General features: G+C 62.1%; 49 protein-coding genes. 24 read left to right on the top strand and 25 right to left on the bottom strand.

Going from position 1 to position 57,671, the window contains the following annotated elements:
* Positions 1 to 238: 238 nt before the first annotated feature.
* On the bottom strand, positions 239 to 1,174 hold the full coding sequence (locus PG897_RS18715) for a TIGR01212 family radical SAM protein (RefSeq protein ID WP_043171943.1): 936 nt from the start codon (positions 1,172 to 1,174) through the stop codon (positions 239 to 241).
* A gap of 612 nt (positions 1,175 to 1,786) precedes the next feature.
* Here PG897_RS18715 and gltB point away from each other — a divergent pair.
* Both gltB and PG897_RS18705 read left to right on the top strand, forming a co-directional pair.
* Entirely contained in the window at positions 1,787 to 6,244 is a 4,458-nt protein-coding gene (gene gltB, locus PG897_RS18710) for a glutamate synthase large subunit (RefSeq protein WP_201883950.1), read from the top strand.
* 12 nt (positions 6,245 to 6,256) lie between these two features.
* Entirely contained in the window at positions 6,257 to 7,672 is a 1,416-nt protein-coding gene (locus PG897_RS18705) for an FAD-dependent oxidoreductase (RefSeq protein ID WP_201883948.1), read from the top strand.
* 221 nt (positions 7,673 to 7,893) lie between these two features.
* Here PG897_RS18705 and PG897_RS18700 read toward each other — a convergent pair whose 3' ends face one another.
* The 3 genes from PG897_RS18700 to soxR all read right to left on the bottom strand — a co-directional run bounded on the left by PG897_RS18700 (position 7,894) and on the right by soxR (position 9,432).
* On the bottom strand, positions 7,894 to 8,304 hold the full coding sequence (locus PG897_RS18700; protein ID WP_005302558.1) for a nuclear transport factor 2 family protein: 411 nt from the start codon (positions 8,302 to 8,304) through the stop codon (positions 7,894 to 7,896).
* A 10-nt stretch (positions 8,305 to 8,314) separates the two neighbouring features.
* A complete protein-coding gene (locus PG897_RS18695) occupies positions 8,315 to 8,893 on the bottom strand; it encodes an O-methyltransferase (protein ID WP_201883946.1) in 579 nt (192 codons plus the stop codon).
* Between the two features lie 68 nt (positions 8,894 to 8,961).
* Positions 8,962 to 9,432: a redox-sensitive transcriptional activator SoxR gene (gene soxR, locus PG897_RS18690; protein WP_201883944.1), complete on the bottom strand. Its 471-nt coding sequence runs from the start codon at positions 9,430 to 9,432 to the stop codon at positions 8,962 to 8,964.
* A 66-nt stretch (positions 9,433 to 9,498) separates the two neighbouring features.
* Between soxR and PG897_RS18685 the strand changes: the two genes are divergently transcribed.
* Positions 9,499 to 10,497, top strand: a complete 999-nt coding sequence (locus tag PG897_RS18685; protein ID WP_201883942.1) for a questin oxidase family protein — start codon at positions 9,499 to 9,501, stop codon at positions 10,495 to 10,497.
* Positions 10,498 to 10,526: 29 nt separating this feature from the next.
* Here the strand turns inward: PG897_RS18685 and PG897_RS18680 are convergent, their stop codons facing one another.
* The 7 genes from PG897_RS18680 to PG897_RS18650 all read right to left on the bottom strand — a co-directional run bounded on the left by PG897_RS18680 (position 10,527) and on the right by PG897_RS18650 (position 17,687).
* Positions 10,527 to 10,961 carry a protease gene (locus tag PG897_RS18680; protein WP_201883940.1) on the bottom strand — a complete coding sequence of 145 codons (435 nt, stop codon included), beginning with the start codon at positions 10,959 to 10,961 and terminating at the stop codon, positions 10,527 to 10,529.
* 64 nt (positions 10,962 to 11,025) lie between these two features.
* On the bottom strand, positions 11,026 to 12,069 hold the full coding sequence (locus PG897_RS18675; RefSeq protein ID WP_024943437.1) for a M35 family metallo-endopeptidase: 1,044 nt from the start codon (positions 12,067 to 12,069) through the stop codon (positions 11,026 to 11,028).
* A gap of 267 nt (positions 12,070 to 12,336) precedes the next feature.
* Positions 12,337 to 12,984, bottom strand: coding sequence for a DUF2913 family protein (locus tag PG897_RS18670; protein WP_201883936.1), 648 nt, complete (start codon positions 12,982 to 12,984; stop codon positions 12,337 to 12,339).
* Between the two features lie 95 nt (positions 12,985 to 13,079).
* Positions 13,080 to 14,375 (bottom strand): DEAD/DEAH box helicase, encoded by a 1,296-nt coding sequence (locus tag PG897_RS18665; RefSeq protein ID WP_005302574.1) that lies wholly within the window; start codon positions 14,373 to 14,375, stop codon positions 13,080 to 13,082.
* A 227-nt stretch (positions 14,376 to 14,602) separates the two neighbouring features.
* Positions 14,603 to 15,136, bottom strand: a complete 534-nt coding sequence (speG, locus tag PG897_RS18660) for a spermidine N1-acetyltransferase (RefSeq protein ID WP_017783097.1) — start codon at positions 15,134 to 15,136, stop codon at positions 14,603 to 14,605.
* A 98-nt stretch (positions 15,137 to 15,234) separates the two neighbouring features.
* Positions 15,235 to 15,885, bottom strand: coding sequence for a DedA family protein (locus PG897_RS18655; RefSeq protein ID WP_010633561.1), 651 nt, complete (start codon positions 15,883 to 15,885; stop codon positions 15,235 to 15,237).
* A gap of 218 nt (positions 15,886 to 16,103) precedes the next feature.
* Positions 16,104 to 17,687, bottom strand: coding sequence for a CHASE4 domain-containing protein (locus PG897_RS18650; protein WP_024943435.1), 1,584 nt, complete (start codon positions 17,685 to 17,687; stop codon positions 16,104 to 16,106).
* 222 nt (positions 17,688 to 17,909) lie between these two features.
* On the opposite strand from PG897_RS18650, the gene PG897_RS18645 reads away from it, so the two are divergent.
* Complete coding sequence (locus PG897_RS18645; RefSeq protein WP_010633558.1) at positions 17,910 to 18,872, top strand: autotransporter domain-containing protein; 963 nt, start codon at positions 17,910 to 17,912, stop codon at positions 18,870 to 18,872.
* A gap of 126 nt (positions 18,873 to 18,998) precedes the next feature.
* Here PG897_RS18645 and PG897_RS18640 read toward each other — a convergent pair whose 3' ends face one another.
* Entirely contained in the window at positions 18,999 to 19,370 is a 372-nt protein-coding gene (locus PG897_RS18640) for a hypothetical protein (RefSeq protein ID WP_017766686.1), read from the bottom strand.
* Between the two features lie 316 nt (positions 19,371 to 19,686).
* Here PG897_RS18640 and PG897_RS18635 point away from each other — a divergent pair, with 316 nt between their 5' ends.
* The 3 genes from PG897_RS18635 to PG897_RS18625 are packed head-to-tail and all read left to right on the top strand — an operon-like array spanning position 19,687 to position 22,890.
* Positions 19,687 to 20,319 carry a phospholipase D family protein gene (locus tag PG897_RS18635; RefSeq protein ID WP_201883934.1) on the top strand — a complete coding sequence of 211 codons (633 nt, stop codon included), beginning with the start codon at positions 19,687 to 19,689 and terminating at the stop codon, positions 20,317 to 20,319.
* Between the two features lie 25 nt (positions 20,320 to 20,344).
* Positions 20,345 to 21,217 carry a nuclease-related domain-containing protein gene (locus PG897_RS18630; RefSeq protein WP_201885388.1) on the top strand — a complete coding sequence of 291 codons (873 nt, stop codon included), beginning with the start codon at positions 20,345 to 20,347 and terminating at the stop codon, positions 21,215 to 21,217.
* 23 nt (positions 21,218 to 21,240) lie between these two features.
* Positions 21,241 to 22,890, top strand: coding sequence for a hypothetical protein (locus PG897_RS18625; RefSeq protein ID WP_201883918.1), 1,650 nt, complete (start codon positions 21,241 to 21,243; stop codon positions 22,888 to 22,890).
* Between the two features lie 53 nt (positions 22,891 to 22,943).
* On the opposite strand, the gene PG897_RS18620 is transcribed toward PG897_RS18625, so the two are convergent.
* Positions 22,944 to 24,116 carry a DUF1615 domain-containing protein gene (locus PG897_RS18620; RefSeq protein WP_270829245.1) on the bottom strand — a complete coding sequence of 391 codons (1,173 nt, stop codon included), beginning with the start codon at positions 24,114 to 24,116 and terminating at the stop codon, positions 22,944 to 22,946.
* Between the two features lie 234 nt (positions 24,117 to 24,350).
* On the opposite strand from PG897_RS18620, the gene PG897_RS18615 reads away from it, so the two are divergent.
* A complete protein-coding gene (locus PG897_RS18615) occupies positions 24,351 to 25,379 on the top strand; it encodes a sterol desaturase family protein (protein WP_201883919.1) in 1,029 nt (342 codons plus the stop codon).
* Between the two features lie 65 nt (positions 25,380 to 25,444).
* On the opposite strand, the gene leuA is transcribed toward PG897_RS18615, so the two are convergent.
* The 4 genes from leuA to dapB form a co-directional block, all read right to left on the bottom strand.
* The gene (gene leuA / locus PG897_RS18610) at positions 25,445 to 27,103 is read right to left on the bottom strand and encodes a 2-isopropylmalate synthase (RefSeq protein WP_201883920.1); all 1,659 of its coding nucleotides are present in this window, start codon (positions 27,101 to 27,103) and stop codon (positions 25,445 to 25,447) included.
* 481 nt (positions 27,104 to 27,584) lie between these two features.
* Positions 27,585 to 30,821, bottom strand: a complete 3,237-nt coding sequence (gene carB / locus PG897_RS18605; RefSeq protein ID WP_201882342.1) for a carbamoyl-phosphate synthase large subunit — start codon at positions 30,819 to 30,821, stop codon at positions 27,585 to 27,587.
* Positions 30,822 to 30,837: 16 nt separating this feature from the next.
* Positions 30,838 to 31,974, bottom strand: a complete 1,137-nt coding sequence (carA, locus tag PG897_RS18600; RefSeq protein ID WP_270829243.1) for a glutamine-hydrolyzing carbamoyl-phosphate synthase small subunit — start codon at positions 31,972 to 31,974, stop codon at positions 30,838 to 30,840.
* 687 nt (positions 31,975 to 32,661) lie between these two features.
* Positions 32,662 to 33,474, bottom strand: coding sequence for a 4-hydroxy-tetrahydrodipicolinate reductase (gene dapB / locus PG897_RS18595; RefSeq protein WP_065017829.1), 813 nt, complete (start codon positions 33,472 to 33,474; stop codon positions 32,662 to 32,664).
* Positions 33,475 to 33,784: 310 nt separating this feature from the next.
* Here dapB and PG897_RS18590 point away from each other — a divergent pair, with 310 nt between their 5' ends.
* The 4 genes from PG897_RS18590 (at position 33,785) to serA (ending at position 38,278) form a co-directional block, all read left to right on the top strand.
* Positions 33,785 to 35,119: a Na+/H+ antiporter NhaC family protein gene (locus PG897_RS18590; protein ID WP_270829242.1), complete on the top strand. Its 1,335-nt coding sequence runs from the start codon at positions 33,785 to 33,787 to the stop codon at positions 35,117 to 35,119.
* A 128-nt stretch (positions 35,120 to 35,247) separates the two neighbouring features.
* Positions 35,248 to 35,847 (top strand): 5-formyltetrahydrofolate cyclo-ligase, encoded by a 600-nt coding sequence (locus PG897_RS18585; protein ID WP_005302612.1) that lies wholly within the window; start codon positions 35,248 to 35,250, stop codon positions 35,845 to 35,847.
* A 184-nt stretch (positions 35,848 to 36,031) separates the two neighbouring features.
* Entirely contained in the window at positions 36,032 to 36,685 is a 654-nt protein-coding gene (rpiA, locus tag PG897_RS18580; RefSeq protein WP_017766696.1) for a ribose-5-phosphate isomerase RpiA, read from the top strand.
* A gap of 360 nt (positions 36,686 to 37,045) precedes the next feature.
* Positions 37,046 to 38,278, top strand: coding sequence for a phosphoglycerate dehydrogenase (serA, locus tag PG897_RS18575; protein ID WP_005302616.1), 1,233 nt, complete (start codon positions 37,046 to 37,048; stop codon positions 38,276 to 38,278).
* A 206-nt stretch (positions 38,279 to 38,484) separates the two neighbouring features.
* Here the strand turns inward: serA and PG897_RS18570 are convergent, their stop codons facing one another.
* On the bottom strand, positions 38,485 to 38,865 hold the full coding sequence (locus PG897_RS18570; RefSeq protein ID WP_010633544.1) for a diacylglycerol kinase: 381 nt from the start codon (positions 38,863 to 38,865) through the stop codon (positions 38,485 to 38,487).
* Positions 38,866 to 39,021: 156 nt separating this feature from the next.
* On the opposite strand from PG897_RS18570, the gene PG897_RS18565 reads away from it, so the two are divergent.
* Positions 39,022 to 40,083, top strand: a complete 1,062-nt coding sequence (locus PG897_RS18565; protein ID WP_005302620.1) for a 3-deoxy-7-phosphoheptulonate synthase — start codon at positions 39,022 to 39,024, stop codon at positions 40,081 to 40,083.
* Positions 40,084 to 40,162: 79 nt separating this feature from the next.
* Here PG897_RS18565 and PG897_RS18560 read toward each other — a convergent pair whose 3' ends face one another.
* The 3 genes from PG897_RS18560 to PG897_RS18550 form a co-directional block, all read right to left on the bottom strand.
* Positions 40,163 to 40,948: an ATP-binding cassette domain-containing protein gene (locus tag PG897_RS18560; RefSeq protein ID WP_192897132.1), complete on the bottom strand. Its 786-nt coding sequence runs from the start codon at positions 40,946 to 40,948 to the stop codon at positions 40,163 to 40,165.
* A complete protein-coding gene (gene btuC / locus PG897_RS18555) occupies positions 40,935 to 41,942 on the bottom strand; it encodes a vitamin B12 ABC transporter permease BtuC (RefSeq protein WP_042052043.1) in 1,008 nt (335 codons plus the stop codon). The genes PG897_RS18560 and btuC overlap by 14 nt, the downstream gene beginning before the upstream one ends.
* A gap of 99 nt (positions 41,943 to 42,041) precedes the next feature.
* Complete coding sequence (locus PG897_RS18550; protein WP_024942579.1) at positions 42,042 to 42,773, bottom strand: substrate-binding periplasmic protein; 732 nt, start codon at positions 42,771 to 42,773, stop codon at positions 42,042 to 42,044.
* Between the two features lie 113 nt (positions 42,774 to 42,886).
* Here PG897_RS18550 and PG897_RS18545 point away from each other — a divergent pair, with 113 nt between their 5' ends.
* The 4 genes from PG897_RS18545 to PG897_RS18530 all read left to right on the top strand — a co-directional run bounded on the left by PG897_RS18545 (position 42,887) and on the right by PG897_RS18530 (position 46,586).
* The gene (locus PG897_RS18545) at positions 42,887 to 43,243 is read left to right on the top strand and encodes a DMT family protein (protein WP_005302630.1); all 357 of its coding nucleotides are present in this window, start codon (positions 42,887 to 42,889) and stop codon (positions 43,241 to 43,243) included.
* A 59-nt stretch (positions 43,244 to 43,302) separates the two neighbouring features.
* Positions 43,303 to 44,442, top strand: coding sequence for a type IVa pilus ATPase TapW (gene tapW / locus PG897_RS18540; RefSeq protein WP_017766703.1), 1,140 nt, complete (start codon positions 43,303 to 43,305; stop codon positions 44,440 to 44,442).
* Positions 44,443 to 44,699: 257 nt separating this feature from the next.
* Positions 44,700 to 45,971: a glucose-1-phosphate adenylyltransferase gene (gene glgC, locus PG897_RS18535; RefSeq protein WP_201882352.1), complete on the top strand. Its 1,272-nt coding sequence runs from the start codon at positions 44,700 to 44,702 to the stop codon at positions 45,969 to 45,971.
* A gap of 135 nt (positions 45,972 to 46,106) precedes the next feature.
* Entirely contained in the window at positions 46,107 to 46,586 is a 480-nt protein-coding gene (locus PG897_RS18530) for a WbuC family cupin fold metalloprotein (RefSeq protein ID WP_065017832.1), read from the top strand.
* 111 nt (positions 46,587 to 46,697) lie between these two features.
* On the opposite strand, the gene PG897_RS18525 is transcribed toward PG897_RS18530, so the two are convergent.
* Genes PG897_RS18525 through PG897_RS18515 form a run of 3 tightly spaced genes read right to left on the bottom strand, consistent with a single transcriptional unit; the run spans position 46,698 to position 49,434 of the window.
* Positions 46,698 to 46,940, bottom strand: coding sequence for a FeoC-like transcriptional regulator (locus PG897_RS18525; protein WP_005302637.1), 243 nt, complete (start codon positions 46,938 to 46,940; stop codon positions 46,698 to 46,700).
* Positions 46,937 to 49,210, bottom strand: coding sequence for a Fe(2+) transporter permease subunit FeoB (feoB, locus tag PG897_RS18520; RefSeq protein WP_201882360.1), 2,274 nt, complete (start codon positions 49,208 to 49,210; stop codon positions 46,937 to 46,939). Before feoB ends, PG897_RS18525 begins: the two co-directional genes overlap by 4 nt.
* Positions 49,207 to 49,434 (bottom strand): FeoA family protein, encoded by a 228-nt coding sequence (locus PG897_RS18515; protein WP_019840265.1) that lies wholly within the window; start codon positions 49,432 to 49,434, stop codon positions 49,207 to 49,209. The genes feoB and PG897_RS18515 overlap by 4 nt, the downstream gene beginning before the upstream one ends.
* Positions 49,435 to 49,553: 119 nt before the next feature.
* Here PG897_RS18515 and PG897_RS18510 point away from each other — a divergent pair, with 119 nt between their 5' ends.
* From PG897_RS18510 to PG897_RS18480, 7 genes are all read left to right on the top strand, one after another.
* Positions 49,554 to 49,883, top strand: coding sequence for a translation initiation factor (locus PG897_RS18510; RefSeq protein ID WP_010633535.1), 330 nt, complete (start codon positions 49,554 to 49,556; stop codon positions 49,881 to 49,883).
* Positions 49,884 to 50,138: 255 nt separating this feature from the next.
* Entirely contained in the window at positions 50,139 to 50,696 is a 558-nt protein-coding gene (locus tag PG897_RS18505) for a TMEM165/GDT1 family protein (RefSeq protein WP_010633534.1), read from the top strand.
* A 203-nt stretch (positions 50,697 to 50,899) separates the two neighbouring features.
* A complete protein-coding gene (locus PG897_RS18500; RefSeq protein WP_270829240.1) occupies positions 50,900 to 51,838 on the top strand; it encodes a DUF2157 domain-containing protein in 939 nt (312 codons plus the stop codon).
* On the top strand, positions 51,831 to 52,838 hold the full coding sequence (locus PG897_RS18495; protein WP_201882364.1) for a DUF4401 domain-containing protein: 1,008 nt from the start codon (positions 51,831 to 51,833) through the stop codon (positions 52,836 to 52,838). The genes PG897_RS18500 and PG897_RS18495 overlap by 8 nt, the downstream gene beginning before the upstream one ends.
* Positions 52,835 to 53,332: a GDYXXLXY domain-containing protein gene (locus PG897_RS18490; protein ID WP_201882366.1), complete on the top strand. Its 498-nt coding sequence runs from the start codon at positions 52,835 to 52,837 to the stop codon at positions 53,330 to 53,332. The genes PG897_RS18495 and PG897_RS18490 overlap by 4 nt, the downstream gene beginning before the upstream one ends.
* Positions 53,333 to 53,404: 72 nt before the next feature.
* A complete protein-coding gene (locus PG897_RS18485; protein WP_201882368.1) occupies positions 53,405 to 54,145 on the top strand; it encodes a substrate-binding periplasmic protein in 741 nt (246 codons plus the stop codon).
* Between the two features lie 76 nt (positions 54,146 to 54,221).
* Positions 54,222 to 54,968 (top strand): substrate-binding periplasmic protein, encoded by a 747-nt coding sequence (locus PG897_RS18480; RefSeq protein ID WP_005302657.1) that lies wholly within the window; start codon positions 54,222 to 54,224, stop codon positions 54,966 to 54,968.
* Between the two features lie 60 nt (positions 54,969 to 55,028).
* On the opposite strand, the gene PG897_RS18475 is transcribed toward PG897_RS18480, so the two are convergent.
* Complete coding sequence (locus PG897_RS18475) at positions 55,029 to 56,042, bottom strand: GGDEF domain-containing protein (protein WP_201885386.1); 1,014 nt, start codon at positions 56,040 to 56,042, stop codon at positions 55,029 to 55,031.
* Between the last annotated feature and the right edge of the window lie 1,629 nt (positions 56,043 to 57,671).

Raw genomic sequence — 57,671 nt, 5'->3', positions numbered from 1 at the left:
CATCGACAGACCTGAACGGCATTATGCCCAAAGCGGGGACGGCAGGTCAGGCTGTTGATCGCGACACAGGGTGGCGCCATGCCCGATATATCCCGTCCAAATTGGAAATAATACAAGCTTATTGATAATGATATCTTTTTCAAGCCAAGTACTATATCAAGACAATTTTACCGAAACTATACCGCAAAGACTGAATTTCATCTAATAACCCACTGTTTTTTTAATGAAATCTGACGACCTAATCAATATTGCCCACAAGGGAAAACGGGCGTTCCAACGCCTGCCCCTGAGGACCGGTGCGGGCCAGCGCACTAGCAATATCAGCCATCGCTGTCCAGCGGTTCTCGCACCAGGCAGGGGCCAACAGGGTTGGCCGGCGCGCTGAAGCCGAGATGCGGTGATAGACCACTTCGGGTGGGGTGTGCTGGATCATGGCGACTGCCGCCTCGACATACTGCTCCAGACTCAAGACATCGAGCCTCCCCGCCTGCCAGGCCTTACCGAGGGTGCTGCCCTCCACCACATGCAGAGGGTGAAGCTTGATCCCCTCCACGCCGGTATCCACGATACGGTGCAGGGTATCCAGGCTGTCCATCGGCACCTCGCCGGGCAAACCCACGATGAGGTGGGCACACACCTTGATACCCCGCTGATGGGCCCGGGTCACCGCATCCACATAGGCGGCATAGCCGTGGCCCCGGTTGATGCGCTGCAGCGTCTTGTCGTTGGCGCTCTGCAGCCCCAGTTCCAGCCACACCTCGTAACCCCGGGCCTGGTAACCGGCCAGCAGGTCCAGCACCGCATCCGGCACGCAATCTGGGCGCGTCCCCACACACAAGCCCACCATGTCGCTCACCGACAACGCCTCTTCATACATGCGCTGCAGGTACTCCACTTCGGCATAGGTGCTGGTATAGGCCTGAAAATAGGCGAGATAGCGCTTGGCGCGGGTCACTTCGTCCCGACGGGCCAGCAGTTGCTGCACCACGGAGAGCTGCTGGGCCGATTCGTCGGCAAAGGAGGAAACATTGCAGAAGGTGCAGCCACCACGCCCCAGAGTGCCATCACGATTGGGGCAGGTGAAGGCGCCGTGAATGGAGAGCTTGTGGATCTTCTGGCCATGGCGCTGCTTGAGATCCTGACCGAATGTATTGACGAGTTCGTGTAACTGCATGACACCTCCAGTAAAGGAGCGTCATTGTACGAGCTTGCCCGTACGGGGCGCTGCGCTGGATCAAGGGATACGAGAGTCAGAAAACATATAAATATTCACCAATAACAGGATAAATATCAGTTAACCGGACATTCTCGACGCTTTCGAAACCCATCCCCCTTCTGACCAACCTTCAGCATGGCTGCATAATTGTTAGCTAACATTCTGTTGAATAATGAAAATTTTTCTTTAGACGGGGATTTGGCAAATGCAAGTCATTCACATCAGTAATGTGATCTCAACCAGCCACTCCGACAGTGAATTGGTAAATTTACTACAAACATCCATACCCACCGAGTCAACCAACAAAACCCGACACATCAGGATTTAATCTCGCAAAAATAAAAAATGCCAGAGTAATAGCCAATTACAACCCCATTTATCCTCGCGCATCGAGATTTTGTTATGACATTGTAATAATGAAAACAGCCGGGATGTCCAATTGACCTTGCCGAAAAATCCCATTAGTTTGGAGATTCGCCACCTCAGGCGGACGGAACCACAAGAGCCAATCGCAATTTATGCAGTCTGTTGACGACAGCGCGATGCAAGGCCGAGCAAGGGAGAAATGCAATGTCACTATATGATCCAAAGCTGGAGAGGGATAACTGTGGCTTCGGCCTGTTGGCCCACATGGAAGGTGAAGCCAGCCACAAGCTTGTCCGTCTCGCGATGTCAGCATTGGCTCGCATGCAGCACCGCGGCGGTATCTCCGCCGATGGCAAGACCGGCGACGGCTGCGGTCTGTTGCTGCAAAAACCCGACAGCTTCTTTAGAGCGGTCGCCGAAGAGAAGGGATGGCACCTGGGCCGCAACTACGCGGTCGGCATGCTGTTCCTCAACCCCGATCCCATCCTGGCCCAGGCCACGCGCGACATCATCGACGAGGAGCTGGAAAAGGAGACCCTGAGTCTGGTCGGCTGGCGCAAGGTGCCCATCGATACCAATGTACTCGGCTCCATCGCCAAGGCGTCCCTGCCCAGCATTGAACAGGTCTTTGTCAACGCCCCGCCTGGCTGGGTCGACAAGGATCTCGAGCGCCGCCTCTACATCGTGCGCCGCCGCATCGAGAAACGCATCAGCGACGACTACTTCTATGTGGTCAGCCTCTCCAACCTGGTCACCGTCTACAAAGGGCTGTGCATGCCGGTGGACCTGCCGCGCTTCTATCTGGATCTCGCCGACATCCGCATGCAGGCGGCCATCTGCGTGTTCCACCAGCGCTTCTCCACCAACACCAGCCCGCGCTGGCCGCTGGCACAGCCGTTCCGCTATCTGGCCCACAACGGCGAGATCAACACCATCGCCGGCAACCGCCAGTGGGCCAAAGCGCGCAGCTACAAGTTCGCCACCCCGCTCATTCCGGATCTGCAAGAGGCAGCCCCCTTCGTCAACACCACGGGGTCGGACTCCTCCAGCCTCGACAACATGCTGGATCTGTTCCTGGCCGGCGGCATGGACCTGTTCCGCGCCATGCGCCTGCTGATCCCGCCGGCGTGGCAGAAGCACCCGAACATGGATGACGACCTGCGCGCCTTCTACGACTTCAACTCCATGCACATGGAGCCCTGGGACGGCCCGGCCGGCATCGTCATGACCGACGGTCGCTACGCCACCTGCGCGCTCGACAGAAACGGCCTGCGCCCGGCCCGCTACGTCATCACCAAGGACAAGTTCATCACGCTGGCCTCCGAAGTTGGCACCTGGGACTACACCCCGGACGAAGTGCTGGAGAAGGGTCGAGTCGGCCCGGGCGAGCTGTTCGTGGTCGACACCAACAACGGCAAAATCTGGACCAGCTTCGAGATCGATGACGATCTCAAGAGCCGTCACACCTACAAGCAGTGGATGGACAAGCACTGCAAGCGGCTGGTGCCGTTCGAGCAGATGGATGACGCCAGCACCGGCGCCCGCGAGTTCTCCGACGAGCAGCTGAAAACCTATCAGAAGCTGTTCGGCTACTCCTATGAGGAGCTGGATCAGATCATCCGGGTACTGGGTGAAAACGGCCAGGAAGCAGTGGGCTCCATGGGGGATGACACACCCATGGCGGTACTATCCTCCAGCCAGCGCACCCTGTACGACTACTTCCGCCAGATGTTCGCCCAGGTCACCAACCCGCCCATCGATCCGCTGCGGGAGAACCACGTCATGTCGCTGGCCACCTGTATCGGCCGCGAGCAGAACGTGTTCAACGAGACCTTCGGCCACGCCCACCGGGTGCTGTTCCAGTCGCCGATCCTGCTCTACTCCGACTTCCACCAGTTGCTGGCCCTGGAAGGGGAGCACTATCGTCATCAGGTGATCAGCCTCAACTTCAGACCCGAAGAGGGGCTGGAAGCGGCCATCCTACGCGTCTGTGAAGAGGCAAAGGCTGCCGCCAAGGCCGGCACCGTGCTGCTGGTGCTCTCGGATCGGGACGTCAGTGCCGACACCCTGCCCATCCCGGCCGCCATGGCGGTAGGGGCGGTGCAGCGCACCCTGGTGGACAACAACCTGCGCTGCGACGCCAACATCCTGGTGGAGACCGCCAGCGTGCGCGACCCGCACCACTTCTCGGTGCTGCTGGGCTTTGGCGCCACCGCCATCTACCCCTACCTCGCCTACGAGACCCTCGCCAAGCAGGTAGAAGAGGGCGTGCTCAAGATGAGCCTGCGCCAAGCCATGCTCAACTACCGCAACGGCATCAACAAGGGGCTCTACAAGGTGATGTCCAAGATGGGCATCAGCACGGTGGCCAGCTACCGTTGCTCCCAGCTGTTTGAAGCGGTGGGCCTCTCCAAAGCCGTGGTCGAGATGTGTTTTCGCGGCGTATCGAGCCGCATCCAGGGTGCCGATTTTGTCGACATCCAGCAGGATCAGTTCAATCTGGCCCGCCAGGCCTGGCTGGCCCGCAAGGCCCTCACCCAGGGTGGCCTGCTCAAATTCGTCCACGGCGGTGAATATCACACCTACAACCCGGACGTGGTGCAGACCCTGCAAGTGGCGGTGCGCTCCGGCAACTATGCCGATTACAAGGAGTACGCGCGTCTGGTAAACGAGCGGCCGGTCGCCACCCTGCGCGATCTGCTCACTCTGAAGAAGGTCGACAATCCGGTAGCGCTGGATCAAGTGGAGCCTGCGGCCAAGCTGTTCCCCCGCTTCGACTCCGCCGCCATGTCCATCGGCGCCCTGGGCCCGGAAGCCCACGAGGCCCTGGCCATCGCCATGAACCGCCTCGGCGGCCAGAGCAACTCCGGCGAAGGCGGTGAAGATCCCAAGCGCTTTGGCACCGAGAAGAATTCGCGCATCAAGCAGGTGGCCTCGGGGCGCTTTGGCGTCACTCCCCACTACCTGATGAACGCCGACGTGGTGCAGATCAAGGTGGCTCAGGGCGCCAAGCCCGGCGAAGGGGGTCAGCTGCCCGGTGACAAGGTGACGGCCCAGATCGCCAAGCTGCGTTACTCCGTGCCCGGCGTGACCCTGATCTCGCCGCCGCCCCACCACGACATCTACTCCATCGAGGATCTGGCCCAGCTCATCTTCGACATCAAGCAGATCAACCCGAACTGCCTGGTGTCGGTCAAGCTGGTCTCCGAGCCCGGCGTCGGCACCATCGCCTGCGGCGTGGCCAAGGCCTATGCGGACTTCATCACCGTCTCCGGCTACGACGGCGGCACCGGTGCAAGCCCCCTCACCTCGGTCAAGTACGCCGGCTCCCCCTGGGAGTTGGGGCTGGCCGAAACCCAGCAGGCCCTGGTCGCCAACGGCCTGCGCCACAAGGTGCGCCTGCAGGTAGACGGCGGTCTCAAGACGGGTCTGGACATCATCAAGGCGGCCATCCTCGGCGCCGAGAGCTTTGGCTTCGGCACCGGCCCCATGGTGGCGCTCGGCTGCAAATACCTGCGCATCTGCCACCTGAACAACTGCGCCACCGGCGTCGCCACCCAGGATGAGAAGCTGCGCCGCGAGCACTTCACCGGTCTGCCGGAGATGGTGATGAACTACTTCAAGTTCATCGCCGAGGAGACTCGCGAGCTGATGGCCCAGCTTGGTGTCACCCAGCTCACCGACCTGATTGGCCGTACCGATCTGCTGGAAGCCCTGCACGGCCTCACCGCCCGTCAGGCCAAGCTGGACTTGTCCGGCATCCTGGCCCGTCCGGTAGCACCAGAAGGCTCCAGCCTGTTCAGCCAGCAGCACAACCCCACCTTCGACAAGGGGCCGCTCAACCTCAAGATGGTGGAAGACCTGCTGGAGGCCGTCGAGAACATGAGCGGCGGCGAGTTCCGCTACGACATCCGCAACACTGACCGCTCGGTGGGGGCGCGCCTCTCCGGCGAGATCGTCAAGCGCCACGGCAACCAGGGGATGGCGGCCGATCCGGTCAAGGTACACTTCAACGGTACCGCCGGCCAAAGCTTCGGCGTCTGGAACGCGGGTGGCCTTGAGATGATCCTCACCGGGGATGCCAACGACTACGTGGGCAAGGGGATGACCGGCGGCAAGCTGGTGATCAAACCCCACGTCGGCGTGGCGTTCAAATCCCACGAGGCGGCCATCATCGGCAACACCTGCCTCTACGGCGCCACCGGCGGCAAGCTCTATGCCGCAGGCACCGCCGGCGAGCGCTTCGCGGTGCGCAACTCCGGTGCGCTGGCGGTCGTCGAGGGCATTGGCGACAACGGCTGTGAATACATGACAGGCGGCATCGTCACCGTGCTCGGCGAGACCGGCGTCAACTTCGCGGCGGGCATGACCGGCGGCTTTGCCTATGTGCTCGACGAGTGCGGCAGCTTCGCCAAGCGCACCAACCCCGAGCTGGTTGAACTGCTGGATGTGGCGGATCTTGCCATCCACCAGGAGCACCTACGCGGCATCATCACGGCGCACCTCAACGAAACCGGCAGCTCGCGCGCCGAGGAGATCCTGGCCAATTTCGACTCCTATGTGCCCAAGTTCAGGCTGATCAAACCCAAGTCCAGCGACGTCAAGTCCCTGTTGGGTCACACCAGTCGTTCCAGTGCAGAACTCAGAATCCAGGCGCAATAAGGAGGGAACCCTATGAGCCAGAACGTATTCCAGTTTATCGACGTCCAGCGGGTCGACCCGCCGAAGAAGCCGCTCAAGATCCGCAAGATCCAGTTTGTGGAGATCTACGAGTCCTTCAACCAGGCCCAGGTCGGCATGCAGGCGGATCGCTGCCTCGACTGCGGCAACCCCTATTGCGAGTGGAAGTGCCCGGTGCACAACTACATCCCCAACTGGCTGAAACTGGCCAACGAGGGACGCATCCTGGAGGCGGTGGAGCTCTCCCACCAGACCAACAGCCTGCCGGAAGTGTGCGGCCGCGTCTGCCCGCAAGACAGATTGTGCGAGGGTGCCTGCACCCTCAACGATCGCTTCGGCGCCGTGACCATCGGCAACATCGAAAAATACATCACCGACAAGGCGTTCGAGATGGGCTGGCGCCCGGATCTCTCCAAGGTGGTGAAGACCGGCAAACGGGTCGCCGTCATCGGCGCCGGTCCCGCGGGCCTCGCCTGTGCCGACGTGCTGGCACGCAATGGCGTGACCCCGGTGGTGTTCGACAAGTATCCGGAGATAGGCGGCCTGCTCACCTTCGGCATCCCCTCTTTCAAGCTGGAAAAGGAAGTGATGCAGCGCCGGCGCGAGATCTTCGAGGGGATGGGCGTGGAGTTCCGCCTCGAGACCGAAGTGGGCCGTGACGTCACCTTCGCCGACCTGCTTGGCGAGTTCGATGCGGTCTTCCTCGGGGTCGGCACCTACAAATATATGAAGGGCGGCTTTGCCAACGAAGAGGCGCCGGGGGTTTACGACGCCCTGCCCTACCTCATCTCCAACGCGAACCGCTTGCTGGGCTTCGAGAAGGCGCAAGCCGATTACATCGACTTCGCCGGCAAGCAGGTGGTGGTGCTGGGCGGTGGTGACACCGCCATGGACTGCGTGCGCACCGCCATCCGTCAAGGGGCCGATCGGGTGATCTGCGCCTACCGCCGCGACGCCGAGAACATGCCAGGCTCCAAGCGGGAGGTGAAGAACGCCCAGGAGGAGGGGGTGGAATTTATGTTCAACCTCCAGCCCATCGGCGTGGAGCTGGACGCCCATGGCCATACCTGCGGCATCAAGGTGGTGAGCACAGAGCTTGGCGCCCCCGATGCCAACGGCCGCCGCAATCCTGTCGTGATCGAAGGTTCCGAGCAGGTGTTGGCTGCCGATGCGGTGGTGATGGCGTTCGGCTTCCAGCCCAACCCCCAGCCCTGGATGGCGGAGTACGGCATCGAGCTCGACGGCCGGGATCGCATCAAGGCGTCGGAGCAGGCCGAGTACGCCTTCCAGACCAGCAACCCCAAGGTGTTCGCCGGTGGTGACGCGGTGCGCGGCTCGGATCTGGTGGTGACCGCCATCTACGAGGGTCGCAAGGCCGCCGAAGGGATCATGGACTATCTGGCCGTATAACCCGCCATCCCTGACCTGTACCAACTAACAAACAGCCCCGCTTATGCGGGGCTGTTGTTTTATGTTTGTCGCAAACCGCGATGCAATACCGGGAACACCCTAGCCAGGTCATGTCGGGGAGGCGCCTGGAGATCATGAAAAAGGGGACATGAGGCAGGCGGCGGGATGGTCACGGCACATCATGAACGACTCCGCTGGCGGTAGCGCGCCAGCGGAGGGGATCAGGCGGGTTGCGGCTCCCGCGGTATGGTGGTGACCCAGTGACGACGCCAGTGCGGCGCCTCGTAGAGATCGGGCCAGAACTCGGTCTGGTGCCAGATGGCATTGCCGCGCACCGTGTGAAAGGTGATGGCACGGGCCTCCACCTCGCCATCGGTGATCAGCACCTCGGTCACCACTTCCCGCCCCTGCTCCAGCAGGCGGACGACGTCGAAGTTCCAGGGACCGGCCGCCGGATAGCGCCGGTTGATCTCGACGAAGTTGCAGCGCCCTTCTATTCGCTCCCCCGACTGGGGCCAGTCGCAGATGAAATCTTCGCACAGCCAGCGGGCTGCCTTGGCAAAATCATTGCTCTGCATGGCCTGCCAGTAGGCCTCCACCACCGCTCTTGGTTCCATGGTCTTGTTTTCCATGCCAGCCCTCCTACAGACGCACCACCAGCCACTCCCCCTTGCCCACCGGCACCAGCGAGGTCGCGAAGGCCGGATCCTGCTCCACCTCTGCCATCAACTCGGCCAGCTCCTCCCGATGGGAGACGGCATTGTCCACAACCAGCAGGCCACGGGGGGCCAGCAGGCGCTGGATCTCGGGCCACCAGGCCTGGTAGTGGCGGCGATCGGAGTCGAGGAAGATGAGCTGATAAGCGGCCTTCGGCAGGGTGGGCAGCAGGGAGCCTACATCCCCTGCCAGCTGCTCAATCCAGGCGTCGAGCCCGGCGCGCTCAAAATTGGCGGCCGCCATGGCCCGTTTGCCCTCGTCCAGCTCTATGGTGGTGACCCGGCCCCCCAGCCGTTTCGCCGCTTCAGCCAGCCAGAGGGTGGAGTAGCCGTTGGAGGTGCCTATCTCCAGCACAGCCTGCGCCCCTCTCGTCTGGACCAGCACCGCCAGCAGTTCGCCGGTGTCGCGGGTAATGTTGAGCATCTTGCTGCCACGGGAGTGTTGTGCGCCGTCGTGCCGCTCGCCAAACAGCTCCAGCTCCCGTTTCAGTTGTTCCAGTGCCATGTCTCCTCCTTGACGGTGTAAACGAGTCGGCCCGGTGCATGGCATGGCTGGGCCGACCCCGATGTTCATCATGTGGCTACCTGTTCGTCATCCGGGGGCGTATCCCCCAGCAGGTAGCGAGGGCCGCTGCCAAGGGCGGCGGCCTGATCATCCGGATTGTAAAGTGCACAGTGCTCGAGGGAGAGGCAACCACAGCCGACACAGGCGCCGAGCTTCTCCTTGAGCTGCTGCAGGGCCGCAATGCGCCGATCGAGCAGCCCCTGCCACTGACCGGCAATCCCGACCCAGTCGCTGCGATCCGGGGTGCGCCCCTCGGGCAGGCCGGCCAGGGCCTCGCCTATCTCGCCAAGGCTCAGCCCCATGCCCTGCGCCACCCGGATGAAGGCGATGCGACGCAGCACATCCTGCGGATAGACCCGCTGTCCCCCGTCGCTGCGCACGCTGCGGATCAGCCCCTTCTGCTCGTAAAAGCGCAGGGCGCTGGCCTTGACGCCAGAGCGTTTGGCTATCTGGCCGATGGCCAGCCATTTGCGTTCCATCGCCACGCTTGACCTCAAGTTAGCTTTAACTTGCACAATCCTGTCTCCCCTCACGAAAGGAGTCAAATGATTATGCATCATCTTCATCAACTGCTCGATGCCAACCAGGCATTTGCCCTCAATGGTCGCGGCACCACCAATCACTGCCCGATGGCGCTGCACGCCCTGCATGAGATGGGAGCCAGCCCAGCACGGCTGCAGCGTTTCTTTGCCCACTGGCAGGCCAATCATGCCCTGCCGGGGGGTGAACAACAGCAGGGGGATGAAAAGGAGATGCAGTTTGTCCGGCTGCGTCAGCAGTTGGCAGCACGGCTGGCCGACGAGGGATGGCAGCTCGCCTTTGGCGACCTGCTGGAGCAGGGGCTCTCCCCGGCGGGCGGCGCCTTTCATCCGCTGATCCGCCTGGCCTGCGCGCTGGAAAATGGCCACCTGGGAGAGCAGGCCGCCGCCCTGGCTGCCTGGCAATGCGACCCTTTGCGGGTGCCGGCCGGGCAGGGAGCACCGGTGCAGGATATCGACGGCCTGCTGAGCGTACTTGCGCAACAGTGGGAAGGGTCGCGCTGGCAGGGCGACTGGATCACCGAGCGACTGCGGCAGGTGACGGATGCGCCGACCTGGACGGCGAGATTGTCGGGCGGGCTCCCGTCATCCTCGGATCTGCTGGTGCAGCTGGCCGACGCAGCCCTCGCCCTCTACTGGCAGACCGGCAACTTTACCGTGCTGCACATGGTGACCGGCAGTCGCGCCGCCGCCATCGTCGCCCGCCATTTGCCCGCGCCATGGCAAGGGCGCTGGCAGACCCTGATGTGGCAAGCGGTGGCGGCCGCCTATGTCACGGTCGGCGCACCGTCACTGCAAAGGCCGGTCTGGCCCGATACCGGCAAGCTGGCGTGGCAACACGTGCTGGCCAGCGCGGTGGAGAGCCTCGACGATCATGTGATCAAGCTGGTGCACTGCTGCTGGCGGGAGGGGCTCGCCAGGCCTTTGCTGGCGGAGCGTTATCTGGCGGTGGCTGCCCGCGCAGCGGGTCTGCTGGCGCCCCTTAGCAGGCCGGATGCCATCTAAGGGCTGGGCTCCACAGGATGGGGCCGCCCCTAGGAGGCGGGCAGCCGGGTGAAATGAATGACGGGGCAGCGGGGGGCCACGCCCCGGGTCAGGGTCAGCGGCTGGGCACGGTAGCTGAGCCGGTAGCTGCCGGGCCGGGAGAGATCGTAGACCAGGGTCAGGTCCGCGTCGGCCTGACTCTGCTGACCAGCCCCCAGCAGAAAGAAATCCTCGGCGCCCGGGTTGCCCCGCTTGGCGAGCGGGCCCTTGTAGGGCAGCAGCTGTTCATCGAGGGTGAGATCGATGGCATCGGCAAACCAGCCTTCGAACGGCGTGAACCAGCTCAGCACCTCGAGCGGTCCCTCCCCCCGGTTGGTCAGGGTCATCACCAGCGGCAGCGGCTCGTTGACCCGGCTTTGTGCCTTGACCGACAGCTCGCACTGCAGGGGGGCCAGCGCCAGGGTGGTGAGCAAGAGTGTCATCATGGTCGCTCCTTCCTGTGACAAACGACATGGACAAAAAGGGGCCTTGCGGCCCCCGGTCGGCAAATCAGTTTTCGCTCGGCGTGTTTTCGGCGAAGTACTCGTGGTTGTCGGCGTTGTTGAGCGCCTTGACCGGATCCGTCTTCGCCAGGTTGCGGGCATTGGCCTGACCGTAACCCAGATCGTCGGTGCCCGCCACCACATTGAAGTGGCTCAGCTCGTGGACAATGGTGCCGGCACGGGAGTCAGTCCCGCTGACCGGTGCGGTCCAGAAGCTCTTGCACAGGTAGACCTTGTAAGGCTGATCCGGATAGACATAGGCAAAGTAGCTCTGCTTGCAACCACAGTCGAAGGTGAGCGGCTTGTTATCGATGGCATCCTTGATCTTGCTGAAGTGGGTCTCGGCCTGATCCCAGCGCGACGCATCATAGGCGCCAAACCAGCTGCGGTAACGCTGGCCATCCGGCTTGTCCACCGCCAGGTAGCTGCTGGAGTTGTTGGTGATGCCGCTGGCGGCATCGAGCGCCGCCAGGATGTCGCTCTTCTGGGTGTTGGTGCAGCGGCCGCTGAAGCTGACCGAGGCGGTCACCGCCTGCGGCTCGACCAGGGGAGCCGCCTTGGCCAGCACCCGTTCGTCGCTCACCCCTTCCACCCACAGGGTCACGGCATTGGACTCGCTCGCCTGGGCCTGCTTGGCCTTGGCGGCTTTCGTCTCTTGTGGCAGCGTCGGCAGCAGGTAGCGGATGCTGTACTGGCCCTGGGCGCTCATGTCGTAGAGACCGGAGACTTCAGCCTGCACCGTCAGGCTCTGGCCGGCCTTGAGCAGCTGGAAGTCCTTGTCGGTCGGGGCAGCCCGCTTGATCAGGGCCCCCTCATAGCTGACCTGCTGGCCGTCCCGCTCCACCAGGAACAGGGGGGCATCCTCGCTGCCCGGCAGTTGCCATTTGAGCAGGCGAACCGGCTTGTCCCCGGTGTTGGTCAGGGTCAGGTTGACGCGCACGTCGTCGCTGCTGCCATCCACCAGGGTGAGCTTGGCATCGAGCCCGGCGGCGCAGAGCGGAGAGGCCAGCACGCCGGCCAGCAACAGGGCAATGGGAGTCGCTTTCATCATGTTTCCTCATTCATTGAGTGTCGCCTTGTCAGGCGGTTTGCTTCCTTCAAGGCCCTCTTTGGGGCTCAACCACCCTAGAGCAGTTTTTTTCTGCGACCATCCCACCATATGGGTGACGCCCCCCAGGATAGGGGGAGCGTCGGGCATCCCTCGCTGCTGCGACAACAATCGCGGCCCCTCCCCCTTGCCCCTGTCTGCATTGCCCGTCCGGCGGATTGCATCCATAAAAAACCCCGGCACCGGGCCGGGGTCTTAGACAAATGGCAATCACTCTTTGCAGGGGCCCGCCAGCAGGGCCAGCGCCGGCAGCGCATTGCCCGGCATCAGCCGGTAGGCCTTGTGGTGCTTGACCAGGGTGGTCTTCTTGTTGCCCTGGCTCAGCAGCAGGCCGTGGGTGAAGGCGCCTTGCGCCAATCGGGCCTCGTCGCCGCGCACATAGAGGGTGAGCGGCTTGACCAGCTCGCCCGCCTCGATGTGGCCCTGATATTCGCTGGCACTGATGATGAGGCTCGGCTGACCGCCCGATTGCAGGCGCAGCTTGGCGCTCACCTCGCTGTCGGTAATCACTAACCAACCCTCGGCCGCGAGCTCGGCCAGCAGGGCCGCCAGCTTGCTCCCCAGCTGCAGTGGTTCGCATGTGGCCCGCTCATACTGGCGAATGATCCGCTCAAGCAGCCCCTTGAGATCGGCGCCGGCCCCCAGGGTGCGGCCCAGCTGCACCCACTCTTTCAAATCCTCCATCACCAGGCGGGAGAAGCGCTTCTCCTTGAGGGATTCCGCCATCCAGCTGCAGAGAAAGTGGCTCTCTTGCGCCGGGGTGCGCTTGCCAGCCTTCTGCTCGGCGGTACGGGCCAGTTCGGCCAGGCTCTGGCCGGCCATCTCGAGCAGGGCCTGATTGTAGGTGGGAGAGGTCATAAGCAATCCTTGAGTTGACCACCACGGGTCAACACCGATGACAGAGAAGGCAAAGGCGCCAGTGGCGCCTTTGCGGTTCAATAGAGCGTGCGCCCTTATTTAGGCTGACGCGGCTTCTTGGCGGCCGCCAGGCGCTTGAGGCGCTGGCCCTGCAACTTGGACTCCGCCATGGCCTGGGCGGCGGCGTTGTCTTCACGCTGGGGGCGCTTGCCGAAGCGGCGGCGCTCCTGCAGCTGCTTGATCAGCTCGTCGCGGCTGCTCACCTCGTAGCCCGGCACCATGATGCGGCGGATCTTCTGGCCGATCAGCGCCTCGATCTCCAGCAGGGTGCGCTCTTCTTCACGGCTGACGAAGGAGATGGCCATGCCGCTCTTGCCGGCGCGACCGGTACGGCCGATGCGGTGCACATAGTCTTCGGCGAGGAACGGCAGATCATAGTTGACCACGTATTCGAGGTTCGGGATGTCCAGCCCGCGCGCGGCCACTTCGGTGGCCACCAGTACCCGCAGCTTGCCTTCGCTGAATTCGCGCAGGGCGCGGCGGCGGCTGCCCTGGGCCTTGTCGCCGTGCACCACGGCGGATTTGATGCCATCGAGGTTCAGCTCCTCCACCAGCTCGTCGCAGCTCTCGCGGGTGCTGGCGAACACCAGCACCTGCTGCCAGTTCTGCTTGCCGATGAGCTCGGAGAGCAGCTCGCGCTTGCGCTTCTGCTCCACCGGGTAGACGGTGTGGCTGACGGTGTCGGCAGTGGAGTTCTGCTTGTTGACGGCCACCACCTGCGGCTTGTCCAACATCAGGTTGGCCAGCTTTTTCACCGCCTCGGAGAAGGTGGCGGAGAACAGCAGGTTCTGGCGGGTCTTGTTGACCGCCTGCAGGATCTTCTGCACATCGGCACTAAAGCCCATGTCGAGGATGCGGTCCGCTTCGTCCAGCACCAGGGTCTCGACCCCGGAGAGGCTCAGGTTGCAGGCGGTGAGATGTTCGAGCAGACGGCCCGGGGTCGCCACGATAATGTGAGCGCCCGCTTTCAACCGCTTGGCCTGCACGTCCTGCTTGCCGCCACCAACGATGGTGAGGGTGGTGATATCCAGATACTTGGCGAAGTCATTGATGTTGCTCGCCACCTGGGCCGCCAGCTCGCGGGTCGGGGTCAGGATCAGCACCCGGGCGTTGGAAGGCTGCACCGGCGCCGGATTGTCCACCAGTCGCTGCAGGATCGGCAGGGCGAAGGCGGCGGTCTTGCCGGTGCCGGTCTGGGCGCTGGCCAGCAGGTCACGGCCACGGCGCACGGCCGGGATGGCCTGGCTCTGCACAGGGGTCATCTCCTGATAACCGCACTCTGAGATGGCGCGCAAAATCTCGGGGGCAAAATCGAACGATTCAAATCTCATAATGGGTTCCTGTGTTCCAGCGGGACTGTGGCTGGCCTGGTTGGCTCGGCATGAGCAAGAAGTCGGCTATGACCACCGACGGCTGTGCCTGACATCAAGTCAGAGAGTGGCCGGAAAATGGCGGGCGCGAAGTGTAACAGATAGGCGGCGCAAATTCTGCCTCAAAAACGTTCCTTTTCACGGCGTCCCGGATCGCCCCCCATGGGCCGGTCCGGGCTGGCTCCAGCTTAGCCTCCCCGCCCGTTTCTGACCTGGAAATCGCGCTGGAACAGGCACATGCGGATGGCGGTGCGGTAGTGGCCATCGATGAAAAACTCCTCTTTGAGCTCCCCTTCCGGCTCGAATCCCAGCGCCTGATAGATGTGGATGGCCCGGGCGTTGTCCCGATCGACGATGAGATAGAGCTTGTGCAGGTTGAGCACATTGAAGGCGTACGTCATCGCCTTGAGGGTTGCGCTCCTGGCATACCCCTTCCCCTGATGGGCGGGGGCGATGATGATCTGGAATTCGGCGCGGCGATGGATGCTGCGAATGTCCACCAGCTCCACCAGCCCCACCTGACTGCCCGCCACCTCGAGGATGAAGCGGCGCTCATGCTGGTCGTGGATGTGCTTGTCATAGAGCTGGGCCAGCTCCATGTAAGCCTCGTAAGGCTCCTCGAACCAGTAGCGCATGATGCTGGCGTTGTTGTTGAGCTGATGAACGAACTTGAGATCCTCGCGCTCGAGGGGACGAAGGGTAAGGGTGTCGGGGGATGACATAAGGTACCTGCTTGCAGATTGGAAGGGCGCCGGCCCGCCAAAGGGGGCGGCGCCATGACATGAAGAGGGGAAGAAACGGGGGCAAGGCCCCTGCCCCCTTAGCGGATGCGGTTGGTCGGTCGCTTGAGCAGACGGATGGCGATAGCCGCCATGGCGATAACGAAGAGACCGAGGGAGGTCACCAGCAGACACTTGGTCAGCAGCTCGTGGTGCTGGGCGAACACCGGGGTCGCCATCACGAACTTGCCCACCAGGCTCAATACCAGGGCCCAGAGGAAGGCGCTGGCGAAGCTGGCGATCATCACCCGTGGCAGATGCAGACGCGAGACCCCCATCAGCATGGGCGTCAACACCCGCACGAACGGCACGAAGCGGGAGGAGAACATGGCCCAGAAGCCGTAGTTGTGCAGCAGGCGAGAGGCCCGCGGCAGGCTGCCATCCGGGATCATCCGCTCCACGTGGCCCATGAAGGAGGTGCCGTGCAGCGCCTGGCCCTGCACGTAGGCGATGAGGCTGCCAAGCCCGGCGGCAAGCGGCATGTAGAGCAGCGTCACCTCGGGGCCGAGCACCCCCATGCCCACCAGGCCGCCGGCCAGCAGCACCAGGCTGTCGCCGGGCAGGGGCAGGAACACGAAACTCGATTCGAGAAACAGGATCACCACCAGGCAGGTGACGAGCAGGCCCACGGCCTGCATCTGGATCAATTGGTCAAAGTCCTGTTGCCATATGGCAAGCAGCATCTCCTGCATCTGGTGACTCCCATCAACTTCATGAGGTGGCCCGACGGCCTCCGGTGCGGCAGACCCTCCCCTGTCGCCAACCCCTCTCTTCCCTGAGGGAGGCCCGTTATACACCCGGCCAAGTGAACAAGAAATTAATACAGGTCACGGATAGACGAGATAATCGGCTGCGGGCTCTAAAAAAATGAGGCCCGCATCTGTCGTGCGGGCCCCGGCCATCCAGGTACTCAGCTGTATTTGAGCCGCTGCAGCTTGGTGAGGGTGAGCAGGGTCTGGGCCGAGAGATCGCACACCGACAGCACGAAGGCGAGCTCGTCCGGGTGCCAGACCTCCTCCAGCCTGGCCCGCTCGGCGATGATGAAACCGAGCAGCTCATCCCCGTGCTTGAGGGGCGCCATCAGGATGGTGCCGGAGAGCCCCTCCAGCCCGAGCTGGGCCAGCATGGCGCCAAAGCGGGTCAGATCGTAGGGCTCGCGCAGGATGAGGCAGGGCTCGTGCTCGGGCTTGGAGGATTCGTAGCGCCCCTGGATCAGCGCATAGGGCAGGTGAAACCCCTGCTGATGGTGGAGCTTGGGCAGGAAGAAGAGATCCTGGCAGTACATGGATTGCCTGTCTTCGGCGCTGAACCAGACGCTGGCCCGCACCGCCCCGGTGCCGGCGCAGATCGCCTCGTTGATGTGACGGGCGGCCTGGCCCGGATCCTCACCGGTCAGCAGATCGCTCTTGGCCAGGTGAATGAGGGCGCCGTGCTGCAGCTTCTGGCGGGCTTCGCTGTCGGCCTGCTGCTGGCGCAGGCTGTCGAGGTGATCGAGCATCCGATTGCAGTCGACGGCCACCTGGGAGATCTCGTCACTGCCCTCCACCAGCAGGCGGCGTACCGCCCCGTCCTCGCCGATGAGCCGCAGGTTGGCACTCAACCGCTGCAGGCGGGCGGCGATATAGCCGTTGAGGATCAGCAGCACCAGGCCGCCAAACAGCAGTACCCCCAGGCTCAGCAGCCAGAAGATGCGCCGCTCGACGGCCTTGCCCTCCAGCATCAGATCCCGTGGCAGGGTGAAGCGAAAGATCAGGGGATCTTCCTCTCGCAAGGTATCGATCTGGGCCAGGGTGAGCAGCCGCTCCTCCTGCGGCAGGATCAGGCTGTCATTGGCCCTGAGCCTGGCCAGGGTGGTGACCCCCAGACTGGTGGCCAGCTGCTGCGGACTGAGAAACGAGAGCGACAGATTGGTGCGCTTTTGCAGCTGATGAACCAGCCGGGTGTTGAAAGCCTTGAGCAGCAGCAGGGTGCCGCGGCTCGGCCCCTCCCCCTCGCTGGTCAGGATCTGGGTGGCGGCCAGCAGGTAGTAGCGCTCCCCGTCGAACCAGATGCCACCATTGGGCTTGAGGCTGCCGTAGCGCACCAGATAGTCGGTGAGCGGCGCGAGCTCGTCCGGCGTCGGCGCCAGCAGCTTGCCACCGTGATAGGCAAAGGCCACCTGCGGCTGCTTGTCGGCGTCATAAAGAGCCACCAGATCCACCGCCAGGGTCTCGAAGGTGCGGGCGTTGAGGTTGGCCGCCAGATAGGCGGGATCCCGGCTCGCCATGTAGGCGTAAGTGTCATCCCACTCGGACCAGTCCTGCCCCAGGATGGTGAGCTGATCCAGTTCGGCCTGCACCACGGCCCTGACCCGCTCGCGGTTGCGCTCCACGCTCAGGCGCTCCAGCTCGCCGAACTTGTTGCCCACCACATAATGGAGGCCGACATAGCCGACCCCCAGCAACAGCAGCAGCGTCAGCACTATGGTCAGCGTAATCTTGCGGCTGATCTTCATCTTTACCCACACTCCCGAACAGGTGACCCATTGAGTTTAATGGATTTTGCCTCGCCATCCGCCTTGTGTGCGAAAAACCTCGCCAGAGTGCTCAACCCTTCGCCGCGGGGATAAAACGTCGCCTGGAAAGGTTCATTCGACTCGGCATATGAGCTGCCAAGCCAGCCAAAAATCGCTACAGTGTAACCGTGCCTCAGCGCAAGAGGCGTCACGGAGCCCGCCATGCTCATACCACTCGTTCACCCGCTGCGCAGCGCCCTGCTGCTCACCCCGCTGCTTGGCCTCGGCCAGCCGGCCATGGCCGAGGAGGAGTCGCGGGTGCAACAACGCGCCAATGCGGTGGTCTCCCTGATGACCTTTACCGTGGTGCCCGACATCACCGCCAGCAACATCAACATCGGCAGCGGCACCAATCAATCCTCGGCCCTCAACATGACCCAGGTCGGCGGCGGCGCCACCATGAGCGAGAGCGTGCCGGTTTATCTGGAAGGAACCCTGGGATTCAGCCGCTACGATCCCCAGTTCGTGATCAGCAACGGCAGCGAGAGCCGCACCCTCCCCACCAAGTGGAACAGCCTGACGGCCACCGGCGGGATCGGCTGGGACATAGGGCTGCACCGGGACAGACACGGCGGCAACCTGGTGCTGCGCCCCATCGGCAACGTCACCCTCGGCACGGTGGCGAGCGATCTGCGCATCGGCAACTGGCTGCTGGGCCAGTACACCGGCAAGAACCTCGACTTTCTCGATGGTGGCCGGCTCGACGTCTATGGCCTCGGCGGCGCCATGATGCTGGACTACGAGCTCTTCTCCCCCGCTCAGGACATCGACGCCGAGCTGCGTTACTCCTATCAGCACCTGCAGAGTTTTGGCGGCACCGCCGCCAGCGTGACCGGCCAGGCCAACGCCGAAAACCTCGGCCTCTATCTGCGCCGCCGCGCCCCCATCGGCAGTCTGACGCTGCTGGGCAAACCCGTGCGCTACGTGCTGGAGGGGGCTCGCACCGAATACCTGGGCGAGCAGCGCGGCCTGCTCGGCTTCAACTCACTCAACTCCCTCGGCCTCGGGCTGGAGCTCGACAGCAGCAAGTACGATATCTTCGTCACCCGCACCCGGCTGGTGGCCCGCTATATGTTCAGCCACAACACTAGCGGCTACGGCGTCGGGCTGGCGATGAGTTTCTAGGCCAACCCCTGCATTTATTTGCCTGCGCCGCTGGCTCCGCAATGGGTCCAGCCACCACGGCGACAACATCGGGCTGGCGATGCACCGCCAGGCCAGCCCCTGCACTTATTTGCCTGCGCCGCTGGCTCAGGGCGTTGTGCCGCCTTCCTCGTCAAAGGTGGCGGCCAGGGACACCAAATAGACCGTCATGCCCCGCTGGCTATCAGACACACCGCCTATCACTTTTGCCGGCCCCGGAGAGAGGAAGACCTGGTTGCTGAGCTCGCGCCGCTCGCCACTCTTGCCCAGCTGCAAGATGGTGATGTGGTAGACACCCGCGTCCTGACTATCGCGTGCCACCTTCACCCGCTCCCCCTCTCTTTCGAACTGCCACACGGGGCCACCCTGGGCAGGGATCTCGATGTAACGGCTTTGCGCTGACAGTGGCTGCACGGTCAATTCCGTCGCACTCGCGGCAGAGCCAGCGAGCAGCAGGCTAAAGAGTATGGCGTTTGTCATGATGGCTTCCTTCCCGGTTCATATGGTATTGCCGTGGTACAAGGTAAACGGGTTGCCAGCAGGCAACCCTCACTTGCTTTACAAAAAGGTGGCAATCCTAACCAGTTTTCATCGCATAGCACAGGGGGCCTCCCTCAACGCGGCTCCCTACGCCAGGCTGTCGCTACCAACCGCTTGATCCCGCTCGCACTTTTTCATCATTGAGTGATTTAACATTGCCAGATGACCCTGTATAAAAAGAGAACGCCCTTGTCTGCTGCACCAACCATGGATATCAGGGGCTTCCCAGACGGAAGAGATCGACAAGGACATCACCATGGCCAAGTTCCTCAATACCAGTGCAACCAATTACTTTCTTGAAGAACTGATCAAAGACGCCAAGGAGCGACTGATCCTGATCAGCCCCTTCCTCAAGCTCAATGACAGGATCAAGGAGCTGCTGACCGACAAGAACCGCCTCAAGATCGATGTACGGATCGTCTATGGCAAAAGTGAGCTTCAGCCGGAAGAGATCAGCTGGCTCAAGGAGCTCACCTATATCCGCACCAGCTTTTGCAAGAACCTCCATGCCAAGTGCTACCTCAATGAAGAGATGTGCATCATCACCAGCCTGAATCTCTATGAGTTCAGCCAGGTGAATAACAACGAGATGGGGGTATTGATCCAGCGTTCGCAAGACAGCGACCTGTACCGCGATGCCTACGATGAAGCCCAGCGCATTATCCGGGTGAGCGAAGAGGTGCGCATCACGTTGGAGCGCGTCACAAGCGACAGTGACCAGCAGGACACCGTGGCCGCCCATGCAGGTCCGGCACCGGTTTGTCCCAAATGCGGTACAACCATGGTACTGAGGACCAGCAAACGGGGAGATACCAAGGGCAACAGCTTCTGGGGCTGCCCCAGCTATCCCAAATGCCGCAGCATCATCCCCATCGAGACACATCCTTGACCCAGGTCTGTGAAGGCTAAATCACATGGATATTACTGCTGCCATAGCGCCGCTGCTGACTCAGCTCTGGTTTCTCCTGCCACTGCTGTTGATTGCCACCCTGATCAAAACACCCTGGTTCAAGGGGATGATCGGGGAGTGGTTTATCAATCTCAGCCTCCGTCTCTTTCTCGACAAGCAGGAATATCACCTGCTCAAGGACGTAACCCTGCCCACCCCGCAGGGCACGACCCAAATCGACCATGTGCTGGTGTCACGCTTCGGGGTTTTCGTGATAGAGACCAAAAACATAAAGGGGTGGATATTCGGCAATCCTGCCCATAAAAGCTGGACCCAGCAGATCTATCGCCGCAGGCACTGTTTTCAAAATCCCCTGCGCCAGAACTATCTGCATGTGATGACCCTCAGATCCCTGCTTGGGCTGGCGGATCACCAGCTTCACTCCGTCATCTTCTTTATCGGCGACTGCACTTTCAAAACCCCTGTGCCAGACAACGTGATGAACCGCGGGCTCATTCGTTATATCAAAGGCAACACCACACCGGTTTTGACACCTACCGAAGTAACCCGGGTTATCGACACCATCCAGCGAGGACGACTGGCCGCCAACTGGCAGACCCACAGACAGCATGTGGCACAGCTCAAGGCTCGGCACGGAGTTGCCACCCAGCCTGTGCTCACCCGCGAGACTCGTCCTGCACCTTCCTCACCAACTGCCATCGCGCTGGCAAACAAGGTCGAGGTGCCGACTTGCCCCAGATGCGGTAATACCATGGTGCTGCGCACCGCCAGTCGAGGTAACAACAAGGGTAATCAGTTTTGGGGATGCAGTAATTATCCAAGATGCAAAAGTATTCGTTGCTGCTTAAACGCATTGCATTTTCCTATTAAAAACTAACATTTAATATAATTGGTGATGATATGAACTACAGTTCCGAATTTATTAAAAACTTATATCAAGATAGAGACAAAATAATTATTGGCTTAACCGGTAGAACTGGAAGTGGGTGTACTTCTGCAGCTCGCATCCTCCGCCAAGAAAACTTTCAATCCATTTCCATGACTGACATAAATCAATTGACTGGAAATCAAAAAAGAAAAGCATTGGTAATACATAAGCATGCACGTGCAACATGGAAAAAATTTTATATAATTACAGTAAGCAGCGTTATAATTTTTATCACATTGAAATCACTCAAGCAAAACACCCCATACAAATTAACATCAAAAACTGAATCCCTATTAAATAAGCTAAATGAAATAGTTATAAAAACAAAAGCCAGTGATATTACCTATGAGCTTGCAAAGGAAATTTCAGAAAAAATACTGGAGAGTTCTCCAAACAAATCAGACTATAAGATTGCCCTCCAAGAGCTAGGTGATAATCTACGAAGCTCAGGAGACCCTCTAATTAAGAAAGAAAACCCTAACAAATGCTTCTTATTGCAAGAAGAGATCGCTCTGATAATTAAAGAGAATGAGGATAACTACTCCTATTTCGCAATTGATGCAATCAGAAATCCTTATGAAGCTCAGTACTTCAAACAGCGTTTTTCCTATTTTCATCTCGTTGCTATAACCGTAGATGATGAAACAAGGAGAAGAAGATTATCAAAATTAGGTTATACAAATTTTGATATAAACAGAATTGACTATAAAGAAGGGATGGATCTCAAAGACATTGACTTGAATGAAGAGGAAAAAGGTCAGCTTAAGGACATCATTCCGACTGTTGGTGAACTATATAGCCAAAATATAAGCCTATGTCTTGAATCATCCGACATTTTCATTAGTAATGCGACCGAGGATATCAAAACCACAAAAAACCCACGTTCTCTAGCTGATCAGCTAATAAAGTTTGTGTCATTGATGAAGAGACCTGGGTTAGTAACACCGACAGCGATAGAGCGGTGTATGCAGGTAGCGTTCATGTCAAAATATAACTCAGGCTGCCTTTCCCGTCAGGTTGGTGCGGTCGTTACAACAAGTCAATATTCAATAATATCAGTAGGTTGGAACGATGTAGCTCACGGCCAAGTTCCTTGCAATTTAAGAAATGCAGAATTATATATTAACAACCATGATAATGCAGCATTTAGTGAATTTGAGCTGGGTAATGAAAAATTCAGCCAACATATAGGTTCCATTTATAAAGAAAAGGTTACCACCTTCAAGAAAAATGACTATGCAAAGGCAATTACAATATCTTATTGTTTTAAGGATGAATATAACTCCACCACAAAGAAGAGCAATCAAGTGTTTACACGTGCACTTCATGCGGAGGAAAATGCATTTTTACAAATATCTAAACGTGGTGGAACACCTGTCGAAGGCGGATATCTTTTTACTACAGCGAGCCCTTGTGAATTATGTGCCAAGAAGGCTTATCAGCTGGGCGTTGAAAAAATATTTTATGTAGATCCATATCCAGGTATTGCCCAAGATCTTTTCTTGAAGTCAGGAGATGCAAGACCTGAGTTGATTCTATTTTCCGGAGCCATTGGTCGTTCATATGACCAATTATATCGACCATTAATGCCGATGAAAGATGAAATAAAAAAACTAGTGTGAGCTACCATCAAAGATCTTTATTTTCTTTGACGGCAGCTATTCAATAGGTATGGCTAGCGGATCGTCGCCATCTTCTGCACGCAGCGCTGCTCGCGCTCATCCACCCGCTTGGCAAACCAGGCGGTGGTGAGGTTGCGGGTGATCTTGGGGCTTTTCAGCTGGATGCCGGGCAGGATGGCGCGCGGCAGCCGTTTGCCCGCTTTCTGGTCTGCCAGCGTGAACACGCGATGATAGAGGTCGCTCTGGCTAAATTCGGTAGTATCGCCGAGCTTGAGGCTCTGGTGGATGGCCTGCTTGCTCATGCTGAGCTGGCCGGCGATGGCATGAACCGCGAGCTCGGTCTTGCCCGGCAGATCGGAGTCGTAGCGAATGAGATCCCCGTCCAGCGCCAGGGTCTTGCCGCTCAGCCGGCTCACAGCGGCCTGGAAGGCGGCATTGCGGCTCGCATACCAGCCCGCATTGAAGTCAGCGAAGCGGTAGAGGGTGTCGGGGTAGTCGGCCGGGTAGCCGAAGATGTGCTTGGTACCAAACCAGATGCCACCGCGGCGGGTGAACACCTCGTGGCGAATGGAATCCTTGACCGGATAGGGGTAGCCGCGGGAGTTGGCCTCGGCAAAGGCGACGCTCACCTGCATGGGGCCGCCGGTACGCACCGGGTTCATGTTGCCAAAGAGCTGCTTGCCCATCGGCACCTCCCCGATCATGTCTTCAAAGATCTCGCTCATCTCCCGCTCGGTACGCAACTTGTCGATGCGCTCGGCGTAGGTTTTGCCGGTGGGGGATTTGATGGAGAGCGCGGTGCGCACCACAAACTCAGGGATCAGCAGCTTGCCTGCGCGGGCGTTGATCTCCTTCCAGGCTATCTTGCCAAGGCCCGGCACCACGGGGTCGGCCTGGTAGGTGGCCTCCTGCTCGGCCACCGCCAGCACGGTACAGACGTTGTGATCGCTCACCGTCAGCCCCTGACTGGTGAGTGCCGTCACCACGTCGTTGGCCCAGCCCGGCTTGTCCACCACATTGCGCGGCAAGAAGGTGACGATGCGGCTCTTCATGTCGGCCGGCTTTTGCGGCTGCATCGCCTTGGGAATGGGACGCCCCGCCGGGGTCCCCGAGGTCGACGGCGTGGCCGGTGCAGGCGGCTCGCTGGCACAACCGGCGAGCAGCAAGGTGACGAGCAGCGGCAACCCGCGCACGACCACAGTAGGAGAGAATAGAGACATGATCATCAAGGCATCCGGTACAGAGACTGTGCCCGACCTGTATCAGGCGAGCAAATGGTCGCTCATTGTAGAGGATTGATCCACAAGGCTAAAGCCTGATGGCCGCGGTGTTCTATTGTGCCTGACAGCCCCTGCCGTCATCCCCTCGCAAACCTGGATACAAAGGCCCATTGATAAGCTTTTATCGAGAGTGATTTACATTTAGAATGCCGCCGCCCGGACGCTCACGGTATGGACCCCATGGACAGACTGACCCTTCTCTTTGACCTCGTGCAGCGGTGGCTGATCATGCCGCTCTGGGACTGCCTCACCGGATTGCTCGATTTCAATGGGCGCCTGGGTGTCCCCTTCCTGCTGGTCTCGGGCACGATCGCCTACCTGCTCTATCGCTATCGACGCCGCCAGGGAGATCCCGGCGCCCGCAGCTTTAGCAGTTTCCTCGGGGGCCGGGCCGTCTGGCTGCACCCCTCGGCTCTGCTCGACTACCAATACTATCTGGTGCGGGCGCTGCTCCATGTGGCGCTGATCCTGCCGATCCTGGCCCTGCTCCACCCCTGGCTGCTGCAGGCTGAGGATGTCCAGTCTGCCCTGACCCGGCTGTGGGGGGAGCGTCCCCGGCTGGCCGAGGCGAGCTGGCTGATGATGCTCTACGGTCTGGGCGTCTTTCTCATCAGCGATCTGGTGCATTACTGGCTGCACCGCGCCTTCCACAGTCGCTGGCTCTGGGAGTTTCACAAGGTACACCACAGCGCGACCGTCATGGTGCCGCCGACAGCGAGCCGCATCCATCTGGTGGAGAAGCTGTGCGAGATGCTGGCCAAGGGGAGCTGTCTTGCCCTCTACGCCGGCGCCTTCCACTGGCTGTGTGGCGGCACAGTGCGCCCCTACACCCTGTTCGGGGTGAGCTACCTGGTGCTGCTGTTTAACTCCCTGGCGGCCAACCTGCGCCACACCCATGTCTGGCTCTCGTTTGGCCCGCGGCTCGAACATGTCTTCAACAGCCCGGCCCAGCACCAGATCCACCACAGCAGTGATCCCCGCCACTTCAACCACAACTTCGGCACCAACCTCTCGCTCTGGGACTGGTGGTTCGGCACCCTCTATGTGACCAACAGCCAACCCGAGCCACTCTCTTTCGGGGTCGGTCCCAGGGACAACGAGCGCTACAGCCACCTGAGCGCGCTCATCCTGCGCCCCTTCCTGGTCACCGCACTCAAGCTGTGGCGCACCCTGCCGCGCCCGCGCGGGCGTAATGCGATGGCCGATTGAGCCTGGCAGCCATAAAAAACGCCACCTTGCAGTGGCGTTTTTTATTGGCGAAGAAGCGTGCAGGCTCAGGCGCTCTGGCGCAGCGCCTCTATCTGAGCGGCGCCATTGATCACCGCCTGCAGGGAGGCGCTGACCACGTCGCGGCCGATGGCTACCCCGCAGGTGCGGGTCCCATCGACGCTCAGCAGCACATAGGCCGCCGCGCGGGACTCGGTACCGGCGCTTAAGGCATGCTCGGAGTAATCCAGCACGTCGATGTGCATGCCGGTCTGGCGCTGCCAGCCGTTGACCAGTGCCGTGATGGCCCCCTCCCCTTCACCACTGAGCTGCAGCGAGCCGGTCGGGGTCTGCAGCTCGAGGCGCAAACTCTCCTGGCTGTCGCGACCAAGCTGGAAGCGACCGATGCGATAGCCGTGGGCAGGCTCGAGGTAGTGGCGCTCGAACAGGGTGCGGATCTGCTCCGGGCTGATTTCGCTGCTGCTGGCTTCGGCCTCGGCCTGAACCCGGCGGCTGAAGTCAATTTGCAGCCAGCGTGGCAGTTGCAGACCAAGGTCGCGCTCCAGCAGGTAGGTGACGCCCCCCTTGCCGGACTGGCTGTTGATGCGGATCACCGCCTCGTAACTGCGACCGAGATCGGCAGGATCGATGGGCAGGTAAGCCACGTCCCAGTAGTGATCCGGTTTTTCTGCCGCCAGGGATTTGCGGATGGCGTCCTGGTGGCTGCCGGAAAACGCGGTGTAGACCAGCTCGCCGGCATAGGGGTGGCGCGGGTGCAGGGCAATCTGGGTGCAGGCCCCGACGGTGGCGACGATGGCATCCATGTCCGCCAGGTTGAGCTCGGGATCGATCCCCTGGCTATAGAGGTTCATGGCCATGGTGACGATGTCCATGTTGCCGGTGCGCTCACCGTTGCCGAGCAGGGTACCCTCGATACGATCCGCCCCCGCCAGCACCGCCAGCTCGGCGGCAGCCACCCCGCAACCCCGATCGTTGTGGGTGTGGATGGAGATGCTCACCTCGGGCCGCGCCTTCAAATTGCGGCAGAACCACTCCACCTGATCCGCAAACACGTTGGGGGTGCTCACCTCCACCGTGGCGGGCAGGTTCAGGATCATGGGGCGGGCTGCGCTGCGCCACTCATCGATAACGGCGTCGCACACCTCGACGGCAAACTCCACCTCGGTACTGCTGAAACTCTCCGGCGAGTACTGAAAGCTCCACTCGGTGCCCGGATTGCGGGCCGCATACTCGCGCACCCAGCGCGCCCCCTGCACCGCGATGGCCTTGACCCCTTCTCGCCCTGAGTTGAACACATAGTTGCGCTGGGTCGGGTTGACCGAGTTGTAGACGTGGACGATGGCCCGCTTCGCCCCCTTGAGCGCCTCAAAGGTGCGGGCAATCAGATCTTCGCGCGCCTGTACCAGCACCTGGATGGTGACGTCATCGGGGATGAGGTTGCGGTCAATAAGTTCGCGTACGAAGTCGAAATCGGGCTGGGAGGCGGCCGGGAAGCCCACCTCGATATGCTTGAAGCCGATGTGCACCATCAGCGCCCACAGCTGCAGCTTCTGGGCCACCGTCATGGGCTCGACCAGCGCCTGGTTGCCGTCGCGCAGATCCACGGCGCACCAGAGCGGCGCCCGCTCCAGCACCCGGTTGGGCCACTGGCGATCCGCCAGATTGATGACGGGGGCACGGCGGTATTTGCGATGATCGAAGCTCATATTCTGATTCCCTTGGCTGATAGACGAACGGCTGACTGGCGGCTGACAGAGGGACGAAGATAGGGAAGCGGGGCGGCGCGGTAACGTCGGCCCTGACGAGTCGCGAGGCGGTAACCCCACGCCCGGTATCCTGTGGCCCTTCCCGGTAAGAAGGGCCGGCCGTACAACCCGATAAGGCTGCGGGCCCGATCTGTTCGCCCCTGCATCGGCAGGCGCAGACGACCTGATCCGTTGGCTCCTGTGACGAGAACCCAGTATAGAGAGGCGATGCGGGTGAGAGATTGCAAAGAGCGCGGTGAAATACATCTATTGCACAATCATTGTGATGTTTTATCTGATGATTGAGTGACTATCTCCCTCAAGTTCCCTGACCAGGCATTTTCCCCTCTGTCCCGCAGCCTTCGGCCAATAAAAAACCCCGCCATCGCTGGCGGGGTTTTATCGGGTCACGAAGGAGGCGTCCCTCCTTCATCACGCGCTCTTAGCGGCTCTTCAGCTGGCTCTCGACCTTCTGGTGCAGCTCCTGCACCGAGCTCACGTTGGCGGTAGCATCGACTGTGATGGCCATGCAGGTGGCGAACGCCGCGTGCAGCGTGGTGGTGTAAGCCACCTTGTGCTGCAGGGCGCCACGGCGCAGCTGCTTGGAGTCCTCGATGGCGCGGCGGCCCTCGGCGGTGTTGACGATGTAGGTGTACTCGCCATTCTTGATGCGATCCAGAATGTGCGGACGGCCCTCGTGCACCTTGTTGACCAGGCGCGGGTTGATGCTCGCCTCACCCAGGGTCACCGCAGTGCCGTGAGTAGCGTCGAGGTCATAGCCCAACTCCAGCAGCTTGGCGGCCAGGTTGACCACCCGCTCCTTGTCGCCGTGGCGCACGGAGAGCAGGGCGCGACCTTCGCGCGGCACCTGGTGACCGGCACCCAGCTGCGCCTTGGCATAGGCCTCGGCAAAGCTGCTGCCCACCCCCATCACTTCACCGGTAGAGCGCATCTCCGGGCCCAGCAGCGGATCCACACCCGGGAACTTGGCGAACGGCAGCACTACCTCTTTCACCGAGTAGTAGGGCGGGATGATCTCGCTGGTGAAGCCCTGTTCTTTCAGGCTCTGACCGGCCATGACGCGGGCGGCAATCTTGGCCAGCGGCGCGCCGGTGGCCTTGGAGACGAACGGTACGGTACGGGCGGCACGGGGGTTCACCTCGATGAGGTAGATCTCGTTGTCTTTCACCGCGAACTGCACGTTCATCAGGCCCACTACGCCAAGCTCCAGCGCCAGTTTGCGCACCTGCTCGCGCATCTCGTCCTGAATGGCCTTGGACAAGGTGTAGGGCGGCAGGGAGCAGGCGGAGTCACCGGAGTGGATGCCGGCCTGTTCGATGTGCTCCATGATGCCGCCGATGACCACGTCCACGCCGTCGCAGATGGCGTCCACGTCCACCTCGGTGGCGTCGTCCAGGAAGCGGTCCAGCAGTACTGGCGATTCGTTGGAGACGCTCACCGCCTCGGCGAAGTAGCGACGCAGGTCCTGCTCGTCATAGACGATCTCCATGGCGCGGCCACCCAGCACGTAGGAGGGACGAACCACCAGCGGGTAGGTGATGCGCTCGGCGGTCAGCACCGCCTGCTCCAGCGCGGTGACGGTGCCGTTTTCCGGCTGCTTGAGCCCCAGACGCTCCACGGCAGACTGGAAGCGCTCGCGGTCTTCGGCGCGGTCGATGGCATCGGGGCTGGTGCCAATCACCGGCACGCCGTTGGCTTCCAATGCTCGCGCAAGCTTGAGCGGAGTCTGGCCACCGTACTGGACGATGACGCCCTTGGGCTGCTCGACCCGCACGATCTCCAGCACGTCTTCCAGGGTGACCGGCTCGAAGTAGAGGCGGTCCGAGGTGTCGTAGTCGGTGGAGACGGTTTCCGGGTTGCAGTTGACCATGATGGTCTCGTAACCGTCTTCGCGCAGGGCCAGCGCCGCGTGTACGCAGCAGTAGTCAAACTCGATACCCTGGCCGATACGGTTCGGGCCGCCACCGATGACCATGATCTTGTCGCGGTTGGTGGGGTTGGCCTCGCACTCCTCGTCATAGCTGGAGTACATGTAGGCGGTGTTGGTGGCGAACTCGGCCGCGCAGGTATCGACCCGCTTGTAGACCGGGAAGATGTTGTGGCGGGCGCGCAATTTACGCACTTCACCTTCGGCCACGCCGAGGATCTTGGCCAGACGGGCATCGGCGAAGCCCTTGCGCTTAAGGCTGCGCAGGAAGTCGGCATCAAGGCCCGCCATGCCGCGCTCCTTCACCTGCTCTTCCAGCTTCACCAGCTCTTCAATCTGCACCAGGAACCAAGGGTCAATCTTGGTCAGGCGGAACACGCCGTCCATGGAGAGACCGGCGCGGAAGGCGTCGGCGATGTAGAAGATGCGATCGCTGCCGGCATCCTGCAGCTCGTGGCGGATGCGGGTCAGGGCGTCAGGGGCGTTGAGATCCAGCATGGGATCGAAGCCGGTCTTGCCGGTCTCGAGGCCACGCAGGGCCTTGTGCAGGGATTCCTGGAAGTTGCGGCCGATGGCCATCACTTCACCGACGGACTTCATCTGGGTGGTCAGACGGTCGTTGGCGCCGGCGAACTTCTCGAAGTTGAAGCGCGGCACCTTGGTGACCACGTAGTCGATGGCCGGCTCGAAAGAGGCCGGAGTGCGACCGCCGGTGATGTCGTTCATCAGCTCGTCCAGGGTGTAACCGATGGCGAGCTTGGCGGCGATCTTGGCGATGGGGAAGCCGGTCGCCTTGGAGGCCAGTGCAGAGGAGCGAGACACCCGCGGGTTCATCTCGATGATGACCATGCGGCCGTCTTTGGGGTTGATGCCAAACTGGACGTTGGAGCCACCGGTCTCGACACCGATCTCGCGCAGCACCGCCATGGAGGCGTTGCGCATGATCTGGTACTCCTTGTCAGTCAGCGTCTGGGCTGGCGCGACCGTGATGGAGTCACCGGTGTGGATGCCCATGGGGTCGAAGTTCTCGATGGCGCAGACGATGATGCAGTTGTCGTTGCGATCCCGCACCACCTCCATCTCGTACTCTTTCCAGCCGATCAGCGACTCGTCGATGAGCAGCTCCTTGGTCGGCGACAGATCCAGACCGCGCTCGCAGATCTCGACGAACTCTTCGGTGTTGTAGGCGATACCGCCACCGGAGCCACCCATGGTGAAGGAGGGGCGGATGATGCAGGGGAAGCCCACTTCGGCCTGCACTTTCCAGGCTTCTTCCATGTTGTGGGCGATGCCGGCGCGCGGGCACTCCAGGCCGATGCTGCGCATGGCCTTGTCAAAGCGGGAGCGGTCTTCGGCCTTGTCGATGGCGTCGGCGGTGGCACCGATCATCTCGACGCCGAATTCGGCCAACACGCCGTGCTTCTCCAGATCCAGCGCGCAATTCAGTGCGGTCTGACCGCCCATGGTGGGCAGGATGGCGTCCGGACGCTCTTTCTTGATGATCTCGCGCACCACTTCCCAGGTGATGGGCTCGATGTAGGTGGCGTCGGCCATCTCCGGGTCGGTCATGATGGTGGCCGGGTTGGAGTTCACCAGGATGACGCGGTAGCCCTCCTCGCGCAGGGCCTTGCAGGCCTGGGCGCCGGAGTAGTCGAATTCGCAGGCCTGGCCGATGACGATGGGGCCGGCGCCGAGGATCAGGATGCTCTGAAGGTCGTTACGTTTTGGCATGGCTCTCTTTATCCTCTTAGGCGCGATACTGCTTAATCAATTCAATAAAGTGGTCGAACAGACCGGCACAGTCGTGCGGGCCCGGGCTCGCTTCGGGGTGACCCTGGAAGCTGAAGGCCGGACGGTCGGTGCGATGGATGCCCTGCAGGGACCCGTCGAACAGGGAGACGTGGGTAGCGCGCAGGCACTCCGGCAGGCTGTTCTCGTCCACCGCGAAGCCGTGGTTCTGGGCGGTGATCATCACTGTGTTGTCGTCCAGGCTCTTCACCGGATGGTTGGCACCGTGGTGGCCGAACTTCATCTTGACGGTCTTGGCACCGGAGGCGAGACCCAGCAGCTGGTGACCCAGGCAGATGCCAAACACCGGGGTGTTGGTATCAAGGAAGGTCTTGATGGCCTCGATGGCGTAGTCGCACGGCTCGGGGTCACCTGGGCCGTTGGAGAGGAAGATGCCATCCGGGTTCAGCGCCAGTACCTCGGCAGCCGGGGTCTTGGCCGGCACCACGGTCAGGCGGCAGCCGCGGTCCACCAGCATGCGCAGGATGTTGCGCTTGACGCCAAAGTCGTAGGCCACCACGTGGTATTTGAGCTGGTCGGCATCCGGGGTGACGTGCCCCTTGCCAAGCTGCCAGCTGCCTTCGGTCCAGTTGTACGCCTCGCCAACCGTGACCTCTTTGGCCAGGTCCATCCCCTTCAGACCGGGGAAGGCGCGCGCCTGTTCGAGGGCATAGGCTTCATCAACCTGTTTCCCGGCCAGAATGCAGCCGGCCTGGGCGCCTTTCTCGCGCAGGATGCGGGTCAGTTTGCGGGTGTCGATGTCGGCGATGCCAACGATGTTGTGGGACTTGAGGTAATCGGAGAGGGATTGCTGATTGCGGAAATTGGAGGCAAGTATCGGAAGGTCCCGGATGATCAATCCCTGAGCGTGGATTTGACTGGACTCTTCATCTTCGCTGTTGATGCCGGTGTTGCCTATATGGGGGTAAGTGAGGGTGACTATCTGACGGGAATAAGAGGGATCGGTGAGGATTTCCTGATAGCCCGTCATCGACGTATTGAAAACCACTTCACCAACGGAACATCCCTCGGCGCCTATCGACACGCCTTTGAACACAGTTCCATCTTCCAGCACTAGCAATGCAGTGTGATTCAAGACAACCTCCAGTTATTTAGCTTTAAATTCAGCAATTTACCTGGGTGTTGCGGGCTCGGTTCCGGCCTTGGACAGGACTCGAACCCGGCAGATTTCTGGCAAATTGGGCGCATTCTACTTAAAAACGATCGCATTTCAACGTCTTTTCTCATTCGAAATGCATCTAAATTCAATAAACAAGCAACATTACCCATTATCTATGCACTTCATTGCTTTGCAACCCCCTCCCTGAAAAGAAAAGGCAAAAGTTGCTGTCAATCCAGACCAAGAGACCATCATTGATACAAAAACCAATTTTTAATCCTTAAAAAACAATACAATGAAGTTTCATATAAAAAATCTCAACGTCTGCAATCAGCTTTTTTATGGAGGATGAGTGGCCTTGAAAAATGGAAAACGTTTTTCTGTTTTTGAATTTTTAGTCTGTTTTGATGGATGTAAAAAAATGCCCTGGCAGGGGCTATTGAGGCCCATTTTCGTTACCAGCCGATGACATTCATGCAATGCAGGATCCGGTAAAACAGCAGAGAGGGGCGATTTATCTCGTTTCGTGCAAAAATCACCGTGTAAGCGGTATTTATACAAAATCACCAATAAAAAACCCCGCATGAGCGGGGTTTTGAGCAGACGACGGGCCGGGCAGCCCCTTCGTGCACACCACGGGGGCCGTGATGTCAGTGGATGTGGTTACTTGAGGCCGAGCACGTCCTGCATGTCATAGAGGCCGGCGCCCTGCCCCTTGAGCCACTTGCCGGCGCGCACCGCACCGTTGGCGAAGGTGAGGCGGCTGGAAGCCTTGTGGCTGATCTCCACCCGCTCGCCGATGTCGGCAAACATGACGGTGTGCTCCCCCACCAGATCGCCGGCGCGAATGGTGGCAAAGCCGATGGTATTGCGATCTCGCTCGCCGGTGATCCCCTCGCGGCCGTAAACGGCACACTCTTTCAAATCGCGTCCCAGCGTCTTGGCCACCACCTCGCCCATGGAGAGCGCGGTGCCGGACGGTGCATCCACCTTGTGTCTGTGGTGCCCCTCGATGATCTCGATGTCGGTGTAATCCCCCATCACCCTGGCGGCCTGCTCCAGCAGCTTGAACACCAGGTTGACGCCCACCGAGTAGTTGGAGGCGAAGACGATGCCGATCTCGCCGGCGGCAGCCTGAAGCGCTGCCTTGCCCGCGTCGTCAAAACCGGTGGTGCCGATCACCATCTGCTTGTGGTGGGCCCGGGCGAAAGCCAGGTTGGCCAAGGTCACCTCGGGACGGGTGAAGTCGATGATGAGATCAAACTCGTCCCGTACCTTGTCCAGGCTGTCGCTGATGATGACACCGAGCCGACCCAGCCCGTTGAGTTCGCCGGCATCCAGCCCGATCACGGCGGAGCCCGGTCGCTCCAGCGCCGCCCCGACCACCACGCCCTCGGCATGGCTGATCGCCTCCAGCAGCACCTTGCCCATACGACCATTACAGCCCATCACGGCCACACGGATCGGATTGTCCATCTCCACCCTCTCATCTCTATTAAGGAAAGAGACCGTTTTACCAGCCTGCGCCCGCTTTGAAAAGCCCGCCGTGGCCGTCGTTGGCCACCCGAAAAATCAACAATATATTCAACGAAATCCGAATATTTCACGGATTTAATCAATTCAACAAAATCACCAGACAAAAAGCAGCATCCATCTGGACGTCTATCTTGACCGGGCGGGCGCGACTCACTACTGTAGGCACCCCATAGCGGCAGGATGCCCGCCACGCTCACCCCACTGCGGGCTGGCTGAGACAGGGAGGTCATGTACAACCATCGAGGAACACATGATCCAGACTCAACCCAGCGCCAGAGCCCTGCTGCCTCTGCTGGTCTTTCTTGCTCTCTTTATCGGTACCGGCACCTGGCTGACCCTGCAGGGGGTCGAGTTCGCCTTCTATCAGCTGCCCGCCCCCGTCGCCGCCCTCCCCGCCGTCATGCTGGCGCTGGTGCTGGGCAAGGAGGGGTTCAACAAGAACCTCGAGACCTTCTTCAAGGGGGTTGGTGACAGCAACATCATGGCGATGTGCCTCATCTATCTGCTGGCAGGCGCCTTCGCCACCGTGGCCAAGGCCACCGGCGGGGTGGATGCCACGGTCGCACTCGGCCTCTCCCTCATCCCCGGCTGGTTCCTGCTGCCTGGGCTGTTCCTCATCTCCGCCTTCATCGCCACCGCCATGGGCACCTCCATGGGCACCATAGGCGCCGTGGCACCGGTGGCGCTCGGCGTGGCCCAGGCCGCCGGCATCGATCCTGTGCTGATGGCGGGCACCATCCTCTCCGGCGCCATGTTTGGCGACAACCTCTCCATCATCTCCGACACCACCATTGCGGCCACCCGCAGCCAGGGCTGCGAGATGAATGACAAGTTTCGCGAGAACTTCAAGATTGCCGCCCCGGCCGCCATCGGGGTGATCCTGCTTTATCTGACCCTGGGGTCGGTCGGGGATGCTCCCGCCACCGAGGCCCATATCGAGCTGCTCAAGGTGATGCCCTACCTGCTGATCCTGGTACTGGCCCTCTCTGGCATGAACGTCTTTATGGTGCTGGGGCTCGGCATTGTGGCCGCTGGCGGGGTCGGTCTGCTGGGGGATTACCCCCTCGGCCAGTTCAGCAAGGACATCTATCAGGGCTTCACCGGCATGCAGGAGATCTTCCTGCTCTCCATGCTGATCGGCGGCCTCGGCGCCCTGATGGAACGCCAGGGGGGACTGGCCTGGATCAGCACCCGCATCAGCGCCCTCATCGCCCGCTTCACCCGTCAGCACGACGGCGAGCAGAACGAGAAGGCGGCCGAGCTCGGCATCGCCGGGGTGGTGGGCCTCACCAACCTCTGCACCGCCAACAACACGGTGGCCATTATCGTCGCCAGCAAGGTGGCCAAGGATCTGGCGGATCACCACGGGGTCACCCCGCGCCGCGCCGCCTCCATGCTCGACATCTTCTCCTGCGTGGTGCAGGGGCTCATCCCCTGGGGCGCCCAGGCGCTGCTGCTGGGCTCCATCTTCGCCCTCTCGCCGCTGGCGGTGGTGAGCATGAGCTTCTACCCCATGGCGCTGGCGCTGGCCGCCCTGGTGGCGGTGTTCGTCAAGCACCAGATGCGCAAAACCGCCCACGCCTGATAGTGCGGCCGCCGGGTCCCACCCGGCGGCCGAGCCGCGCTGTTCAACCCGGCGCGGCCTTGTTAAGGTGATCGCCTGCCAGCGCGATCCACGTATCGCCCCGTCGCCCGTTCATCAGAGGAGCCCCCATGCCGGATACCCAGCCTGAAAGACAATCCCTGCGCCAGCTCATCCGTCAGCGCAGAAAGAGCCTGACCCAGGCCGAGCAGCAGCAGGCGGCCCAGCAGCTGGTTGCCCAGTTCAAGCAGCATCCCGAGATCCTGGCGGCCAAACGTATCGCCCTCTATCTGGCCAACGACGGCGAGCTCAACCCCCTGCCCGCCATCCACTGGCTGTGGGCCCAGCAAAAAGAGGTCTATCTGCCGGTGTTGCACCCCTTCACCCCGGGCCACCTGCTCTTCTTGCGCTACACCGCTACCAGTCCCATGACCCGCAACCGTTACGGCATCGCCGAACCTGAGCTCGACATGCAGCAGGTGGTGCCCCACAGCACCCTCGATCTGATTTGCACGCCGCTGGTGGCGTTCGACGCGGCAGGCAACCGGCTCGGCATGGGCGGTGGCTACTACGATCGCACCCTCGCCTGCTGGCACGAACACAGGCTCGGTCCCAAGCCGCTGGGGATTGCCCACGACTGCCAGCAGGTAGACGCGGTGCCGCAGGAGGAGTGGGACGTACCGCTGCCCCAGATCATCACCCCCAGCCGCTGCTGGCACTTTCCCGACTGAGGCCAGAAGCTGCCTTGCCGCACTGATCGGCTCTTGCTGACACAGCCATGGTGCAATGACATGGCGCAATAAACAGGCAAACGATTTACATCTTGCGGGTTTTTGGCCCGGAACGTGAGCTGGGTGGTCGCTCTGGGGTGGCGCCTTGGATATAATGCGGCCGCTTTTTTCCAAAGGATCGATCATGACTCAAGATGAAATGAAGAAGGCGGCCGGTTGGGCTGCGCTCAAGTATGTGGTTCCCGGCACCATCGTCGGGGTAGGCACCGGCTCTACCGTCAACCACTTCATCGATGCACTGGCGACCATGAAGGACGAGATCAAGGGAGCGGTATCCAGCTCCGTGGCCTCCACCGAACGCCTCAAGGGCTTCGGCATCCCTGTGTATGACCTCAACGAGATCGACGCCCTCTCCGTCTACGTGGACGGTGCCGACGAGATCAACGGCACCCGCGACATGATCAAGGGCGGCGGCGCGGCCCTGACCCGCGAGAAGATCGTCGCCGCCGTGGCCGACAAGTTCATCTGCATCATCGACAACACCAAGACGGTCGACGTGCTCGGCACCTTCCCGCTGCCGGTGGAAGTGATCCCCATGGCCCGCGAATACGTGGCCCGCGAGATCAAGAAGCTCGGCGGCAACCCGGTCTGGCGTGAAGGGGTGGTCACCGACAACGGCAACCACATCCTGGACGTGAAAGGCATGGCCATCACCGATGCCAAGGGGCTGGAAGTGCAGCTCAATGCCATCGTCGGCACCGTCACCAACGGCCTGTTCGCCCACCGCGGGGCAGACGTGGTGGTGATAGGTACTCCCGACGGGGTCATCACCCAATAAGGTTGTCTGCCAAAACGCAGCTCAACGGCATCATGGTAGGCACCGTCACCAACGGTCTGTTTGCCCACCGCGGGGCTGACGTGGTGGTGATCGGCACCCCGGACGGCGTGATCATCAGCTGACCTCCGATGGACAGGATCAGGTCACCCATGATCCCTTCGCAATGCAAGACGGCGCCCCATGGCGCCGTTTTTATTTGTTGCTCAATGAGTTGCAAACCCTCGTTTACAACTATCGTTGAAAACTTCAAAGAATTTGACTTTCGTCACAAATATTCCCTCTCCCCAACGTTTTTGCTACTTTACGGTTTTCTTCACACACCATATCTGCACTCACTTTTGCAAACATAGAGGGATCGTCATGACCGCCAAGTTTTCACTGGACAAGGATAAAATCAAGGTGCTGCTGCTGGAGGGGGTTCACCCCAACACAGTGGAAACCTTTCGTGCCGCAGGTTACACCAGTGTGGAGTATCTGAAGACCTCTCTCTCCGAAGAAGAGCTGATCGAGCGTATTCGTGACGTGCATTTCGTGGGGCTGCGCTCGCGCACCCAGATCACCGAGAAGGTGCTGGATGCCGCCAACAAGCTGGTGGCCATCGGCTGTTTCTGCATCGGCACCAACCAGGTCTCCCTGGATGCCGCCCACCTGCGTGGCATCCCGGTGTTCAACGCCCCCTTCTCCAACACCCGCTCGGTGGCCGAACTGGTGCTGGGGGAGATCCTGCTGCTGCTGCGCGGCATCCCGGAGAAGAACGCCAAGTGCCATCGCGGTGTGTGGGAAAAGCTGGCCAACCGTTCAGTGGAAGCCCGTGGCAAGAAGCTCGGCATCATCGGCTACGGCCACATCGGCACCCAGCTTGGCATCATCGCCGAGAGCATCGGCATGAAGGTCTACTACTACGACATCGAGAACAAGCTCTCCTTGGGCAACGCCATCCAGGTGCCAAGCATGGTCGAGCTGCTCAACATGTCCGACGTCATCAGCCTGCACGTGCCTGAGACCGCCTCCACCAAGGATCTCATCGGTGCCGAGCAACTGCGCATGATGAAACCGGGCGCCATCTTCATCAACGCCTCCCGCGGCACAGTGGTGGACATCGATGCCCTGGCCGACGTCATCAAGAGCGGCCACCTCGCCGGCGCCGCCATCGACGTCTTCCCGGTCGAGCCAAAGTCCAACGACGAGGAGTTCCTCACCCCGCTGCGCGGGCTGGACAACGTGATCCTGACCCCGCACATCGGCGGCTCCACCCAGGAGGCCCAGGAGAACATCGGGCTGGAAGTGGCCAACAAGCTGGTCAAATACTCCGACAACGGCTCTACCCTCTCCGCTGTCAACTTCCCGGAAGTCTCCCTGCCGGGTCACAAGGGCTCCAGCCGCCTGCTGCACATTCACCGCAACCAGCCCGGCGTGATGAACCAGATCAACCAGATCTTCGCCGACGAGGGGATCAACATCGCCGGCCAATACCTGCAGACCAGCAGCCATATCGGCTACGTGGTGATCGACGTGGAGACCGAACACAGCGAGAAGGCGCTGGCCAAGCTCAAGGAGATCGGTGGCACCATCCGTGCCCGTATCCTGCACTGATCAGCCTCACAGCCGTCCAGCAAAAAGCCCGTCGCAACGACGGGCTTTTTTATGATGCAATACTCAACACAGATCTGCGTCGTTGCGCCTTGCCCTCTTCTCCCCTCGCGGGAGAAGGGTTGGGGATGAGGGGGAGATGAAACCACCCTGATCCGGCCCTCTTGCAAAGAGAGCAGGAAAAAACGCGACAGAAAATGAGGCCCGGCTTACCACCAACCCAGCAGGTTGCGGCCTACCAGGGCGCCCCACACCAGGGCGTTCAGGGCCAGCGCGATGAAGACGGCGGCGGAGCCCAGATCCTTGGCGCGACCGGAGAGCTCGTGATGTTCGGAGCCGATGCGATCCACCACCGCCTCGACCGCGGAGTTGAGCACCTCGACGATCACCACCAGCCAGCTGATGCAGATGAGCAGCAGGATCTGATCGAGGGAGTCACCGATCCAGAACGCCAGCGGCATCAGCAGCAGGATCAGCATCAGCTCCTGCCGGAAGGCGGCCTCGTTGATCCAGGCTGACTTGAGCCCCTTCATGCTGTAACCGGTTGCATTGATGATGCGGGTGACCCCGGTTGCCCCTGGCTTTGCCACGCTATCTACCTCATTTGGAATCGTTTTGGGGCTCACATCCTATCAGAGCCCCTCGAGGTTTCCATCAGGGGTTTTTTGCTTTATTTTATCCCTTTGCCTTTTCTGGCACTCAGTCATTGCTACTGCCCACGCCACCCATTTCGAGAATCGAGTCGTATGTCCATTCACACCGATGAATTGCGCACCCGTCGCCTGGAGTCCCTGATCACTCCCAGCGAGCTGGCGCACGCCTTCCCGTTAAGCGACACCGTAGCCCAGAACCTGCTGGATGCCCGCCGCGAAGTGGAAGCGATCCTGGCCGGTGAGGATCAGCGCCTGCTGGTCATCGTCGGTCCCTGTTCCATTCACGATCCGGCCGCCGCCCACGAGTACGCCCTGCGCCTCAATGCCCTGCGCCAGCAGTATAAAGAGAGCCTGTGCATCGTGATGCGCACCTATTTCGAGAAGCCGCGCACCATCGTCGGCTGGAAAGGCCTCATCAATGATCCGCGCCTCGATGGCAGTTTCGACGTCAACGAAGGGCTGAAACTGGCCCGCAAGCTGCTGGTGGACATCAACGCCCTCGGCATGCCCACCGCCACCGAGTTCCTCGACATGGTGACCGGCCAGTACATCAGCGACCTCATCACCTGGGGTGCCATCGGCGCACGCACCACAGAATCCCAGGTGCACCGCGAGATGGCCTCCGCCCTCTCCTGCCCGGTCGGCTTCAAGAACGGCACCGACGGCAACACCCGCATCGCCATCGATGCGGTGCGCGCCGCCCGTCACAGCCACATCTTCTACTCCCCGGACAAGGACGGCAAGATGACCATCTACCGCACCGCCGGCAACCCCTATGGCCACGTGATCCTGCGCGGCGGCCACAGACCCAACTACGACACCGCCAGCATCGATGAAGCGTGTGAAGCGCTGGCCGACGTCGGCCTGCCCGAGCGGCTGGTGGTGGATTTCAGCCACGGCAACAGCATGAAGGATCACCGTCGCCAGCTGCTGGTGGCGCAGGACATCTGCGATCAGTTGCGCCGCGGTCGCACCGGCATCGCCGGCATCATGGCCGAGAGTTTCCTGGTGGAAGGACGGCAGGATGTGGAGAACGGCTGCGCCGCCACCTTCGGCCAGAGCATCACCGATGCCTGCCTCTCCTGGAGCGACACCGAAACCCTGCTGGCCATGCTGGCCGAGGCCGCCCAGGTGCGCCTGCACAAGCTGGGCTGAACAGCCAACAAGCAAAGGGGCCAGTATGTTCGATACTGGCCCCTTTTTCTTGGGCAGCCGACTAGGCCGCGCCCCGCTCCTACAAACTGGGCATAAACCAGACCCGGCCGCCCGCCTCGATGCGCTCGGTCTTGATCTGGAATACCTGCGCCAGCAGCGCCTCGTCCACCAGCTCGACGCCCCCCTCCCGTACCACCCGGCCCTGTTGCAGACAGAGCAGGCGATCGGCCCAGTCGATGGCCAGGTTGATGTCGTGGATGGCGAGCACCACCAGCAGCCCCTGCCCGGCCAGCTGCTTGAGCAGCCGCAGCAGCGCCAGTTGATGGTGCAGATCGAGCCCGGCCAGCGGCTCGTCCAGCAGCAGTATCCGGCCATCCGGGTTGAGGCTCGGCCACACCTGCAGCAGGGTGCGGGCGATCAGCACCCGCTGCTGCTCTCCGCCAGACAGCCGGCTGAAGTCCCGCGCCAGCAAGGCTTCCAGCTCCAGCGCCTGACACAGCGCCTGAATAGCCTCGTTCTGCCTGGCCGCAGGTTGAGCCTCATCGAGCCCCAGGCTCAGCACCTGAAACACCGGGATATGGAACAGCTGGGGCTGGCGCTGAGGCAGCATGGCGCGCCGCTGCGCCAGTTCCGGCCAGCTCAAGTCCGCCAGCGACTCGCCGCCGATGCGCACCTCCCCTTGCCCCGACAAGAGGCCGGCCAGGGCCCCGAGCAGGGTCGACTTGCCGCTGCCGTTGGGGCCGAGCAGGGCCACCAGCTGGCCACCCTGCCAGGCAAGGTCGAGTGGGGCGAGCCGGTTGGCGACGGCGAGGGCGCGGGCCGCCAGCAAGGGAGGCTGGCTCCCGGGGTGATCAGGTGCTGGCATGGGCATCTTGCCTCAACAACAGATAGATGAAGAGCGGGGCGCCGACCGAGGCGGTGATGACCCCGATGGGCAGCTCCCCCGCTCGCAGGGCGGAGCGGGCGATGAGATCGGCCGCCAGCAGCAGGGCGCCGCCCCCCAGCGCCGAGGCGGGCAGCAGGAAGCGCTGATCGCTGCCGCCACACAGGCGCAGCAGATGGGGCACCACCAGCCCGACGAAGCCGATGACGCCGCACAGTGCCACCGCCATCCCGGTGAGCAGGCAGACCGCCAGCACCAGCCGCACCCGCATCTTGTCCACATCGAGCCCCATCAGACGGGCCTGGGTCTCTCCCAGCAGCAGTTGCTGCAGCGCCTTGCCCTGCCAGCCGAGCCAGCCGAGAGCAAGCGGGAACAGCAGCCACCACCAGGCGAATTGCTGGCTGCCATAGGCGAGGCTCCCCATCATCCAGAACATGAATTCACGCAAGGAGCCGTCATCGGCAAAGTACATCAGCCAGGTCATGGCGGCGTTGCTGAGGATGCCGATGGCGACCCCGAACAGCAGCAGCCTGGCATGGCCGAGCCGGGCCCGGCGCGCCAGCCGTATCAGCAGCATGGTCACCAGCAGGGCACCGCCGAAGGCCGCCAGCGACAACCCCCAACCCGGCAGATAGACGCCGAGGGCCTTGGCCACCGCCATCGCCACCATGGCGGCCAGTCCTGCCCCGCTCGAGACGCCGAGCAGGCCGGGTTCGGCCACCGGGTTGTGCAGCATCACCTGCAGCACGGCGCCGCCGCAGGCGAGCGCCGCCCCCGCCAGCAGGGCCAGCAGGGCGCGCGGCAGACGCAGCTCCAGCAGAATACGCTGCTCGAGCTCCCCCAAGGGGTGCCAGGGCAACAGCAGGAATTCGCCCCAGATCAGGGAGAAGAGAAACAGCGCCAGGGTCAGCAGCAGCAGGCCGAGCAACCAGCGCCGCTGCCAGCGCTGCTGGCGGGCGAGCAAAGAGAGATACACAGAGGCTCCCCGAAGGTGAGAGTGACCCGTGCCCGGGCGGCGTCAGCCACCGGGCATCAGCATGAAAAGGTCATGATAACAGCGTGTTACCACCCAAGGTCAAGGCTGGTAAGGCTTGGCGAGGGTGGCGATGTCACCGCTTGCCACCAGCTCCTGCAGGGCCAGCGCCAGCGGTTGCTGCAGCGCCTGGTGGGGGGAGCGCTTGCTCATGCCCAGATAGAGCACCACGGGCTGGGATGGCTGGTAGGCTGCCTTGCGCAGCCCCGCCTCCTTGCCCCGACTCAAGGCATAGTCCACCTGGCAGTCGGTGCCGATCATCAAGGGCAGATGGCCGCGCTGCACCATGCGCAGCAGTTGCTCCTCGGTGGGCACCCCGTGCTTGTCGAGCCGGCTGTCGGAATCGAACGGTTCGAAATAGGCCGAATTGAGCACGTAACCCACCCTGTGCCCCTGCAGATCGGCATAGCTGCGCAGGGTCGAGACCTCAGTCCCCTTGCCATAGAAGGCGGGCCGGCACTGGTAATAGGCCGGCTGCAGATAGTCGATGAAGGTCGCCCGCTCCGCCGTCATGGCCAGCCCGATCATCAGGTCCACCTGACCGGTCTGCATCTGTTTGAGCGCCCGCCCCCAGGGGACCTGCTTCACTTCGAAGCGGATGCCGCTGCGCCGCTGCAACTGCTGCAAGATATCCATGTCCAGTCCGCCCAGCCGACCGTCCGGCATTTCAATTCGAAACGGTGGCCAGACATCGGTGGCTACCGTCAGGGTCGGCGCACCGTGCACCTGGCAGGCAAACAGCAGACCAAGCACACCCCAGCTTGTCTTGCCCATCTCGTACAACCCTCTGTCTCTTCATCCTTGATGGATTAAAAATACCCTGCCGCCCCACTTATGAGAACCCATGGTTCGGCGATAAAATGCGATTGATTTTAAAGGAGAACCTAATGAACCCTATCTTTACCAGCATCGGCCTGCTGCTGTGCAGCAACGTCTTCATGACCTTCGCCTGGTACGCCCACCTCAAGAGTATGAATCACAAACCCTGGATCATCGCCGCCCTGGTGAGCTGGGGAATAGCGCTGTTCGAATACCTGCTGCAGGTACCCGCCAACCGCATCGGCCACACCGTGCTCTCCGTCGGCCAGCTCAAGATCCTGCAGGAGGTGATCACCCTCACCGTGTTCGTCCCCTTCTCCATCTTCTATCTGAAAGAGGATCTGAAATGGGATTACCTGTGGGCTGGCCTCTGCATCCTGGGCGCGGTCTTTTTTGTCTTTCGCGAGAAACTCACCGGCGCCTGACGCTGTACACTCAATAACATCCCCAGCAAGGCATCTCCTTGATAGACGAGGCAAAAACCATGGAATTGCGAGACATGCTACAGATCCTGGCCAAGCAGGACGGCTCAGACCTCTATCTGTCGACCGGCGCGCCCCCCTGTGCCAAGTTCAACGGCGGCCTGCGCCCCTTGAGCGAGACGCCGCTCGAGCCCGGCGAGGTGGCCAGCATAGCCGACGCCATCATGGACGGCGAGCAGAAGCAGCAGTTTGAAAAGGAGCTGGAGATGAACCTCGCCATCTCCCTGCCCCAGATAGGGCGCTTTCGGATCAACATCTTCAAGCAGCGCAACGAAGTCTCCCTGGTGGCGCGCAACATCAAGACCGAGATCCCCCGCTTCGAGGATTTGAAACTGCCCACCGTGCTGCTCGACACCATCATGGAGAAACGGGGGCTGGTGCTGTTCGTCGGCGGCACCGGCTCGGGCAAATCCACCTCGCTCGCGGCCCTTATCGACCATCGCAACCGCAACAGCGGCGGCCACATCATCACCATCGAGGATCCGGTGGAGTTCGTGCACCGCCACCGCAAGAGCATCATCAACCAGCGGGAGGTGGGGGTGGATACCCGCAGCTTCCACGCCGCCCTGAAAAACACCCTGCGCCAGGCGCCGGACGTGATCCTTATCGGCGAAATTCGCGATCGCGAGACCATGGAGCACGCGCTGGCCTTCTCGGAAACCGGCCACCTGGCCATCTCCACCCTGCACGCCAACAACGCCAACCAGGCGCTGGACCGCATCATCAACTTCTTCCCGGAAGAGCGCCGGCCCCAGCTGCTCAACGATCTTGGCAACAACCTCAAGGCGTTTGTCTCCCAGCGGCTGGTGAAAACTACTGATGGCGGCCGCCGGGCGGCGGTAGAGATCATGCTGGGCACCCACACCATCCGCGACATGGTCAAGCGCGGCGAGTTTGGCGGCCTCAAGGAGGTGATGGAGAAGTCCAAGGCCCTCGGCATGGTCACCTTCGACAGCGCCCTGTTCGATCTGGTGGTGGAAGGGGTGATCGACGAGGAGGAGGCAGTGAAGAACGCCGACTCGGCCAACAACCTGCGCCTCAAGATCAAGCTGTGGAAGGAGAAGGGCCAGATCGCCAGCAGCAGCGATGCCACCGGCTGGAGCCTGGAGCCCACCAAGGACGAGAAGGACGATCTGTTCTGACCCGTCTCCCCCTTGTGCCTGCAAACACCCGCCCCGGCGGGTGTTTTCATATCCCGGCTGCCTCCCCCCTCCTCGCTCGCCCGTAGCAGACAGCGACATCTGGTGAACGAACGGCCCATCTGCGACAAAATCTGTCACCAAAAATGACAAAACCATCATTTGACCGAAAAACCGTGCGAGAAGTGTGAGTGAAAGCTCTTTCATACCGGCTTCAAAGGAGGCACTATCAAAGGGTTCTATCAATAAAGGGGTATTAAATGTCGTTACAACCTGCCAATACAGCACAGTCAAGACAGTTGCTGAACGAGACCATGGCCTTGGTTCTCGCAGGAGGGCGGGGCAGTCGCCTCAAACAGTTGACGGACAACAGGGCGAAACCGGCAGTACACTTCGGCGGCAAGTTCCGCATCATCGACTTCGTACTCTCCAACTGCATCAACTCCGGCATTCGCCGGGTCGGAGTGGTGACCCAATACAAATCCCACAGCCTGCTGCGCCACCTGCAGTCCGGCTGGTCCTTTTTGCGCTACCAGATGAACGAGTTCATCGACCTGCTGCCCGCCCAGCAACGGGTGGACGAGGTCACCTGGTATCGCGGCACCGCCGATGCGGTCTACCAGAATCTGGACATCATTCGCGATCACGGCCCCAGGTATGTGGTGGTGCTGGCGGGGGATCACATCTACAAGATGGATTACGCCGCCATACTGCTCGATCACGTCAACATGGGGGCCAGGGTCACGGTGGCCTGCATCGAGGTGCCGCGGGATGAGGCGAGCGCCTTCGGGGTGATGGCGGTGGATGGGGATCGCAAGATCAACGCCTTCGTCGAAAAACCCGCCAACCCGCCCGCCATGCCGGGCAAGCCCGATACCGCGCTCGCCTCCATGGGGATCTACATCTTCGAAGCGGACTACCTCTACCAGTTGCTGGAAGAGGATCTCGCCAACCCGGCCTCCCACCACGATTTCGGCATGGACGTGATCCCGCGGGTGGTGCAAGAGGGCACCGCCTACGCCCACCCGTTCAGCATGTCCTGCGTCGGCTGCTGCCCGCAAAAGCGCCCCTACTGGCGTGACGTGGGCACGGTGGATTCGTTCTGGGAGGCCAACATGGATCTCGCCTCCGTCACCCCCGAGCTCGACATCTATGATCAGGACTGGCCCATCTGGACCAGCCAGAACATGACCCCGCCCGCCAAGTTCGTGCAGGACAGAAACGGCCAGCACGGTATGACCATCAACTCCATGTTTGCCGGCGGCACCATCGTCAGCGGCTCCTTCATCGTGAGCTCGGTGCTGTTTACCAACGTGCGGGTCGACTCCTTCTGCACCCTGGATCAGGCGGTGATCTTCCCCGGAGTCGAGATAGGCCCGGGCTGCCGGCTGCGCCGGGTGGTGATCGACAAGGGCTGCAAGCTACCGGAAGGACTGGTGGTGGGGGAAAACGCCAGCGAGGATGCCCGCCGCTTCTACCGCTCCGAGCAGGGGATAGTGCTGGTCACCCAGGAGATGCTGGCCAGGCTGTGATGCCGCCGCGCCGGCAAACGGGAGCCCTGTCGGCTCCCTTTTTACATTTGCTTACCGCTCGCGCCTTGTCCGGCCGCCCCCGGTGCGTGCTACTCTGCCCTCGGCCCTTGCCTTCGTCTCACCATGGAATCACATATGAAAAAACTGGATGTTGCCCGCCTTGCCAGCCTCGCCGACGAGGCCGCCCACTCCCCGCGCCTGCGCATGAACCACAACCTGCATCAGGAGCTGGCCGACCCCATCCAGCGCCTGGCCATCGCCATGGAGCCGGGTACCTACATCCGCCCCCATCGCCACCTGCAGACCTGGGAGCTGCTCACCTCGCTGCAGGGCCGCTTCGTGGTGCTCAACTTCGATGACGAGGGCACCGTCATTGCCCGCGCCGTGCTGGGGGAAGAGACCTCGGTGCTGGAGACCCCGGTCGCCAGCTGGCATGCGGTGCTCTCTCTGGATCCCGGCGCCGTCATCTTCGAGGTGAAACACGGTCCCTATGCTCCTTTCCGGGAAGAGGACTTCGCCCCCTGGTCACCGGCGGTGGACGACATCCAGGGCCAGCAGGCGCTGATGGCCTGGTATCGCCACGCCGAGGTGGGCCAGCGCTGGCCGGGGCGCTGATCTGCCCCCCTTCTACGCCAATCCAGCGAACAGGGCGAACACGCGCCCATAAAAAGACCCGCCAGCGGCGGGTCTTTTTTTATATTCGAATGCGGGCTATCGGGCGTGAGCTCAGCCCTTTTGCACCAGACCAATCTGGCCCGGCTCGCACCACTCGAACATCACCTCCTGGCTCTTGCCACAGCAGGAGCCGCCGCACACCTGAGTCTCCCGCTTGGCGACCCGCCCCTTGCGCATCCAGACGCCGAGCATGGCCTCCACCGCATCTTCCGAGGTGTGGAAGTGGCGGGCCAGCTCGCGCCGGCTCGCCTTCTGCTGCGCGGCGAGGTACTCCCCCAGCTCGCGCAGGATCATAGGGCCACCACCTTGCGCGCCACTATGTCGCCGTGGCGACGGCCCAGCCACCAGAGCAGCAGCAGGGAGAGGCCGTAGCTCGCCACCCAGAACAGGCTCTGTTCGGGGTGGGCGGCAAAGGTGGCCAGCTGATAGAAGACGGTGGCACACATGAAGGCCATGTAGTTGCACCAGGCGGCGGTCAGCAGGGCCCATTGGCGGCCGGTCTCCCGCACCAGGGCGCCCATGGCGGCGGCGCAGGGCATGTAGAGCAGCACGAACAACAGGTAGGCGAAGGCACCGGCCGCCCCGTCGAAGTGGCTCTGCATGTTGCCGTAGGTGGAGACGTCCACTTCCTGCGCCTCGGCGGCAGCCTGCTGGTCATCCAGATTGCCCACCGCCAGCCCCATGGGGTCGGTCGGGTCGATGTCGGCCAGATTGGTGGCCACTGCGGCGATCGCTTCCTGGAAGCTGTGCACCAGGGAGAACTCGCTCGCCTCCTCCTCCCCGTCGCCGCTGCCGGCGTAGAGGCTGTTGAGGGTACCGACCACCGCCTCTTTGGCGAAGATGCCGGTGACGATGCCGACCGTGGCCTGCCAGTTGTCATCGCGCACGCCGATGGGGTGCAGCACCGGGGTCACCGCCTGGCTGATTTTGCTCAGCACCGAGCTCTCCTGATCCTGGTGGCCGAAGCTGCCATCGGTGCCGAGCGAGTTGAGCACGCTCAGCACGGCGACGACCAGCACGATGGTTTTACCGGCGCCGAACACGAAGGACTTGAGCTTCTGCCAGGTCTTGATGCCGACGTTGACCGGGCGCGGCCACTCGTAGTCCGGCATCTCCATCAGCATGGAGTCGCTCTTGCCCGGCAGCAGGGTGCTGCGCAGCAACAGGCCGGTGAGTACCGCCACCAGGATGCCGATGAGGTAGAGACCGAACACCAGGTTCTGGCCCGACTCGGGGAAGAAGGCCACCGCGAACAGGGCGTAAACCGGCAGGCGAGCACCGCACGACATGAAGGGGGCCATGGCCGAGGTCATCAGCCGCTCGCGCTCGGAGTTGAGGGTGCGGGTCGCCATCACCGAGGGCACGGTGCAGCCAAAGCCCATCAGCATGGGCACGAACGCCTTGCCCGGCAGGCCGAGGCGGCGCATCAGGGCATCCACCACAAAGGCCGCGCGGGCCAGGTAGCCGGAGCTCTCCAGCACCGCCAGGAACAGATAGAGGCAGCCGATCACCGGGATGAAGGTGGCGACGGTCTGCAAGCCCACCCCGAAGCCGTCCGCCAGGATGGCCCCCAGCCAGTCCGGCGCATGGACCAGTCCCAGCAGGTGGTGCACCCCGTCGACAAACAGGGCACCGCCCATGATGTCGAAGAAGTCGATGAAGGCGCTGCCCACCTTGATGGCGAACATGAACATCAGGTACATCACCAGCAGGAAGAAGGGGATGCCGAACCAGCGGTTGAGCAGCACCCGATCGAGCCGCTCGCTCTGGGCCGCGCTGAGCTTGCCCTTCTGCTGGCACGCCTGGGCGGCCCACTGGTGGATGTGGCCGTAGCGGATATCCGCCAGTTGCAGGTCCACATCCTGCCCGTGGTGAGCGCGGGCCACCACGTTGGCGGCGGCGGCCTGCTGGCCGGGCAGCAGGGTCTCCTGCATCACCGCATCCTCTTCCAGCAGGCGCAGGGCGCGGCCGCGGGCAGTGAGGTGGTGCGGGGCGAGCAGGGTCTCGAGCTCCGCCAGATCTTTTTCAAGATCTGTGCCGTAGTCCAGCAACAGCGCCGGCTGCGGCTGGCCGATGAACTGCTGGATCTGGTTCTTGAAGGCGGCGACCTGCTGGCGATTGTGGGCCGAGAGGGCCACCACCGGGCAGCCGAGGGCCTTGGCGAGCTTGCTCTCGTCGATGGTGATGCGCCGCTTTTGCAGGATGTCCATCTTGTTGAGCACCACCACCATGGGCAACCCCAGCTCGCGCAGTTGCAGCGTGAGGTAGAGGGAGCGCTCCAGGTTGGCGGCGTCGATGACGTTGAGCAGCAGATCCGGCTGCTGGCCCTCCACGAAGCGGCTGGCGATCTGCTCGTCCAGGCTCCCCTCCTGGTTGGCCAGGCTGTAGATGCCGGGCAGGTCCATCAGTTTGTAGTCGTGGCCCTGGACACTGAATTCGCCCATTTTCTTGTCGACGGTGACGCCGCTCCAGTTGCCCACCTGCTGGCGGGCCCCGGTCAGGGCGTTGAACAGGGAGGTCTTGCCGCTATTGGGGTTGCCGACGGTTACCAGGGAGTAGTTCATACCGGTTCGACCTCGATTTGCTGGGCAAGGCTTTTTTGCATGGAGAGGCAGATCCCCTGACACTGGATCTGCAGCGGATCCCCGAGCGGGGCCGCGCGCAAAAAGATGACTTCAGTCTGGGGCAGCAAGCCCATCACCATCAGCTTGCGCCGCAGGGGACGGGTCAATTGATTCATGTTCTTGATGCGAGCACTCTGTCCCGGTGACAACTGCGCGAGTACCATGACTGACTCCTGAAGTTAAACAATAATAATTCTCTTTTACTTGGGGCATTATAATCCGTGTTTTCAACGCTTATTTGAGTAAAATCAAACTCCGCTTAGCTAACCCACAAATAACTGCCATGAGTCACGACAACAACAGCCGTCTGGTTTACAGCACGGACGGCGGCATCATCAAAGAACAGAGCCAGCCGCAATCCGCCTCCCCCTTCCCCACCGATGGGGTGGTGCGCATCCGCCGCGAAACCAAGGGGCGCAAGGGCGCCGGGGTCATCACCATCCACGGCGTACCGGCCGACCAGCAAAAGAGCATCGCCACCCTGCTCAAGAAAAAGTGCGGCACCGGCGGCGGCCTCAAAGAGGGGGTGATCGAGATCCAGGGGGATAAACGGGATCTGATCAAGGCCGAGCTCGAGAAGGCCGGTTTCAGCGTCAAGCTGGTGGGTGGCTGATCCCCGCTCGCCCGGCTTGCGTCACTTTCGCTTTTTCCCTAGAATGCCCGCTCCCATCGAGGGGGAGTAGTCTCGCCAGCCGGCCCCAAACCGGTTCGCGACCCTGATCAACATACTTGGTGCCAACTCACCATGGTCAGGGTGATCCACGCCAGCCGCGGATTTGACAAGACCTTTGACGGGCCAGTGCCAATACCGGGGACGGATGGCGCAGGCTTGTCTCAGGTATAACAATTCCGTCCCCCGGTCATTTTTATGGAAGCCTTGTTAACCTCAACCCTCAGCGTGGCCATCGCCGAAATCGGCGACAAGACCCAGCTGCTGGCGCTGTTGCTCATCTGTCGTTTTCGCAAGCCCTGGCCCATCATCGCCGGCATGCTGGCGGCCACCCTGCTCAACCACGCCGGCGCCGCCTGGCTTGGCGAGTTCATCAGCCGCTGGCTCGATCCCAAGGTGATGACCTACCTGGTGGCCGGTGCCTTCATCGCCATGGCCGCCTGGATCCTGGTGCCGGACAAGATGGACGACGAGGAGAGCCCGCTCGACAAGTACGGCCCCTTCATGGCCACCTTCGTGCTCTTCTTTATCGCTGAAATCGGCGACAAGACCCAGATCGCCACCGTGCTGCTGGCGGCCAAGTACGACTCCCTGACCCAGGTCATCACCGGCACCACCCTCGGCATGATGCTGGCCAACGTGCCTGTGGTGCTGCTTGGCAAGCTGGGGGCCGATCGCCTGCCCCTCAAGGGGATCCGCATCGCCTGCGCCATCCTGTTCGTGGGCCTCGGAGTGAGCACCCTGCTATTCGCCTGACCCGGCCGGATCAGAAGGTGGCGAGGCAAGGGTGAGCACTTGCCGACGCCACTCCCGCGCCCATGTCGTCTCTTTGCACGCAAGCCCCGTCCTCTGGCGGGGCTTTTTGCTGCCCGCATGGCGGGCCTGCGGCGCCCGCAGACGGGGGCTGCCAACCGGCGCCATGGCCGTGGCATAATGCGGCAAACCTGATGGAGCATCCCATGCACTTCACCTCAAGACAGGCGCTGCTCGACTGGGTCAGGCGCGGGCGTCTCGACCGGGCCCAGTTGCCCGCCGCCCTCGCCCTGTGCGAGCTGCCCCCCGGCCCTGCCCGCTGGCAGTGGCTGTTCGATCGGCTGCTGCTCTGGCTTGGCAGCCTGTGTCTCGGCGCCGGCCTGGTGTTCTTCGTCGCCTTCAACTGGCAGGAGCTGGGCCGCCTCTCGCGCCTCGCCCTGCTGGAGCTGCCACTGCTCGCCATGCTGCTGTTGCTGTGGCGCAAGCCCCTCGCCGACAGCCAGCGCCAGGCGCTGCTGCTCGCCATCGCCCTCAACATCGGTGCTCTGCTGGCGCTGGTGGGGCAGACCTACCAGACCGGCGCCGATCCCTGGCAGCTGTTCGCCATCTGGGCGCTGATGCTGCTGCCGCTGGCGGCGCTCGGCCAGAGCCCGCTGCTGTGGACCTTGAGCTGGCTGCTCGGTCAGCTGGCGCTGGTGCTCTACTGGCGGCTCGGCCTGTTCAACTTCTTCTTCGCCTTCGATGAGGAGGCCCTCGGCTGGAGCCTGACCCTGTTCAACACCGCCCTCTGGGGCATACTGCTGCTGGTGCCCGCCCGCTACCGGCTGATGCCCTCCTGGCTGGCGGGGCTGGCCGCCGGGCTCGGCGTCACCCTGCTGACCCTGCTGGCGCTGTTCGATGCCGCCTCCCCCTGGGTCTGGCCGGCCTGGCTCGGCTGGCTGGCGGCCGCCTACCTGCGCTGGCACCACAGGTTCATCGCCGGGCTCGCCATGGGCTGCCTGAGCCTCATCGTGGTGCTGCTGACCGCGCTCGGCAAATGGATGGAGCCGGACGTGGACGGCTTCCTGCTGCTCTGCCTCATCGCCATCGGCCTGTCGGTGGCCGCCAGCCGCTGGCTGCAACAACAACGGAGGTCCCATGAGTGATCTGACCCCCTGGCAGCGACTGCAACGGGCCCGGCTGGTGGAAGGGGATGCCCCCCGCGACGACCAGCCCCACTGGTCGAGCCGCTTTCTGCTCGGCATGGTGGGCTGGATTGCCGCCCTGTTCCTGCTGTTCTTCCTGTTCATGTCGTTCTCCCAGCTCACCCGGGATGCCGACAGCGCCCTGCTGATGGGCGCCGTGCTGATGGCCATCGCCTTTTGCCTCAACCGCTTCGCCACCCTCAGCGATCTGTGGGATCAGTTCGTGCTGGCGCTGGCGCTGGCCGGCGACGCCTGGCTGCTCTACGGCCTGCTCGATCGGCTGGATCTGCACTCGGCCCCGCTCTGGTTCGGTCTCGCCCTGCTGTCGCTGGCCATCGCCGCCCTGTTCGAGCACTGGCTGATCCGGCTGTTCCACAGCTTCGCCACCGCCATCCTGCTCACCCTGGGCCTCGCCTGCCTCGGCCTGCAACTGCTGGCCCTGCCGCTGGTGATGACGGCGGTTGCCCTCAGCTGGCTGCAGGCAGAGCGCGATCCGGCGCGCCATCAGCTCTATGAATCCCTCACCCTGGGGCTGGCGCTCTCCCTGCTGGTGCTGGGGCGCCTGCACCACCCGCTGTGGGAGGGCGGCGCCAGCATGCTCGACGAGCTCGGCCACTCCCGCCTGCCGCTCTGGCTCAACCCGCTGCTCTGCGCCGCTCTGTTGCTGGGGCTGATGGTCAGGCTGAAACTGCCGCTGCTGTACGGGCTGCCACTGGTGCTGCTCAGCGCCCTCATCCCCGGCATGGGGGCCGGCGCCCTGGTGCTGGTGCTCGGCTTCTATGCCGGCAGCGTCGGCCTGATGACCCTGGCCGGCCTGCTGCTGGTCGGCTTTGGCTCCCTCTATTACTACGATCTGGGGCTGACCCTGATGACCAAATCCTGGCTGCTGCTGGGCTCGGGCGCCCTGCTGCTCGGCGCCCGCCAGCTGCTCAAACGGCTGAGCCCACGGAGCCCCTCATGAGACGACTCGCCTTGCTGCTGACCGGTATCACCATCCTGGCGGCCATCAATGTCACCGTCTGGCGCTACGAGCACGCCATGAGCAGTGGCGAGGTGGTGCTGCTGCGCCTCGCCCCGGTCGACCCGCGCTCCCTGATGCAGGGGGATTACATGCGCCTCAACTACGAACTCGCCCGCCAGCTCGGCAACCGGCGCCACGACGAGGCCCCCGCCGATACCCTGGTGATCCGCCTCGACGAGCAGCAGGTCGCCAGCTGGGTGGAAGGGGGCAAGCCGGAGCAGCTGGCCCGCGATGAGCGGCGGCTGCAGGTGCGCCAAAGCGATGGCCAGTGGCGCATCGGCCCCGACGCCTACTTCTTCGAAGAGGGCACCGGCGAACAGTACGAGGCGGCGCACTACGGCGAATTTCGCCTGCAGGAGAGCGGCAAGGCCCTGCTGGTTGGGCTGCGCGATGAGCAGCTAAAACCGCTGGGCAACCCCAGAGCGCGCTGGTAACTGCTGGCAATATCAGGCTTTTTTGCCCACACTTGGGCAAGATGATCGCCCGCGCTACGCCAAGGATTACCCATGAGGAGAGGTTTTTTCGGTTGTCTGCTGCTGTTGTCATGCCTTGGCACGGCGCAGGCCGAGCTCGGCAAGCTGGAGTACCTGACCGAGGAGTATCCCCCCTACAACTTCACCGATGCCGCCGGCCAGCCCGCTGGCCTCGCGGTGGAGCTGCTGCAGCGCATCTGGCAAAACACCCAGACGCCCCCCCAGCCCATCCGCATCCTGCCCTGGGCGCGGGGTTACTACCTGCTCACCCAGAAACCCAACGTGGTGCTCTTCTCCACCGCCCGCACCGACACCCGCGATCCCCTGTTCAAATGGGCCTGCCCCATCGGCCACGCCGAGTACGTGTTGCTGGCCTACAAGCGTCGCCCCATTACCCTGAGCGCCGTCGAGCAGATCAACGACTACCGCATCAGTGCCGTGCGCTCCGATGCCTCCGAGCAGTTGCTGCTCAACCGCGGCATGGACGAGAACCGCATCATCCCCGCCAACCGGCTGAGCCAGGGGCTGAAGATGCTGGTGTCGGGCCGCGCCGATCTGCTGGCGACCGGCAAGCTGGCGGGCTACGACGCCATCAAGGAGCTGCAGCTCGATACCAAAGCGTTCACTGTGGCCTTCGTACTGGATGCCGAAGAGCTCTGCTACGCCTTCAGCCGCCAGGTGGATGACGGGGTGATCAAGCAGTTTCAGCGCGCCCTCAACCAGGCGCTCGCCTCGCCGGACTATCAGGCCCTGCGGCGCCAATACATGCCGTGAGCCGTGCCACGGCTGGCGATTTGGCCGGCTTTGATAACACTTGAGAGTGACGCAACACCCCACCAGGATGGCCAAAATGAAAAAATGGACCGGATTCGCCGCACTCGTGTTTGCCACCCTGGCCCAGGCCAGTCCCGAGCTTGGCAAGCTGCACTACCTCAGCGAAGAGTACAAACCCTACAACTTCTCCAATGAGGCGGGCGCCCCCACCGGGCTCGCCGTCGAGCTGCTGCAACAGGTGTGGAAGAAGACCAACACCCCGCCGCAGACCGTCACCATCATGCCCTGGGCGCGGGGTTACTACCTGCTGACCCAAAAACCCAACGTGGTGCTCTTCTCCACCGCCCGTACCGAGGCGCGGGATCCCCTGTTCAAGTGGGCCTGCCCCATCGGCTACGCCGAGATCGTGCTGATGGGGCTGGCCAAGAACCCGGTCAAGATAGCCAGGCTGGAAGATGCCCAGCAGTACAACATAGGGGCGGTGCGGGCCGACGTGGGGGAGCAGCTGCTGCTCAACAACGGCTTCGACGAGCAGAAGATCCTGCCGGCCAACCGCCTGCCCCAGGCGCTCAAGATGCTCACCTCGGGCCGGGTCGATCTCATCTCCACCAACAAGACCACCATGCTGGATCTGATCGCCTCCCAGCAGCTGGATCCCGCCCAGTTCAAGGTGTTCTGGATGTTGAGCTCGGAACAGTTCTGCTTCGCCTTCAGCCACCCGGTGAGCGACGAGCTGGTCAAGGAGTTCCAGAGCGGCCTGACCCAGGTGCTGGCCAGCAGCGAGTTCCAGCAGATCCAGAGCAAGTACTTCCCCGCCCGCTGAGGGGCGGCATGAAGAAGGGGCCCAGCGGGGCCCCTTTTGTTTGCCTGTCTCACCTGCGCGTCAGCTCGGCCGGCGACGCTGGCGCTTGACCTCGTACATGCAGGCATCGGCCAGCCTCAGCGCCTCGTCCACCGTGCTGAGGGCCGGATCGATGGCCACCACCCCCACGCTGGCGCCGGCATAATGGAGCGCTCCGGTGGGCAGCTCGAGCGACACCAGGCTCGCCTCGAACAGCCGGCGCTGAAAGCCATGTACCGCCATCACCTGCGGCTCGTCGCCGCACGGCGGCCCCATCCCCACCGCCACGAACTCGTCGCCCCCCACCCGCGCCAGCAGATCGCCGCCACGCAGCACGCAGGAGAGCGCCGCCGCCACCCGTTGCAGCAACAGGTCGCCCGCATCGTGGCCGTGGGTGTCGTTGATGGCCTTGAAGCCGTCGAGATCGATAAAGCCTATCAACAGTGGATGCTCGACCCGCTCAGCCAGCGAAAAGAGGCGGTTGAGCTCGAGCATCAAGGCCCGCCGGTTGGGTAGCCCGGTCAGCGGGTCGCTCAGCGCCTGGCGCGACAGCTCGTTGTTGGCCTGCTGCAGCTGCTGCAGCAGCTGTTCGCGCTCCACCTGCTCGGCGATGAGCCGGGCGAAGAAGGCAATCAGGTGATCCGAGCCCGCCAGCAGCGGCTTGTGTTCGGCGCTGGCGGCGCACAGGGTGCCATAGAGGGAGCCGGAGGGGGTGCGCACCGGGCAACTCAGATAGGTGCGAATGCCAAGGGCCTGCGCCGCCTGGGAATCCCCCCAGCAGAGCGCTACATCGTCGGTGTAGAAGCGCCCCTCGTCGAGGGCCCGCCGGCAGAGGGTATCGCCCCAGGCCACCGAGGCCCCCTCGGGGATCTGCAGGTCGGCGCTGTTGCGGGCATAGCGGATATGTTGGGTGTCGTGACCAAGGTCGATTTCGGTCAGATAGGTGGATTCGAGCCCGGTGACCGTTTCGAGCATCTCCAGCAGCGGGCGGGTCAGGCTCTCCAGATCCCGCGCCCCGGTCACTTGCAGCGACAACGCCTGCAATATTCTGTCCATGCACACCTCCCTGCTTGCATGTCTATTCCTGAAACCATAGCCCCTTCACCCACCGCCCGCCCCCATCGCGGCGCTATCTCTGCGCTTTTGCCGCCCTTTGTCGCCGAATGACCCTCGATTGTCCAGCAACGTGCTCCGTTTGCAGCCAACGAGATATAACCCCATCTGAGGGGCAATCAGCGCCCACTGCCGAAGCAAGCGGTGCCTGTCGTGCGAAGCTTTTGGCTGCGGCGGCTTGCCGGTGGCGCTCAAGCGGGCGAGCTCGGTATCGTGATGGCCCCTGTCGCTGACCACCTTTATTCATGGCGCTCCGCTGCCATTCCCCTCACTCGGCTCGCCACTCGGTTCAGCTCTCGGCTTGCAACACATCCCCGTATCTACGCTCGGCTATCAGCTGGGCTCGGGGCTCGGGGCTCGGGGCTCGGGGCTCGGGGCTCGGGGCTCGGGGCTCGGGGCTCGGGGCTCGGGGCTCGGGGCTCATCTTCCATCACACCCCGGCCACGGGTCAACCGCCGGTTGCCACTTTGCAGCAAAGGAGAAAAACCATTCAATTCTGATGGTTGCATCACTAATTTCATGGATTTGGATGGCCCCGCCGAAGCGGGTTCCGTAAGATGACCATCGGCCCCTGTTGGGCCCGAGTATTCATGGATGGTCAAGGGCGCAAGGTGGCGGCGACAGTCAGGGGCGGCAGCGTCTTTGGCGCAGACCAGCCGGTCTCCCGCGCCTGCGGCAAGGTGCGAGGGTTGCACCCTCGACGGCTGCTCTCGTCAGCCCCGGGGCTCCATCCCCTCTCCCCTGTGGGAGAGACGTTTGGATCAATGGGTGGGGTTGTGTAGGGTCGATTAGCGAAGCGTAATCGTCCGCGGTAACCGTCCCCTCCCCCCTGCGGGAGAACGGTAGGGTGCAATAAGCGAAGCGCATTGCACCGGGGTAAATGATCCCCTCGCCCCTTGGGGGATAGGGCTTGGGATCAATGGATGGGGTCGAGTAGGGTCGATTAGCGGAGCGTAATCGTCCGCGGTAACCGTCCCCTCTCCCCTTGCGGGAGAGGGCTAGGGTGAGGGGTCACTAGCCTGATTGGCATGGCTGCGCCATGCAGGACACGAGGACTCCGTCCTCGACGGGGTTTCGCCGCCGCTGCGCGGCTTGGCGAGTGACTTTTCTTTGCGTGGCCAAAGAAAAGTCACCAAAAGAAAGGCCACCCCCGCTTGTTCGTCCTCCTGCGTCGGGTTCCCTCGGTTCACCCGTTTGTCCCACGGCACGCGCCGATGGGCCATCCCTGGCCCAGCGCCGCTCGCTCGGCGTCCTTCCTCGCGGCCTGGACAAACGGGCTCACCTCGGCGAACAACAGGGGGCAACCTCGTACCTTCAGCCCCGAGGCCAGTTAACAGCCTCCAATCTATTCGGGGCAATGATCGGGAGGGTTGTTATCTCTGATCGGGCCGCTCATCCATCCAATGGTGATAGCCAGATGTCGCGCCTATGCAATAAACATTATCGGCATGGTTTCACAGGTTGAAAAATCATAGTGAATACAACAACAAGTGGCACGGGAATTCAGATAATAAGTGCGACACTCATGGATGAATGGCGAGAGGTGGCCAACTGCTGATTGGTGGTACCCTT

The sequence above is a fragment of the Aeromonas sp. QDB20 genome (assembly GCF_027707805.1).
Classification (GTDB): Bacteria; Pseudomonadota; Gammaproteobacteria; order Enterobacterales; family Aeromonadaceae; genus Aeromonas; species Aeromonas dhakensis.
This window is presented reverse-complemented; position numbering and strand designations above follow the sequence as displayed.

Coding starts and splice junctions, on each gene's coding strand:
- speG (WP_017783097.1), bottom strand. CDS start 15,136: ATGTCATCCCCCGACACCCTTACCCTTCGTCCCCTCGAGCGCGAGGAT.
- PG897_RS18510 (WP_010633535.1), top strand. CDS start 49,554: ATGAGTCACGACAACAACAGCCGTCTGGTTTACAGCACGGACGGCGGC.
- PG897_RS18565 (WP_005302620.1), top strand. CDS start 39,022: ATGTCCATTCACACCGATGAATTGCGCACCCGTCGCCTGGAGTCCCTG.
- PG897_RS18560 (WP_192897132.1), bottom strand. CDS start 40,948: ATGCCAGCACCTGATCACCCCGGGAGCCAGCCTCCCTTGCTGGCGGCC.
- PG897_RS18665 (WP_005302574.1), bottom strand. CDS start 14,375: ATGAGATTTGAATCGTTCGATTTTGCCCCCGAGATTTTGCGCGCCATC.
- PG897_RS18485 (WP_201882368.1), top strand. CDS start 53,405: ATGAGGAGAGGTTTTTTCGGTTGTCTGCTGCTGTTGTCATGCCTTGGC.
- feoB (WP_201882360.1), bottom strand. CDS start 49,210: ATGAACTACTCCCTGGTAACCGTCGGCAACCCCAATAGCGGCAAGACC.
- PG897_RS18670 (WP_201883936.1), bottom strand. CDS start 12,984: ATGACCTCTCCCACCTACAATCAGGCCCTGCTCGAGATGGCCGGCCAG.
- PG897_RS18525 (WP_005302637.1), bottom strand. CDS start 46,940: ATGATCCTGCGCGAGCTGGGGGAGTACCTCGCCGCGCAGCAGAAGGCG.
- PG897_RS18640 (WP_017766686.1), bottom strand. CDS start 19,370: ATGACAAACGCCATACTCTTTAGCCTGCTGCTCGCTGGCTCTGCCGCG.
- soxR (WP_201883944.1), bottom strand. CDS start 9,432: ATGGAACGCAAATGGCTGGCCATCGGCCAGATAGCCAAACGCTCTGGC.
- rpiA (WP_017766696.1), top strand. CDS start 36,032: ATGACTCAAGATGAAATGAAGAAGGCGGCCGGTTGGGCTGCGCTCAAG.
- PG897_RS18615 (WP_201883919.1), top strand. CDS start 24,351: ATGGACAGACTGACCCTTCTCTTTGACCTCGTGCAGCGGTGGCTGATC.
- PG897_RS18715 (WP_043171943.1), bottom strand. CDS start 1,174: ATGCAGTTACACGAACTCGTCAATACATTCGGTCAGGATCTCAAGCAG.
- PG897_RS18550 (WP_024942579.1), bottom strand. CDS start 42,773: ATGGGCAAGACAAGCTGGGGTGTGCTTGGTCTGCTGTTTGCCTGCCAG.
- leuA (WP_201883920.1), bottom strand. CDS start 27,103: ATGAGCTTCGATCATCGCAAATACCGCCGTGCCCCCGTCATCAATCTG.
- PG897_RS18495 (WP_201882364.1), top strand. CDS start 51,831: ATGAGTGATCTGACCCCCTGGCAGCGACTGCAACGGGCCCGGCTGGTG.
- carB (WP_201882342.1), bottom strand. CDS start 30,821: ATGCCAAAACGTAACGACCTTCAGAGCATCCTGATCCTCGGCGCCGGC.
- PG897_RS18590 (WP_270829242.1), top strand. CDS start 33,785: ATGATCCAGACTCAACCCAGCGCCAGAGCCCTGCTGCCTCTGCTGGTC.
- PG897_RS18545 (WP_005302630.1), top strand. CDS start 42,887: ATGAACCCTATCTTTACCAGCATCGGCCTGCTGCTGTGCAGCAACGTC.
- PG897_RS18620 (WP_270829245.1), bottom strand. CDS start 24,116: ATGATCATGTCTCTATTCTCTCCTACTGTGGTCGTGCGCGGGTTGCCG.
- PG897_RS18685 (WP_201883942.1), top strand. CDS start 9,499: ATGATTATGCATCATCTTCATCAACTGCTCGATGCCAACCAGGCATTT.
- PG897_RS18490 (WP_201882366.1), top strand. CDS start 52,835: ATGAGACGACTCGCCTTGCTGCTGACCGGTATCACCATCCTGGCGGCC.
- serA (WP_005302616.1), top strand. CDS start 37,046: ATGACCGCCAAGTTTTCACTGGACAAGGATAAAATCAAGGTGCTGCTG.
- PG897_RS18500 (WP_270829240.1), top strand. CDS start 50,900: ATGCACTTCACCTCAAGACAGGCGCTGCTCGACTGGGTCAGGCGCGGG.
- gltB (WP_201883950.1), top strand. CDS start 1,787: ATGTCACTATATGATCCAAAGCTGGAGAGGGATAACTGTGGCTTCGGC.
- PG897_RS18645 (WP_010633558.1), top strand. CDS start 17,910: ATGCTCATACCACTCGTTCACCCGCTGCGCAGCGCCCTGCTGCTCACC.
- PG897_RS18680 (WP_201883940.1), bottom strand. CDS start 10,961: ATGATGACACTCTTGCTCACCACCCTGGCGCTGGCCCCCCTGCAGTGC.
- PG897_RS18695 (WP_201883946.1), bottom strand. CDS start 8,893: ATGGCACTGGAACAACTGAAACGGGAGCTGGAGCTGTTTGGCGAGCGG.
- dapB (WP_065017829.1), bottom strand. CDS start 33,474: ATGGACAATCCGATCCGTGTGGCCGTGATGGGCTGTAATGGTCGTATG.
- PG897_RS18630 (WP_201885388.1), top strand. CDS start 20,345: ATGGATATTACTGCTGCCATAGCGCCGCTGCTGACTCAGCTCTGGTTT.
- PG897_RS18585 (WP_005302612.1), top strand. CDS start 35,248: ATGCCGGATACCCAGCCTGAAAGACAATCCCTGCGCCAGCTCATCCGT.
- PG897_RS18625 (WP_201883918.1), top strand. CDS start 21,241: ATGAACTACAGTTCCGAATTTATTAAAAACTTATATCAAGATAGAGAC.
- PG897_RS18650 (WP_024943435.1), bottom strand. CDS start 17,687: ATGAAGATCAGCCGCAAGATTACGCTGACCATAGTGCTGACGCTGCTG.
- PG897_RS18675 (WP_024943437.1), bottom strand. CDS start 12,069: ATGATGAAAGCGACTCCCATTGCCCTGTTGCTGGCCGGCGTGCTGGCC.
- PG897_RS18480 (WP_005302657.1), top strand. CDS start 54,222: ATGAAAAAATGGACCGGATTCGCCGCACTCGTGTTTGCCACCCTGGCC.
- PG897_RS18530 (WP_065017832.1), top strand. CDS start 46,107: ATGAAAAAACTGGATGTTGCCCGCCTTGCCAGCCTCGCCGACGAGGCC.
- PG897_RS18635 (WP_201883934.1), top strand. CDS start 19,687: ATGGCCAAGTTCCTCAATACCAGTGCAACCAATTACTTTCTTGAAGAA.
- tapW (WP_017766703.1), top strand. CDS start 43,303: ATGGAATTGCGAGACATGCTACAGATCCTGGCCAAGCAGGACGGCTCA.
- PG897_RS18705 (WP_201883948.1), top strand. CDS start 6,257: ATGAGCCAGAACGTATTCCAGTTTATCGACGTCCAGCGGGTCGACCCG.
- PG897_RS18655 (WP_010633561.1), bottom strand. CDS start 15,885: ATGCAGGAGATGCTGCTTGCCATATGGCAACAGGACTTTGACCAATTG.
- PG897_RS18505 (WP_010633534.1), top strand. CDS start 50,139: ATGGAAGCCTTGTTAACCTCAACCCTCAGCGTGGCCATCGCCGAAATC.
- PG897_RS18515 (WP_019840265.1), bottom strand. CDS start 49,434: ATGGTACTCGCGCAGTTGTCACCGGGACAGAGTGCTCGCATCAAGAAC.
- PG897_RS18475 (WP_201885386.1), bottom strand. CDS start 56,042: ATGGACAGAATATTGCAGGCGTTGTCGCTGCAAGTGACCGGGGCGCGG.
- glgC (WP_201882352.1), top strand. CDS start 44,700: ATGTCGTTACAACCTGCCAATACAGCACAGTCAAGACAGTTGCTGAAC.
- PG897_RS18700 (WP_005302558.1), bottom strand. CDS start 8,304: ATGGAAAACAAGACCATGGAACCAAGAGCGGTGGTGGAGGCCTACTGG.